The 57,671-nt window shown below is 59.6% G+C and carries 46 protein-coding genes and 1 pseudogene (2 of these 47 cut by a window edge); 18 read left to right on the forward strand and 29 right to left on the reverse strand.

All coding sequences use genetic code 11. The features are described from left to right. Window positions 1-533 carry the 3' portion of a UDP-3-O-acyl-N-acetylglucosamine deacetylase gene (lpxC, locus tag ABVN21_RS00270; RefSeq protein WP_075945611.1) on the forward strand. Its footprint begins 379 nt before the window's first position, so the window shows 533 of its 912 coding nt (coding positions 380-912); its start codon lies beyond the left edge, outside the window; it ends in the stop codon at window positions 531-533. An 80-nt stretch (window positions 534-613) separates the two neighbouring features. Here lpxC and ABVN21_RS00275 read toward each other — a convergent pair whose 3' ends face one another. From ABVN21_RS00275 to ABVN21_RS00310, 8 genes are all read right to left on the reverse strand, one after another. Further along, entirely contained in the window at window positions 614-2,113 is a 1,500-nt protein-coding gene (locus ABVN21_RS00275; RefSeq protein ID WP_339554759.1) for a diguanylate cyclase, read from the reverse strand. A gap of 189 nt (window positions 2,114-2,302) precedes the next feature. Next, a complete protein-coding gene (locus tag ABVN21_RS00280) occupies window positions 2,303-3,622 on the reverse strand; it encodes an OprD family porin (protein WP_339554760.1) in 1,320 nt (439 codons plus the stop codon). Between the two features lie 194 nt (window positions 3,623-3,816). Beyond that, the gene (locus ABVN21_RS00285; protein WP_339554761.1) at window positions 3,817-4,041 is read right to left on the reverse strand and encodes a hypothetical protein; all 225 of its coding nucleotides are present in this window, start codon (window positions 4,039-4,041) and stop codon (window positions 3,817-3,819) included. A gap of 144 nt (window positions 4,042-4,185) precedes the next feature. Next, entirely contained in the window at window positions 4,186-5,550 is a 1,365-nt protein-coding gene (locus ABVN21_RS00290) for a heavy metal sensor histidine kinase (protein WP_339554762.1), read from the reverse strand. Next, a complete protein-coding gene (locus ABVN21_RS00295; RefSeq protein ID WP_034149512.1) occupies window positions 5,540-6,217 on the reverse strand; it encodes a heavy metal response regulator transcription factor in 678 nt (225 codons plus the stop codon). Before ABVN21_RS00295 ends, ABVN21_RS00290 begins: the two co-directional genes overlap by 11 nt. An 8-nt stretch (window positions 6,218-6,225) precedes the next feature. Beyond that, a complete protein-coding gene (locus ABVN21_RS00300) occupies window positions 6,226-9,327 on the reverse strand; it encodes a multidrug efflux RND transporter permease subunit (protein ID WP_339554763.1) in 3,102 nt (1,033 codons plus the stop codon). After that, complete coding sequence (locus ABVN21_RS00305; RefSeq protein WP_339554764.1) at window positions 9,324-10,484, reverse strand: efflux RND transporter periplasmic adaptor subunit; 1,161 nt, start codon at window positions 10,482-10,484, stop codon at window positions 9,324-9,326. The genes ABVN21_RS00300 and ABVN21_RS00305 overlap by 4 nt, the downstream gene beginning before the upstream one ends. Before the next feature lie 480 nt (window positions 10,485-10,964). Continuing rightward, a complete protein-coding gene (locus tag ABVN21_RS00310) occupies window positions 10,965-11,933 on the reverse strand; it encodes a LysR family transcriptional regulator (protein WP_339554765.1) in 969 nt (322 codons plus the stop codon). A 179-nt stretch (window positions 11,934-12,112) separates the two neighbouring features. On the opposite strand from ABVN21_RS00310, the gene ABVN21_RS00315 reads away from it, so the two are divergent. The 4 genes and pseudogenes from ABVN21_RS00315 to ABVN21_RS00330 all read left to right on the forward strand — a co-directional run bounded on the left by ABVN21_RS00315 (window position 12,113) and on the right by ABVN21_RS00330 (window position 17,003). Then, entirely contained in the window at window positions 12,113-13,612 is a 1,500-nt protein-coding gene (locus ABVN21_RS00315) for an efflux transporter outer membrane subunit (RefSeq protein WP_339554766.1), read from the forward strand. 121 nt (window positions 13,613-13,733) lie between these two features. Further along, a pseudogene (locus ABVN21_RS00320) lies at window positions 13,734-15,939 on the forward strand (FUSC family protein). After that, the gene (locus ABVN21_RS00325) at window positions 15,929-16,129 is read left to right on the forward strand and encodes a DUF1656 domain-containing protein (protein WP_047532914.1); all 201 of its coding nucleotides are present in this window, start codon (window positions 15,929-15,931) and stop codon (window positions 16,127-16,129) included. The pseudogene ABVN21_RS00320 and the gene ABVN21_RS00325 overlap by 11 nt, the downstream one beginning before the upstream one ends. A gap of 10 nt (window positions 16,130-16,139) precedes the next feature. Beyond that, window positions 16,140-17,003, forward strand: a complete 864-nt coding sequence (locus ABVN21_RS00330) for an HlyD family secretion protein (RefSeq protein WP_339554767.1) — start codon at window positions 16,140-16,142, stop codon at window positions 17,001-17,003. A 65-nt stretch (window positions 17,004-17,068) separates the two neighbouring features. On the opposite strand, the gene ABVN21_RS00335 is transcribed toward ABVN21_RS00330, so the two are convergent. From ABVN21_RS00335 to ABVN21_RS00345, 3 genes are all read right to left on the reverse strand, one after another. Further along, on the reverse strand, window positions 17,069-17,467 hold the full coding sequence (locus tag ABVN21_RS00335) for a DUF4440 domain-containing protein (protein WP_339554768.1): 399 nt from the start codon (window positions 17,465-17,467) through the stop codon (window positions 17,069-17,071). A 144-nt stretch (window positions 17,468-17,611) separates the two neighbouring features. Beyond that, window positions 17,612-18,436: an SDR family oxidoreductase gene (locus ABVN21_RS00340; RefSeq protein WP_339554769.1), complete on the reverse strand. Its 825-nt coding sequence runs from the start codon at window positions 18,434-18,436 to the stop codon at window positions 17,612-17,614. A 33-nt stretch (window positions 18,437-18,469) separates the two neighbouring features. Next, complete coding sequence (locus tag ABVN21_RS00345) at window positions 18,470-18,934, reverse strand: multidrug transporter (RefSeq protein ID WP_339554770.1); 465 nt, start codon at window positions 18,932-18,934, stop codon at window positions 18,470-18,472. A gap of 512 nt (window positions 18,935-19,446) precedes the next feature. Between ABVN21_RS00345 and ABVN21_RS00350 the strand changes: the two genes are divergently transcribed. Next, window positions 19,447-21,885, forward strand: a complete 2,439-nt coding sequence (locus tag ABVN21_RS00350) for an RHS repeat-associated core domain-containing protein (protein ID WP_339554771.1) — start codon at window positions 19,447-19,449, stop codon at window positions 21,883-21,885. 87 nt (window positions 21,886-21,972) lie between these two features. On the opposite strand, the gene ABVN21_RS00355 is transcribed toward ABVN21_RS00350, so the two are convergent. The 13 genes from ABVN21_RS00355 to yaaA form a co-directional block, all read right to left on the reverse strand. Next, window positions 21,973-23,424: a mannose-1-phosphate guanylyltransferase/mannose-6-phosphate isomerase gene (locus ABVN21_RS00355; protein WP_339554772.1), complete on the reverse strand. Its 1,452-nt coding sequence runs from the start codon at window positions 23,422-23,424 to the stop codon at window positions 21,973-21,975. Window positions 23,425-23,572: 148 nt separating this feature from the next. Further along, window positions 23,573-24,229, reverse strand: coding sequence for an alginate O-acetyltransferase AlgF (locus tag ABVN21_RS00360; protein WP_339554773.1), 657 nt, complete (start codon window positions 24,227-24,229; stop codon window positions 23,573-23,575). Between the two features lie 17 nt (window positions 24,230-24,246). Then, entirely contained in the window at window positions 24,247-25,422 is a 1,176-nt protein-coding gene (locus tag ABVN21_RS00365; RefSeq protein ID WP_339554774.1) for an alginate O-acetyltransferase, read from the reverse strand. A gap of 11 nt (window positions 25,423-25,433) precedes the next feature. Further along, window positions 25,434-26,999 (reverse strand): MBOAT family protein, encoded by a 1,566-nt coding sequence (locus tag ABVN21_RS00370; RefSeq protein ID WP_339554775.1) that lies wholly within the window; start codon window positions 26,997-26,999, stop codon window positions 25,434-25,436. Window positions 27,000-27,206: 207 nt separating this feature from the next. Beyond that, window positions 27,207-28,319: a mannuronate-specific alginate lyase gene (locus tag ABVN21_RS00375; RefSeq protein ID WP_339554776.1), complete on the reverse strand. Its 1,113-nt coding sequence runs from the start codon at window positions 28,317-28,319 to the stop codon at window positions 27,207-27,209. A gap of 8 nt (window positions 28,320-28,327) precedes the next feature. Further along, entirely contained in the window at window positions 28,328-29,779 is a 1,452-nt protein-coding gene (locus ABVN21_RS00380; protein WP_339554777.1) for an alginate O-acetyltransferase, read from the reverse strand. Window positions 29,780-29,789: 10 nt separating this feature from the next. Continuing rightward, window positions 29,790-31,376: a mannuronan 5-epimerase AlgG gene (gene algG / locus ABVN21_RS00385; RefSeq protein ID WP_339554778.1), complete on the reverse strand. Its 1,587-nt coding sequence runs from the start codon at window positions 31,374-31,376 to the stop codon at window positions 29,790-29,792. 26 nt (window positions 31,377-31,402) lie between these two features. Then, window positions 31,403-32,893 carry an alginate export family protein gene (locus tag ABVN21_RS00390; protein ID WP_339554779.1) on the reverse strand — a complete coding sequence of 497 codons (1,491 nt, stop codon included), beginning with the start codon at window positions 32,891-32,893 and terminating at the stop codon, window positions 31,403-31,405. Next, the gene (gene algK, locus ABVN21_RS00395) at window positions 32,890-34,401 is read right to left on the reverse strand and encodes an alginate biosynthesis TPR repeat lipoprotein AlgK (protein WP_339554780.1); all 1,512 of its coding nucleotides are present in this window, start codon (window positions 34,399-34,401) and stop codon (window positions 32,890-32,892) included. The genes ABVN21_RS00390 and algK overlap by 4 nt, the downstream gene beginning before the upstream one ends. Window positions 34,402-34,410: 9 nt before the next feature. Then, window positions 34,411-35,580, reverse strand: coding sequence for an alginate biosynthesis protein Alg44 (locus tag ABVN21_RS00400; protein ID WP_339554781.1), 1,170 nt, complete (start codon window positions 35,578-35,580; stop codon window positions 34,411-34,413). A 36-nt stretch (window positions 35,581-35,616) separates the two neighbouring features. Beyond that, complete coding sequence (gene alg8, locus ABVN21_RS00405; RefSeq protein WP_339554789.1) at window positions 35,617-37,101, reverse strand: mannuronan synthase; 1,485 nt, start codon at window positions 37,099-37,101, stop codon at window positions 35,617-35,619. A gap of 181 nt (window positions 37,102-37,282) precedes the next feature. Then, window positions 37,283-38,599 carry a nucleotide sugar dehydrogenase gene (locus ABVN21_RS00410; RefSeq protein WP_339554782.1) on the reverse strand — a complete coding sequence of 439 codons (1,317 nt, stop codon included), beginning with the start codon at window positions 38,597-38,599 and terminating at the stop codon, window positions 37,283-37,285. 809 nt (window positions 38,600-39,408) lie between these two features. Further along, window positions 39,409-40,188, reverse strand: a complete 780-nt coding sequence (gene yaaA, locus ABVN21_RS00415) for a peroxide stress protein YaaA (protein WP_339556563.1) — start codon at window positions 40,186-40,188, stop codon at window positions 39,409-39,411. Between the two features lie 260 nt (window positions 40,189-40,448). Here yaaA and ABVN21_RS00420 point away from each other — a divergent pair, with 260 nt between their 5' ends. The 6 genes from ABVN21_RS00420 (at window position 40,449) to ABVN21_RS00445 (ending at window position 45,775) form a co-directional block, all read left to right on the forward strand. Beyond that, window positions 40,449-41,573, forward strand: coding sequence for a polysaccharide deacetylase family protein (locus ABVN21_RS00420; RefSeq protein WP_339556564.1), 1,125 nt, complete (start codon window positions 40,449-40,451; stop codon window positions 41,571-41,573). A gap of 360 nt (window positions 41,574-41,933) precedes the next feature. Further along, window positions 41,934-43,328, forward strand: a complete 1,395-nt coding sequence (locus tag ABVN21_RS00425) for a PhoH family protein (protein WP_339556565.1) — start codon at window positions 41,934-41,936, stop codon at window positions 43,326-43,328. Window positions 43,329-43,551: 223 nt separating this feature from the next. Continuing rightward, window positions 43,552-44,025 (forward strand): cyclic pyranopterin monophosphate synthase MoaC, encoded by a 474-nt coding sequence (gene moaC / locus ABVN21_RS00430; RefSeq protein ID WP_034148967.1) that lies wholly within the window; start codon window positions 43,552-43,554, stop codon window positions 44,023-44,025. After that, complete coding sequence (locus tag ABVN21_RS00435; protein WP_339556566.1) at window positions 44,022-44,264, forward strand: MoaD/ThiS family protein; 243 nt, start codon at window positions 44,022-44,024, stop codon at window positions 44,262-44,264. Before moaC ends, ABVN21_RS00435 begins: the two co-directional genes overlap by 4 nt. Window positions 44,265-44,267: 3 nt before the next feature. Next, entirely contained in the window at window positions 44,268-44,720 is a 453-nt protein-coding gene (gene moaE, locus ABVN21_RS00440; protein WP_339556567.1) for a molybdopterin synthase catalytic subunit MoaE, read from the forward strand. Between the two features lie 278 nt (window positions 44,721-44,998). Beyond that, window positions 44,999-45,775, forward strand: coding sequence for an ABC transporter substrate-binding protein (locus tag ABVN21_RS00445; protein ID WP_339556568.1), 777 nt, complete (start codon window positions 44,999-45,001; stop codon window positions 45,773-45,775). A gap of 104 nt (window positions 45,776-45,879) precedes the next feature. Here ABVN21_RS00445 and ABVN21_RS00450 read toward each other — a convergent pair whose 3' ends face one another. From ABVN21_RS00450 to ABVN21_RS00470, 5 genes are all read right to left on the reverse strand, one after another. Then, window positions 45,880-46,506 (reverse strand): PAS domain-containing protein, encoded by a 627-nt coding sequence (locus tag ABVN21_RS00450; RefSeq protein WP_339556592.1) that lies wholly within the window; start codon window positions 46,504-46,506, stop codon window positions 45,880-45,882. 106 nt (window positions 46,507-46,612) lie between these two features. After that, window positions 46,613-47,740 (reverse strand): FAD-binding oxidoreductase, encoded by a 1,128-nt coding sequence (locus ABVN21_RS00455; protein ID WP_339556569.1) that lies wholly within the window; start codon window positions 47,738-47,740, stop codon window positions 46,613-46,615. A 125-nt stretch (window positions 47,741-47,865) separates the two neighbouring features. Further along, window positions 47,866-48,813: an ornithine cyclodeaminase family protein gene (locus tag ABVN21_RS00460; protein WP_339556570.1), complete on the reverse strand. Its 948-nt coding sequence runs from the start codon at window positions 48,811-48,813 to the stop codon at window positions 47,866-47,868. A gap of 140 nt (window positions 48,814-48,953) precedes the next feature. Further along, the gene (rhlB, locus tag ABVN21_RS00465) at window positions 48,954-50,441 is read right to left on the reverse strand and encodes an ATP-dependent RNA helicase RhlB (RefSeq protein ID WP_339556571.1); all 1,488 of its coding nucleotides are present in this window, start codon (window positions 50,439-50,441) and stop codon (window positions 48,954-48,956) included. A gap of 111 nt (window positions 50,442-50,552) precedes the next feature. Beyond that, a complete protein-coding gene (locus tag ABVN21_RS00470; RefSeq protein ID WP_339556572.1) occupies window positions 50,553-51,209 on the reverse strand; it encodes an alpha/beta fold hydrolase in 657 nt (218 codons plus the stop codon). Between the two features lie 469 nt (window positions 51,210-51,678). Here ABVN21_RS00470 and ABVN21_RS00475 point away from each other — a divergent pair, with 469 nt between their 5' ends. The 6 genes from ABVN21_RS00475 to ABVN21_RS00500 all read left to right on the forward strand — a co-directional run. Continuing rightward, on the forward strand, window positions 51,679-52,710 hold the full coding sequence (locus ABVN21_RS00475) for an amino acid ABC transporter substrate-binding protein (RefSeq protein ID WP_034148977.1): 1,032 nt from the start codon (window positions 51,679-51,681) through the stop codon (window positions 52,708-52,710). Window positions 52,711-52,775: 65 nt separating this feature from the next. Continuing rightward, window positions 52,776-53,957, forward strand: a complete 1,182-nt coding sequence (locus tag ABVN21_RS00480; protein WP_339556573.1) for an amino acid ABC transporter permease — start codon at window positions 52,776-52,778, stop codon at window positions 53,955-53,957. A gap of 10 nt (window positions 53,958-53,967) precedes the next feature. Next, window positions 53,968-55,065 carry an amino acid ABC transporter permease gene (locus tag ABVN21_RS00485; protein ID WP_339556574.1) on the forward strand — a complete coding sequence of 366 codons (1,098 nt, stop codon included), beginning with the start codon at window positions 53,968-53,970 and terminating at the stop codon, window positions 55,063-55,065. A gap of 30 nt (window positions 55,066-55,095) precedes the next feature. Next, window positions 55,096-55,860 carry an amino acid ABC transporter ATP-binding protein gene (locus ABVN21_RS00490; protein WP_339556575.1) on the forward strand — a complete coding sequence of 255 codons (765 nt, stop codon included), beginning with the start codon at window positions 55,096-55,098 and terminating at the stop codon, window positions 55,858-55,860. A 249-nt stretch (window positions 55,861-56,109) separates the two neighbouring features. Next, the gene (locus ABVN21_RS00495; RefSeq protein ID WP_339556576.1) at window positions 56,110-56,769 is read left to right on the forward strand and encodes a FadR/GntR family transcriptional regulator; all 660 of its coding nucleotides are present in this window, start codon (window positions 56,110-56,112) and stop codon (window positions 56,767-56,769) included. Then, a protein-coding gene (locus tag ABVN21_RS00500; RefSeq protein ID WP_339556577.1) for a CynX/NimT family MFS transporter crosses the window boundary here: on the forward strand, window positions 56,759-57,671 show its 5' portion. 395 nt of this gene lie beyond the right edge of the window; only the first 913 of its 1,308 coding nucleotides appear in the window; it begins with the start codon at window positions 56,759-56,761; its stop codon lies off the right edge, out of view. Before ABVN21_RS00495 ends, ABVN21_RS00500 begins: the two co-directional genes overlap by 11 nt.

A 57,671-nucleotide genomic window follows, 5' to 3' on the forward strand; every position in this document is an offset into this window, starting at 1 on the left:
AGTTCATCCGCATCCTGCGTGAAGTGACAGTGGAAGACGGCGACAAGCGCGCCACTTTCGTCCCTTTCGAAGGTTTCAAGGTGAGCTTCGAGATCGATTTCGATCACCCGGTTTTCCGTGACCGCACACAAAGTGCAAGCGTGGATTTTTCCAGCACTTCGTTCGTTAAAGAAGTCAGCCGCGCCCGTACCTTTGGTTTCATGAGTGACATCGAGTACCTGCGCAAGCACAACCTCGCACTCGGCGGTAGCGTTGAAAACGCTATTGTGGTCGACGCGGATGGTGTACTGAACGAAGACGGCCTTCGCTACGAAGACGAATTCGTGAAGCACAAGATCCTCGATGCAATTGGTGACCTCTACCTGCTGGGCAATAGCCTGATTGGTGAGTTCAAGGGCTTCAAGTCCGGACATGCATTGAACAACCAGCTGCTGCGCAAGTTGATTGAGCAGACAGATGCTTGGGAAGTCGTGACTTTCGAAGACGCCAGCACTGCACCGATCTCTTACATGCGTCCTGTTGCGGCCGTGTAAGTAAAAAACCTCTCTAGTTTTTTAAAGGCTACCTTCGGGTGGCCTTTTTTTATGCCTGGTGAATCACAGGATCTTTTCTTTCAAGCCGTCACCACCCGGTTCCGCCCCCGTTCCTTGGCTTGGTACAGCGCCTTGTCCGCGTCAAACAACAGTTGTTCCAGGCTGATATCGCTCGCCGTTGTCCAGGTACTGATCCCGATGCTGACCGTCATCGGCATTTCATCGCCCTCCGCCAACGGCAGCTGTTCTACCTGCGCCCGGATATGTTCGGCAATCGTCTGCGCCCCCTTGCTGTCGGTTTCGGCGAGGATCACCGAAAATTCCTCGCCGCCATAGCGGGCCACCAGATCCGCCGGGCGGTGGACATTGGCGGTGATGACGTCGGCCAGTGAACGCAGGGCCTCGTCGCCGCCCTGATGACCATGGCGGTCATTGAAGGCTTTGAAGTGATCGGCATCGATCATCAACACCGACATTGGTTTTCCGGAACGCTGCGCACGGAACCACTCATGGCGCAGCGTCTGATCAAGCGTTCGGCGGTTGGCGACACCGGTCAAGGCGTCGGTGGCGGCCAGTTGCGACAGTTCCTGTTCGGCGTGGTGGCGCAGGCGCAGTTCACGGCAGAGCAGCCAGGTCAGCCATAGCAGGCCGATGCACAAGACGCCGGTGGCACCGCTGATCACGATTGCCGTGCGCTTCCAGGCGGCGAAAACCTCGTTGCCGGAGAGGGCGACAATAACGGTGAGCGGCAAGTTTCCAACCCGGCTGAAGGTATACAAACGACGCTGCTGGTCGACGCTGGACACGCCATCGAAGCTGCCGCTGCCTTCGCGCAGCAAGCGCGCGACGTTTGGGCGGTCGGCAAAGCTTTTGCCCAGCGAGTTGTCTTCCAGAAACGGTTTCTGCGCCAACAAGATGCCGTCATCGTTGATGATCGCTAGTGTGCTGCCGATGCCGATATCCAGGCTGTTGAACAGCTGGTCAAAGTAAGCCAGGCGCATCGAGGCCACCGCTACCCCAAGAAACTCACCCGTAGCCGAGGCAATGCGTCGGCTGAAACTGATTTGCCATTCGTCGCTGTAGGCGCAGTCGCAACGCGGCTTGAACGGACGGCTGATGAACATGCCGGTGTCACGGTTTTGGGTATGGGCGAGGAAAAAATCGCGATCCGCGAAATGGCCTGATTTGGGTTCGATCAACGACGAGTCGGCGAGCACTTCACCGTGTTTGTCGAGCAATAGAATGTCGCCCTTGTAGCGTGCCGTGGTAGAGCGGTCAAAGAGCACCAGGTGGCGGATTTGCGCTGATACCTGCTTCAGGTCGTCCCTTTGCGCGGCGGCGATCAGGCCTTGCAGGGTCAGGTCATAGAGTTCCACCGTGCGTAGCACATCGGCGTCGATCAACTCCGCGATGGTGGTGGCGCTACGTGTGGCGGTCTGTTGGGCGTTGGCGTGTTCGCGGATGAGCAGAAAAGCCACGATGCTGAGAATCGCGATAACCGTCAGGCAACTGCCGAGGATCACCAGGATCTCAGGCCGCCCGGCGCTGCCTGAAGGATGTGAAGTGCGGCGTACGGTCATGGGGCTGATGTCTGCTTGGATGACGGATTAAGCGTAGCAGCCCATAAAAATGTCCCGCGCCCTGGCTAATTTCCGACTCATCAACCGCTGAGATCTGTAGGAGCCGGCTCGCTGGCGATAGCCGCGCATCAATTGCGCCTGATTCACCGCTATCGCCAGCAAGCCGGCTCCTACAGGTGCGACAGCCGTTCAGAACACGTTGATCGGGTAGTCGACGATCACCCGGTACTCATCGGTGTCCTGGTCCAGTGCGCCATAGCCGTTGCCGCCACGGTTGGTCGCCCATTGCAGGCGCAGCGCGAGGTTCTTGGCCTGGCCGCTCTGGATCACGTACTTGAGGTCAATGTCGCGCTCCCAGTGCCTGGCGTTTTTTCCGTCAGCGCTGTACCACGCGGCATAACCGGGGCTGTCCGGATCGACTTTGGTCAAGTCCAGTTCACCGCGGGAGTAAGACAGCACTGAGGTCAGGCCCGGCAGGCCGAGTCCGGTAAAGTCATAGGCGTACTTGAACTTCCAGGAACGTTCATTCGGGCCGTTGAAGTCCGAATATTGCTGGGAGTTGTCGAGGAAAATGCTGTCGCCCTGGCTGATGTAGTCGAACGGCGTGTTGCCGTTGACCCGCTGGTAGGCGGCAGTGACGCTGTGATTGCCGACGCCGACGGTGAAATGCAGGCTGTAGGTGTTGTTGTCGATGTGGCCGAGCAGCGCATCGCCGGTGTCCTGCGTGTGATAGAAGTGCACGCCCGGATTAAGGCTGACCAGGTCGTTCAACGCATAGGTGTAATCCAGGTCGTAGTAGTACTGGTTCCAGATGTCCTTGAGTTCGGCGGCGTACAGGCTGCTGGTCAGGCCCGGCAGAGCGCTCCAGGCCATGCCGGCCCAGTTCAGGTGCCGGCTGTCCTCGCCGTCTCGCAAGGTGCCGTAGGACGTGCTGATGCGCGTATGGCCGCTCTGGTTGTACGGCTTGGTGAAACTGGCCTGGCCGCCTTCGATGAGTACGCCGTCGAAGCTGTGGTTGGTCAGGCTGACCCCGCGAAAGGTCTGGGGCAGCATGCGGGTTTCGCCACCGGCAATGACCGGGTTGGCGAGAAACAAGTCGCCGGCCTTCAGCTCGGTATCGAAGGCACGTATTTTCAATGTCCCGCCTGCGGTCGAGAACGAGCCCGGCGCTTTGCCGTTGCCATCGCTGACCGGCAGGATGCTTGAGTTATCCGTCCCGCCACCGCCATCGAGCTTGAGGCCGAGCATGGCATGGGCATCGACGCCGAACCCGACGGTCCCTTCGGTGTATCCCGATTCGAAGATGCCGAGAAAACCTTGGCCCCATTCAATGTTGTCGTCCGCCTGCTGCAAGCGATTGCGGTTCATGTAGTAGTTACGGGCGTTGAGATCGAGGCTGGAACCTTGGATGAATCCCGTGGCGGTCGAATCATCGGCGGCGTGAGCACTGGCGGCCATCGTTGCAGCGATTGCAACGAACATCGGGTTGAAGCGGTTTGGAAAACGCACGGGCGGTAAAGCTCCTTGGTCAACGGATAACGTCACTGTTTTTGAAGTTAGAGAAGTTGTTTAACGAGAGGGTGAAGCGGACGTTTTTAAATCAAAACGAAAAAAAGCCGCTGATAGCAGCGGCTTTGAAGACAACTTTTCAAAGGGAAGAGCCGATGAAAAGCGTCGAGGGAAAGTGGAGCGATGCGCAGAACTCAGCTGTCTTTCGAGGCTTGGGATTGGGCCTGAATGCTCGACGCTTGCGGGGCTTGGGTGGCTTCCTGAGCTTTGGCCGTCATCTCGATCTGGTGCTCTTCGTACGCCGCGGCGCGTGCGTTGTTTTGTGCGACAAAGGCTTGCGACTCTTCAGCCATGGCGAATGAAGACACGAACAAAGAGGACAAAACGAAAGCGCTGGCAATACCCATACTGTTGGACATCTTTAAAACCTTCTTGCTTGGCAAGTGCTGTTTGGTGCGGGCAAAGATAAGGATCTTGGGCGATGGGAAAAAGAGCGGATTCATGAAAGGACTGTTGCGCAAAAAGCAACAGTAAGGCGCTGGGGGGCTTTTGTGGTGTGTGGGTTATACGGGGAGGTGAATCCCGAAAGTATTCATCCCCCGATCACTGCGCACAAACACGTCCCCACCATGCATCAGCGCAATCGCCTTGACGATTGCCAGCCCCAACCCGTGGTTGTTGCCGCTGTTGCTGCGCGAGGCATCGACGCGGTAGAAGCGCTCGAACAAACGCGACAGATGTTCGCTGGCAATCGGCGAACCCGGGTTGGCCACGCCGATGCTGACCTGATGCTCTTCGACGTCGATCCGCACCTGAATCACGTTCCCCGGCTCGGTGTGTTGCACCGCGTTGCTTAGCAGATTGATCAATGCCCGGCGCAGGTGTGCGATCTCGATTCGCACCTGCGCATCGCCGCTGACCTGCACCTGAACTTGAGCATCTTCGAGGATGAAATCCAGGTATTCCAGGGTCGTCGCCACTTCGTCTGCCAGCGAAGTGGAGGTCAGTTTGGTCGCCTTGCTGCCCTGATCGGCACTGGCGAGGAACAGCATGTCATTGATGATCGAACGCAGGCGTTCAAGCTCTTCGAGGTTCGATTGCAGCACCTCGAAATAATGCTCGGCCGAACGCCCACGGGTCAGCGCGACCTGGGTCTGGCCGATCAGGTTGGTCAGCGGTGAGCGCAGTTCATGGGCCACGTCGGCGTTGAACGATTCCAGTCGCGAGTAAGCCTGTTCGACCCGCTCCAGCGTGGAGTTGAACGAGTTGACGAACTGATTCAATTCCGGCGGCAGCGACGACATGCGCAAGCGTCCGGAACGCAAGGGTGGGGCCAGACGTTGGGCTTCCTGAGAGAGTTTGATCAGTGGCTTGAGGCCGATCCGCGCCACCCAGTAACCCAGCGCCGAGGCCAGCAGTACGCCGACAATCGCCAGGCTGACCAAGGCAATCAGCAACTGATGCTGGGTCTGGAAAAACGTCTCGGTGTCGATGCCGATCATGAAGCGCAGCGACGGTCGTTGATCCTTGGCCGGGAACTGGCTGACCAGCACTTTCATCGGGTAGGGCTGATCCGGCAACTGCAAGTCACGCATGCCCAGCGGCCCTTCGGCGAAGGCGCGGACCTGCGGTGTCAGGTTGCCGTATTCGTAGTGCGGATCGCCGCTGATGATCCAGAAACTGATGCGCTTGTCTTCTTCGCCGAGCAGCTTGAGTTTGTTGTTGATCTTCACCCAATGCTCGGGGGTGCCATAGCGGCCAACCGTGGATTCGAGCACGCTGTAGCGAGCGTCCAGCTCTGCTTCGGGCAACAGGCCCAGGCCTTTGTCGACCTGTTGATAAAGCGCCCAACCGATCAACAGGAACACCAGCAGCGCCACCAGCGTGAACATTCCACTGAGGCGCAGGGCTATGCTGTTACTGGACACCACGGCTCTCCAGCACATAACCCATGCCACGGATGGTGTGCAGCAGTTTCTCGTCGAACGGCCCGTCGAGTTTGGCCCGCAGGCGTTTTATCGCGACTTCGACGACGTTGGCGTCGCTGTCGAAATTGATGTCCCAGACCATTTCGGCAATCGCCGTTTTAGAGAGGATTTCGCCCTGCCGACGGGCCAGCACACTGAGCAGCGAGAACTCCTTGGCGGTCAGGTCCAGGCGCGTGCCGGCGCGCGTGGCTTTGCGGCTGATCAAATCTATCCACAGGTCGGCGATGCTCACTTGCACCGGTTCATGGCCGCCGCTGCGCCGGGTCAGCGCTTGCAGGCGCGCCACCAGTTCGAGGAAGGAAAACGGTTTGCCGAGGTAATCGTCGGCGCCGTCGCGCAGGCCCCGGATACGGTCTTCTACCCGTTCGCGGGCCGTGAGCATGATGACCGGAGTTTGCTTGCGCGCACGCAGGGCACGCAGCACGCCGAAGCCGTCGAGGCCCGGCAGCATGACATCGAGGACGATCACCGCGTAGTCGCTTTCCAGCGCCATGTGCAGGCCTTCCACGCCGTCGCGGGCCAGGTCCACGGTGTAACCCTGTTCCGTCAGGCCGCGGTGCAGATAATCCGCGGTTTTTTCCTCGTCTTCGATAATCAGAACGCGCATGACCCGCCTCAGTCTGTGGTCGCCAGCGCCGCTACGGGCGATGGTTTGGGCCGATGGAATAGCCGCTCAAGCCACAAGTATATGACCGGAGTGGTGAACAGCGTCAGCGCCTGGCTCACCAGCAAGCCGCCGACGACCGCGATCCCCAGCGGTTGGCGCAGCTCGGCGCCGGTGCCGTAGCCGAGCATCAGCGGCAAGGCGCCGAGCAGGGCGGCGAGGGTGGTCATGATGATCGGCCGGAACCGCGTGAGGCAGGCCTGGAAAATCGCCTCTTCCGGTGACATTCCTCCTTTGCGCTGAGCTTCGAGGGCGAAGTCGATCATCAGGATGCCGTTTTTCTTGACGATGCCGATCAGCAGCACCAGGCCGATCAGCGCCATGATCGAAAAGTCCTGGCCGCAGATCCACAGCATGATCACCGCGCCAAGCCCAGCCGCAGGCAGCGTCGAAATAATCGTTAGCGGATGCACGAAGCTCTCGTAGAGCACGCCGAGAATGATGTACACCGCCACCAGCGCCGCGAGGATCAGCCACGGCTGACTGGCCAACGAACTCTGGAACGCCTGGGCCGCGCCCTGGAAATTGCCGCTGATTGCCACCGGCATGCCGATCTCGGCCTTGGCCTGGTTGAGCATGATCACCGCGTCACCCAAAGCCACACCGGGCGCCAGGTTGAACGACAGGTTGGCGGCCGGGAACATGCCGTCATGGGCGATGGACAGCGGGCCGATGGTTGGCGCATCGAATCTGGCCAGCGCCGACAGCGGCACCATCTCGCCGCTCAGGGGCGAGCGCAGGTAGAAATAGTTGAGGCTTTCAGCCTTGCCCCGTTGCTTGGTGTCCAGCTCCAGGATCACGTTGTACTGGTTGATCTGGGTCTGGAATTCGTTGATCTGCCGCTGGCCAAAAGCGTCGTACAGCGCTTCGTCGACATCGCTTGCGGTCAAACCGAAACGTGCCGCCGCGCTACGGTCGATGCTGATGTGGGTGATGCTGCCGCCCAGTTGCAGGTCGTTGGAAACGTCGCGGAAGGCCGGGTTGCTGCGCAGTTTCTCCGTGAGACGCTGGGTCCAGGTACTCAGGACCGCGCCGTCGTTGCTCTTGAGCACGTATTGGTACTGAGCGCGGCTCGGGCCGGAGCTGAGGTTGATGTCCTGGCCGGCACGCAGGTACAACACGATGCCCGGCACTTTCATCAGTTGCGGGCGAATCCGGTCGATGAATTCGCTGGCCGACACATCACGGTCACCGCGTTTTTTCAGGGTGATCCAGAACCGGCCGTTGGCGATGGTCTGGTTGCTGCCGGAGACGCCGACCGAGTGAGAAAAGGTTTCGACCGCAGGGTCGGCGCTGACGATTTCGGCCATCGCCAGGTGTTTTTTCACCATGTCGCCGTAGGAAATATCGGCAGCGGCTTCCGTGGTGCCGAGGACGAAACCGGTGTCCTGCACCGGGAAGAAGCCTTTCGGAATGAAGATGTAACCGCCGACTGCCAGCGCTACTGACAGACCGAAAATACCGATCATCATTTTTTGATGGGCGAGGGCGCGGCGCAGACCTTTTTCATAGAGGGCCAGCAGGCGCTCGCCAAAACCTTTCTTGCCGTGGGCACCATGCACCGGGGCGCGCATGAACAGCGCCGCCAGGGTCGGCGCGAGGGTCAGGGATACCACCACCGAAATCAGGATGGTGGAGGTGGCGGTCAGGGCGAACTCCTTGAACAATCGCCCGACCACGCCGCCCATGAACAGCAGCGGAATGAACGCCGCCACCAGCGAGAAACTGATCGACACCACGGTGAAGCCGATTTCCCCGGCGCCCTTGATCGCCGCCTCGCGCATGCCGTCGCCGGCCTCCAGGTGCCGGTGGATGTTTTCCACCACCACAATCGCGTCATCGACCACAAACCCCACGGCCACCACGATCGCCACCAGCGTCAGGTTGTTCAGGCTGAATCCCATCACGTACATCAGGGCAAAACTGGCGATCAACGAAACCCCCAGCACCGCCGAGACAATCAGGGTCGCCGACAACTGGCGCAGGAACAGCGCCATCACCGCCACCACCAGCATGATCGCGATCAGCAGGGTGATTTCCACTTCGTGCAGCGAGGCGCGGATGGTCTGGGTCCGGTCAATCAAAACCTTGACCTCCACCGAGGCCGGCAGCATCGCCTCCAGGTCCGGCAAGGCGGCTTGAATGCGGTCCACGGTTTCGACGATGTTAGCCCCCGGTTGGCGGAAGATCACCAGGTTCACCCCCGGTTGCGATCCTGCCCAGGCCTGGACGTAGGCATCTTCCGAACCGTTGACGACTTTGGCGACATCGCGCAGATGAACCGGTGCACCGTCCTTGTAGGAAACGATCAACTGGCTGTAGTCCTCGGGGTGGAACAGTTGATCGTTGGTGGACAGCGTCGAAATGCTCGACTCGCCGTACAGCGCCCCTTTGGCCAGGTTGAGACTGGTTTGCTGGATCGCCAGGCGAATGTCCGCCAGGGTCAAGCCGATGGCCGCGAGTTTGTCTGCCGAAACCTGGACGCGGATCGCCGGACGTTGCTGACCGGTGATGGCGACCTGTCCTACACCGTTGACTTGGCTGAGCTGGCGGGATAGCAGGGTTTCCACCAGGTCGCTGAGTTCCGGGCCAGGCATCAGCGATGAGTTGACGCTGAGAATCAGCACCGGGCTATCGGCCGGGTTGACCTTGCGCCACGTCGGCAGGTTCGGCATGTCCTTCGGCAGTTTGCCAGCGGCGGTGTTGATCGCGGCCTGCACTTCCTGGGCGGCGGTGTCGATGCTCTTGTCGAGGGTGAATTGCAGAGTCAGGTTAGTCGAGCCGAGGGCGCTGCTCGACGTCATCTGGGTCACGCCGGGGATGGCGCTGAATTGAACTTCAAGGGGGGTGGCCACCGATGACGCCATGGTTTCCGGACTGGCACCGGGCAATTGGGCGGCGACCTGAATGGTCGGGAATTCGGCTTCCGGCAGCGGTGCGATCGGCAGGCGGGGGAAGGCAATCGCCCCCAGCAGCACCAGCGCAAACGTCAGCAAAACCGTCGCCACCGGATGGTCGATACACCATGCGGATACCGAACCGTGGCCCTTCATTGCGCGGCCTCCGATTGCACCACTTGCGGTGGTTCGGTCAGCACTTTAACCGTGGAACCGGGCTTGAGCCGCGACTGGCCGTCGCTGACCAGAATATCGCCGGGCTTGACGCCTTTGATCGTGTCCTGGCCGCTGCTTTGATAGACCATTTGCACCGGTACGGTTTCGACTTTGTCGCCGTTTACCCGGTAGACGAAGTGCTGGTCGAGGCCACGCTGTACGACGCTGGGCGGGACCACAAGCGCATCTTTATCCAGCGCTGTCTGAATTTTTACCGTCACCAGCAGGCCCGGCCAGAGCTTTTGCCCGGGGTTTTTGAATTCAGCCTTGGCGCGGATGGTCCCGGTGTTGGCGTTGATCTGGTTGTCGATCAGGGTCAGATGACCTTCACCCAGCAGATTGCCGGTTTCGCCATCGGTGTCGGCGCCGATGTAGGCCTTGACCTGAGCGTGCTGCGGATCGGTGATCAGGCCTTGCAGGGTGGGCAGCAGCTGCTGCGGCAGGGAGAACTCCACCGCGATCGGGTCGATCTGGGTGACGGTGAACAGGCCTTGGGCGTCGGTCATGCGCAGGAAGTTGCCTTCATCCACCGTGCGAATGCCGACCCGGCCGGTGACCGGGGAACGAATCTGTGTGTAGGAAAGTTGTACCTGAGCGGCATCAATCGAAGCCTGATTGCCCTGGGCGGTGGCCTTGAGCTGGTTGACCAGCGCTTGTTGCTGATCGTAAGTCTGCTTCGAGACGCCGTCGTCGACGCTCAGCAGTTTGTAGCGCTTGAGGTTGACCAGTGCCACTTGCAGTTGCGCCTGGCTCTCACCCAGTTGCGCGCGGGCCTGGTCGAGGCTGGCGCGGATCGAGCGGTCATCGATGGTGGCCAGCAGGTCGCCCTTGGTCACCAGTTGACCTTCTTTGACCAGGATTTTGGTGAGGATGCCGTCGATTTGCGGGCGGACCACCACACTGTGCAAGGACAACACCGAGCCGATGCCGCTGATGAAGCGCGGCACGTCTTTTTCGGTGACGCTGACCACGCGTACGGGGATGGCGGTGCTGGCGGAGAGTTTGGTTTTGGCGGGTTTGCTGGCGTACCACAGGCCCAGCGCTGCCAGGACAATCAGAAGGGCGACGAGCAGGGCGGGTTTTTGCTGGATTCGCATGCGAGTGGGGCGCCAGGGCTGGGTGGTCGAAAGGTTGGTATGTTCCTTTATAAACCTGTTTGGCGGTCAGGAAGGTGACTGCTAACTGACGGCGCTGTCAGTTTGGGGAAGGTCCGTCGTTACACCGACGCTTTTCTGTAGGAGCTGGCTTGCCAGCGATGGCGGCATCACTGATACACCGCATCGCCTTGATCGCCAGCAAGCCGGCTCCTACGGGGTGGGGTGATGATGCTGATGGGTGTCTGCGTGTCCGTGTAGGAGCTGGCTTGCCAGCGATGGCGGCATCACTTGATACACCGCATCGCCTGGATCGCCAGCAAGCCGGCTCCTACGGAGTGGGGTGATGATGCTGATGGGTGTCTGCGTGTCCGTGTAGGAGCTGGCTTGCCAGCGATGGCGGCATCAGATACACCGCATCGTCTTGATCGCCAGCAAGCCGGCTCCTACGGGGCTTGGGTCAGCAACGAGTAATCGGAAAGCTCAATTGGCCACCCGCGCCCCCGCCAGGCTTCCGCTCAATTCATACGCCGCCAGTTCCGCCTGATGCGCCGCGAGAATCTCCGGCAACGATCCGCGCAGGTACTCGACCCAGGTCTTGATCTTCGCATCGAGGTATTGCCTCGATGGGTAGATCGCGTACAGGTTCAGTTCCTGCGAACGATATTTGGGCATCACTCGCACCAGCGTGCCGTTGCGCAATCCTTCAATCGCGGCATACACCGGCAATACACCAACGCCCATGCCGCTGGTGATTGCGGTTTTCATCGCGTCGGCGGAATTCACCAGGAAGGGCGAGCTGTTGATGGTGACCATTTCCTGGCCATCAGGGCCGTCGAAGGCCCATTTTTCCAAGGGGATGACCGGGCTCACCAGGCGCAGGCAAGCGTGGTTGAGCAAGTCGCTGGGTTTTTGTGCGCAGCCGTTGGCTTTGACGTAGGCCGGCGAGGCGCAAACGATGCTGTAGGTGATGCCCAAGCGCTGGGAGACGAAGCCCGAGTCCGGCAGTTCGCTGGCGAGCACGATGGATACGTCATAGCCCTCGTCCAGCAGGTCTGGCACGCGGTTGGCCATGGTCAGGTCGAAGGTGACGTCCGGGTGGGTTTTGCGATAGCGGGCAATGGCATCGATCACGAAATGCTGACCGATGCCGGTCATGGTGTGGACTTTCAGTTGTCCGGCCGGGCGCGCGTGGGCGTCGCTGGCCTCGGCTTCGGCTTCTTCGACGTACGCCAGGATTTGCTCGCAGCGCAGCAAGTAGCGCTTGCCGGCTTCGGTCAGGGCGATGCGTCGGGTCGTTCGGTTGAGGAGACGGGTTTGCAGGTGGGCTTCCAGGTTGGAGACCGCGCGCGAGACGTTGGCGGTGGTGGTGTCCAGTTGCACGGCGGCGGCGGTGAAGCTGCCGGCTTCGGCCACGTAACTGAAGGCGCGCATGTTTTGCAGTGTGTCCATGGGGTGCTCTCGGGTTCGATGGCAAATTGTGACACGAAGTTTCAGGGGCAGAGACCCCGACCAAGGGATTATCGCGTTAACGGTAACAAAGATTCACAAGAATCCCAGCTTATCGCCATTCAGGTCGCCCCATAGAATTGCGCATCCCGCAAAACCGCCCATCTCAGGAAATCGCAGCAGTGCCGCGTCGCATCAACAGAGCGCTTCAGTCGCTCAGTGTTTTGGCTTTAACCCTGGCAATCAGCGGCTGCATCGGTACCGGAGGCATTGCCCCACAAGGCAAGGCGCTGGAGGCCAATTCATTGGCCACTGACGAAGCCATCCAGAGCGCCGCCCAGGATGCTCACTGGCCCACCGCGCAATGGTGGCAGGCTTATGGCGACCCGCAACTGAATCGCTGGATCGACCTCGCCGTGCAAGGCAGCCCGACCATGGCCATGGCGGCGGCGCGGGTCCGTCAGGCCAAATCCATGGCTGGCGTTGCAGAGGCAGCCGAGTCGTTGCAGATCAACGGCGAGTCTACGCTCAAGCGCCACAACTGGCCCACCGATCAGTTCTACGGGCCCGGCGATCTGGCCAACAGCACCACGTGGGACAACAACGCGGCGCTGGGTTTCAGCTACGCCCTCGACTTGTGGGGGCGTGAAAGCAATGCCACTGAGCGTGCCGTGGACATGGCCCATATGACTGTCGCCGAGGCACGCCAGGCCCAGCTCGAATTGCAGAACAATATGGTGCGCGTCTACATCGAGCTGTCGCTGCATTACGCGAATCGGGACATCGTCGAAGCGACCCTGCAGCAGCAACAGCAAATCCTCGAGCTGGCACAGAAGCGCCTGGACGGCGGCATTGGCACGCATTTCGAAGTCAGCCAGGCCCAAACACCGCTGCCGGAAACCCACCGCCAGATCGATGCGCTGGACGAAGAAATCGCTCTGAGCCGCAATCAACTGGCCGCGCTCGCAGGCAAAGGCCCGGGCGAGGGCACGCAGTTGCAGCGGCCGACACTGTCGTTGGGGGCTGCGCTGAAACTGCCGTCGACGCTGCCAGCGCAATTGCTCGGTCAACGCCCGGATGTGGTCGCCAGTCGCTGGCAAGTGGCGGCGCAAGCGCGGGGCATCGATGTGGCCCACGCCGGTTTCTATCCCAACGTCGATCTGGTCGGCAGCCTCGGCTACATGGCCACCGGCGGTGGAGCGCTGGAGTTCTTGACCGGCAAGAAACTTAACTACAGCGTCGGCCCGGCGATTTCCTTGCCGATCTTCGACGGTGGGCGGTTGCGTTCGGAGCTGGGTGAAGCCTCGGCCGGTTATGACATAGCAGTGGCCAAGTACAACCAGACGCTGGTCAACGCGCTGAAAAATATCTCCGACCAGTTGATCCGCCGCGAGTCCATGGACAAGCAGCAAACCTTCGCCGCCGAGTCAGTGGCGACTGCGCAGAGGACCTACGACATCGCGATGATTGCCTATCAGCGCGGGCTGACCGATTACCTCAATGTGCTTAACGCTCAGACGCTTTTGTTCAAACAGCAGCAGGTGCAGCAGCAGGTGCAGGCGGCGCGGTTGAGTGCGCATGCCGAGCTGGTGACGGCGTTGGGCGGCGGGCTAGGGGCCGGCAATGATGTGCCGAAAGACAGCCAGACCGCTGCACCGAAAACCCCGAGCCTTTTGCGTTGAACACAATACCTGTGGGAGCCAGCCTGCTGGCGATGAGGGCAGCACATTCAACATTGATGTCGACTGATACTCCGCTATCGCCAGCAGGCTGGCTCCCACAGGTTTCACAGAGCAGCAATCCATGACTCCTTTGCCCGCCCCCTTGCGCTGGCTGTATTCCCTGGAATGGCGCCGGGGTTTCTTCGACTGGGCACGCAGCGACGGCGTGACCTGGGTCTACATTTTCAAGGTATTGATCGCGGCGTTCCTGACGCTGTGGCTGGCCATGCGCCTGGAATTGCCGCAACCACGCACGGCGATGATCACCGTGTTTATCGTCATGCAGCCGCAAAGCGGCCAGGTGTTCGCCAAGAGTTTCTACCGCTTCCTCGGCACACTGACCGGGTCAACAGTGATGGTGGCGCTGATTGCCTTGTTCGCGCAGAACACCGAACTGTTCCTCGGCTCGTTGGCGATCTGGGTTGGCATATGCTCGGCGGGCGCGGCGCGTTGCCGCAACTTCCGTGCGTACGGATTCGTGCTGGCCGGTTACACGGCGGCGATGGTCGGCTTGCCGGCGCTGGCGCATCCGGACGGCGCGTTCATGGCCGCGGTCTGGCGGGTGCTGGAAATTTCCCTGGGGATTCTCTGCTCGACCCTGGTCAGTGCCGCGATCCTCCCGCAAACCGCCAGCGCCGCCATGCGCAACGCGTTGTATCAACGCTTCGGTGTGTTCGCACTGTTCGTCACCGATGGCTTGCGCGGACGCAGCCGGCGAGAGGCGTTCGAAGCCAGCAACGTGCGCTTCATTGCCGAGGCGGTGGGCCTGGAAGGGCTGCGCAGCGTGACCGTATTCGAAGACCCGCACATGCGCCGGCGCAATGGTCGTCTCAGCCGCCTGAACAGCGAATTCATGGGCATCACCACACGCTTCAACGCCTTGCATCAGTTGCTGGAGCGCCTTCGCGATGGCGGTACCGACCCTGCGGTGGCGGCGATCAAACCGGGGTTGCAAGACCTTGCCGAATTGCTCGACGGTTTCAGCGGTCGTGCCCTGACCAGCGCCGACGCAGCGCGTCTGGTCACGGCGCTGACGGCTTACAAGGAAGGCTTGCCGGCGCGGGTGCGCAGCCTGCGGGCGATCTTCCAGGAAAGCGATCCGAGCGACGCCGAGCAACTGGATTTCCACACCGCGTACGAACTGCTGTATCGCTTCGTCGACGACCTGCACAGTTATGCACAGACCCACGCGTCCCTCGCCGATCACAGTCACGAACGCGAGCGCTGGGACGAGCCATTCACTCCACAAACCAACTGGCTGGCGTCGGCGGCTTCGGGGATTCGCGCGGCGTTCATTCTGGTGGTGCTGGGCAGTTATTGGGTGGCTACGGCGTGGCCGAGCGGGGCGACCATGACCTTGATCGCTGCGGCCACGGTTGGCCTGTCCGCCGCGACACCCAACCCGAAACGCATGGCGTTCCAGATGGCCTGCGGCACCTTCCTCGGGGCGTTGATCGGCTTCGTCGAGATGTTTTTCATCTTCCCGTGGATCGATGGTTTTCCGTTGTTGTGCGTGATGCTGGTGCCGGTCATCGTGCTGGGCTCGTTCCTGACTTCGCGACCGCAATACGCCGGGGTCGGGTTGGGCTTGCTGATCTTCTTCAGCACCGGATCGGTGCCGGACAACCTCACGGTCTACAACCCGTACACCTTCATCAACGACTACATCGCCATGGTGCTCGGCATGTTGGTGTGCGCGGCGGCGGGGGCGATTATTTTGCCGCCGAACAGTCGCTGGTTGTGGCGTCGTCTGGAGCAGGATCTGCGCGGCCAGGTGGTGTACGCGATCAGCGGCAAGCTCAAGGGGCTGGCGTCGAGCTTCGAAAGCCGAACCCGTGACCTGGTGCATCAGGCCTACGGCTTCGCAGCGGGGCAGCCGCAGGTGCAGCGGGATCTGTTGCGCTGGATGTTCGTGGTGCTGGAAGTCGGGCACGCGATCATCGAATTGCGCAAGGAACAGGCGATCCTCCCGGTGCATCCGGCGTATGCCGAATCCCAGCCGTGGCGCCAGTCCATCCGTGTGATGGGGCGTGCACTGGTGCGGCTGTTCCTGCAACCGGGGCAGAGCAATCTGGAGCGCGCCTTGATCGCCGTCGACCATGCGATCAGCCGCGTGCAAGCCACTGACGAACCCTTTGCCCCGCACTTCGACACGTCCGCGTTGCGCCGGGTGAAGAGCTACCTGCACTTCATCCGCACTTCGCTGCTGGACCCGCAATCACCGCTCGCCGGCTACATGAAATGCGAATGCCTACACCAAGCCCCAAGGACTTGAACATGCCTCGTGAAATCGCCTTCCACGGCGTGTACATGCCGACCATGACCCTGATGTTTTTGATCGCGGCGGCGTTGGCCTGGGCGCTCGACCGGTTCCTGTCCGGGTTCGACCTGTACCGCTTCTTCTGGCACCCGGCGTTGCTGCGCCTGAGTCTGTTTACCTGTCTGTTCGGCGCATTGGCGCTGACTGTTTACCGTTGAGAACGTCCCGATGAAAAAGCTGTTCAGCCTGCTCGCGACCCTGTTGGTTTTGGCCCTGGCGATATGGATCGGTCGCACACTCTGGGTGCATTACATGGAGACTCCCTGGACCCGCGACGGCCGGGTGCGCGCCGACATCATCAACGTCGCTGCCGACGTCACCGGTGAAGTGGTGGACGTGCCGGTGCGTGACAATCAATTGGTGAAAAAGGGCGACCTGCTAATGCGCATCGACCCCGAACACTACCGTCTCGCCGTCAAACAGGCACAGTCGCTGGTGGCCTCGCGCAAGGCAACGTGGGAGATGCGCAAGGTCAATGCCCATCGCCGTGCCGACATGGACAACCTGGTGATCTCCCGGGAAAACCGCGACGACGCGAGCAACCTCGCCGACTCGGCCCTGGCCGATTACCAACAGGCCCAGGCGCAACTGGAAGCCGCCGAACTCAACCTCAAACGCACTGAAGTCCGTGCCGCCGTGGACGGTTTCGTCACCAACCTCAATGTCCACCGCGGTGACTACGCGCGCATCGGCGAAGCGAAAATGGCCGTGGTCGACATGAACTCGTTCTGGGTCTACGGCTTCTTCGAAGAAACCAAACTGCCCCACGTGCGTGTGGGCGATAAGGCCGACATGCAGCTGATGAGCGGGGAAGTGCTCAAGGGCCATGTGGAAAGTATTTCGCGCGGCATCTACGACCGCGACAACCCGGAAAGCCGTGAGCTGATCGCCGATGTAAACCCGACCTTCAACTGGGTGCGTCTGGCGCAGCGGGTGCCGGTGCGGATACACATTGATGAAGTGCCGGAGGGCGTGCTGTTGGCGGCGGGGATTACGTGTACGGTGGTGGTGAATCCCGCGGCCGGCGAATAACTGCGAGACAGAAACGACCTTGTGGCGAGGGAGCAAGCTCCCTCGCCACAATAACTAGCGATGCGTCAGCCCTGGCAAAACGTTTCGTGCAAATGCCGCCAGAGCAACTTGCCATCCGCCTGTTTCTCGAACACCACGGTCGAGCGGCGATCAGAATGCAGTCCGGTGGCATCGGTCTGTTGCTCGCGATAACTGACGGTCGCGCCTGAGTCGTGCAAGGCGATGCCACACAAGTCGCTAAGCTCGATGCGAAAGCCGAGCTTCTTGCCGCCCGCCATCTGGAACAACTCGTTCAGCGCAGCAAAATCCAGCACCCGGCCCAATGGCGAAACCATGGAAAATTGCGGTGAAAATCGTGCCAGCAGTAGGTCGAGTTCGCACGTGTCGCGCTCTTCTGACAGCCATTGTTCGATAGCGACGTGGGCCTGGATGACTTCGTCGAAGTATTGGGTGTAGTCGGTCATGGGAGTGTGGTCACTGTAGGTTTCAGACAGGTTCGGGATTATCGCTAGCAGGGCAGACGTCATCGCTGGCAAGCCAGCTCCTACAGGTTCCGCGGCGCTGATCGCTGTAGGAGCTGGCTTGCCAGCGATGCAGGCGACGCGGAGTCAGAGCTGCCCACGCAACCCGAAGCGCTTCATCAACCCCGACTCCAGCAAGCCCTTGGGCAACAGACTTGCCATCAGCGGCAATGCCCGGCTGCCATTGCCGAGTCGCACCAGCCGAGGCGGCTTGCTCTGCTGCACAGCCTTGAGCAAACCGGCAGCAAATTCGCTGGCCGGTGTCGGGTTGTCCTGAGAAGCCTTGGCCCGTGCACGAATGCCTTCACGCAGCGGGAACCACGGCGATTGCTCGCTGATCAACTGCTCGGCTTCATGGCCGGCATTCTTGGCAAAGCTCGAAGCGATGGCGCCGGGCTGAACCTCCATGACCCGAACGCCAAAAGGCGCCAGCTCCATGCGCAAAGCATCGCTCAAGGCATGCACCGCTGCTTTTGATGCACAGTAAGCGCCGGCGAACGGGGTGACCAGAACCCCCGAAACGCTGCCGATGTTCACAACGATCCCTTTGGCCCGACGCAACACGGGAAACAACGCGCGGGTCACGCCAACGATGGCAAACACATTGGTTTCAAACTGACGTTGCATCGCCTGCACGCCACCATCGAGCAATGGCCCCATGGCGCCATAACCGGCGTTGTTGATCAGCACATCGAGACCGCCATGTTGCTGGTTGATCCTTTCGCTCAGTTGTTCGAGTGCCTGGCCATCGTTGACGTCCAGTTGCACGGCGGTGAATCCCGCGGCAGTCAGCGCCTCCACGTCTTCAGCCTTGCGAGCACTGGCCCACACGGTATATCCCGCCGATTTGAAGACATCGGCAAGCGCGCGGCCGATGCCGCTGGAACATCCGGTAATCAACGCAACGGGCATGGCGCGTTCCTTGTGCAAAAAGTGGGGGAGTGATCAGTCGGAGAAACTACCCTGCAAACGCTCGGCACGAAACTCCAGGGTTTCCGGTCGGTAGCCGGGACGCAGCGGCGGCAGCGGCAAACAGTCTTCCCAGTTGCCGCCGGCCTGCAGTTCACCGGGGCCACGATAGCGCGGGGCGGTGTATTGATTGTCGGCGAGATTGACCGTGTCGCCCGGCGCATAAGCCGCGACACGCCAGCGCAACTCGGTCAGCGGCACGTCATTGCCGTTGTTCATGGTCAACTTCAATGGGCGGTCGGCGGGGCAGTGTTGCGGCGCGTAGCTGATGCGCAACTCCAGCCGCTGCAATTGCTTGAGTTCGCGGTGGTCCATCCAGATCACCCACGTGGCAACCACGCCCAACCCCACGGCGGCGGCCATGGAAACGGGCAAGGCCTTGGCGGGATAGCGCAGCAACAGGATCAGCCAGGTGATGACCAGCAGGACGCCGATGAACATGACGCAAAACCTCAGGGGTGGAGACAGTCATCCTACCTAAGCGCGGGTGGGATTGGCGATGGGCGATGCACCGTCGCAGGGGATGAAGACCGTCTATCGAGCCTGTAATTTGTGACAGTAGCCAAGTGTTTGGTCGGCAGAGTTTGATAGGCACACTATTCAAGGATGGACTTTCCTTGCCCAAATCAGCGTCTGCCCACCGCCATACACCGACCCTGACGGCGATCGAACCTCGGGGGCTGGCGGTGCGCGTTGTGGGTTACTTGCGTGAAAGCGACAGCGCGGCGCCTCTGGTTAATCGCACGGTCCATGACTCGGCAGGGCGAAGGACTGCGCAATGGGATCCGCGACTTTTTCTGGACATATTGGCGCTAGCCAATCTGTCTACGATTTACGGCTTGTCCGGTACCGTGTTGTGTACGAGCAGTGTCGATGCCGGGTGGCGAATCGGGTTGTTTGGCGCGGCGACTCAACCGATACAGAACTGGGATGGCCGGGGTTCTCAGCGGTGGATGCAGTACGACGAGCAGCTGCGACTCTCCGCGCTGTTCGAGACGTCAGAGGACGGCGAAGCGATTTGCGTGGAACGGTTAAGTTACGGCGAAAGTGACCAATCATTCGCTAACCACAATCAGTGTGGGCAACTGATCCGTCACGATGATCCGGCGGGTACTCAGTTGTTCACGGAGTTTGGTTTGAACGCCGCGGCGTTGGTGCAGACAAGGTATTTTCTGCGTGATCTGGCGATGCCCGACTGGCCCGAATCGATAACGGATCGTGAGCGAATGTTGGAGCCTGGTGACGGCGCGAAGACCCGCTCGCACTTCAACGCGCCGGGCGAGGCAATCCAGCAGACCGACGCCAAAGGCCACCGCCAATTTTTCAGCCAGACCCTCGACGGCCAATTGCGCGCGGTTCGCCTGCAACTCAGTGGCGAGCCAACAGCGAAAACTCTGGTGAGCGCCATCCACTACACCGCCCACGGCCAGACCGGACGGGAAGTGGCCGGCAATGGCGTAATCACCACGCTGGAATACGACGCGCAGAATGGGCGCCTGACCCTTCTGCAGGCGTTACGCAGCGATCAAGCCCTGCAAAAACTGCACTATGCCTACGACCCGGTCGGCAATGTGCTCAGCATCGAAGACGCCACCCTGCCGATTCGTTACTTCGCCAATCAGCGCGTCGAGCCGGTCAGTCGCTACTGTTACGACACGCTTTACCAATTGATCGAAGCCACCGGCTGGGAAGCCGGGACAGCCAACAAAGGGCCGTCGTTTTCGACCTTCGATGATCCCTCACCCGTTGCCAACTACCGCCAGCGTTATCGCTACGATCAGGGCGGCAATCTGCTGGAGCTGATTCACGAAGGCCCACAACAGCACGGTCATCGTTTGGTGGCGGCGGCGCACAGTAACCGTTGCTTGCCAGTGCTTGCGGGGGTGGAACCGGATGAAGCGGACTTCCGTCACGGCTTCGATGCCAATGGCAATCTGCTCAACCTGCAACCAGGTCAGGCGCTGAACTGGGACCCGCGCAACCAGTTGCGCGAGGTGCGGCCCGTGGAGCGCGACTCTGGTCTCGATGACTATGAACGTTATGTCTACGGTGCCGATGGCCTGCGCGTGCGTAAAGTCCGCTCGCTACAAACCAATGCCCGAACGCTGATTTCCGAAATCCGTTACCTGCCGAATCTTGAACTTCGCAGCCACAGCGGCACGGGCGAGGTGTTGCAAGTGATCAGCGTCCAGGCCGGGCGCAGCAGTGTGCGGGTGTTGCATTGGGAATCAACGCCGCCCAAGGACAGCGCCAATGATCAATGCCGCTACAGCCTGAATGATCATCTGGGCTCCTGCACCCTGGAACTCGACGATGCGGGTGAAGTGATCAGCCAGGAGCGTTATCACCCGTTTGGCACGACCGCGTGGTTTGCTGGAAGAGGGGAGGTGGAGGCGAGTTTTAAAACCGTGCGTTATTCGGGAAAAGAGCGGGATGCGACGGGGCTTTATTATTATGGGTTCAGGTATTACGTGCCTTGGCTGCAGCGGTGGATTAATCCTGATCCCGCCGGCGGAATTGATGGGCCTAACCGATACCGAGCAATGCGAAACAATACACTCATCTATCTGGATAGAGACGGTCGTGTTGCGGACGAAGCCATCCCGATTACAAGGCCTGATCGTATTTACTACGAGATGGCAGAGCAGAATCTCGTGCATCCCCTGCAGGCCGCTGGTATGCAGCCCATTCGCAATTATTTTGCGGATAGCTCTGATCCAAATGTTCAGGCATACCGCAGTGAAATACCCATAGCATTGGCAGAACTCGCAGCCCAAGACAATTCTCGGTTAATGAATACTCATCACGCTCATGTAATTGCTGCTGCCAGGACTAATACCGCGTCGCCTTCTGGGGCTCTGCTGTATCACTCGGGAGAAGCGCTCTCCTCGGCAATGAATATGATCATTGGAGAGGCGCCTACCAGTCGAGTCATGGGACCCCTTTCAGTGGCGTTCAACAGTCCCGTCGAAGACCCTCAGTTACTTGCCGCAAGGCGCAACGCTGTGGCCACGACCTTTGGTGTAGTAGGGAAGATGATGTTGAGAGCTCGGCATCCCCTAGCACGTGTGGTTGGGGCGTCGAGCGTTGCAATGGGAAATACGATGAATGTCTCGGAAGCCCAGACTGTCGTGCAATACAAGATGTTGGGCTCACAAGTTATGCCTGTGTTGTCAAAACCTCTTGAGAGCGTACTCGTGCCAAGTGTGGAACATATGGTTACGGCCCATCAAAAACTAGTTCTGTCAGAAAGCGAAATCCCGATTGTCGCGGCATCAAGCACCATGGTGCAGCAGTTGTTCGCAGCGGCATTTCCTGGCTCAACGATTAACCTTGATCCGCACGACGGTCACTCGGTTCTTCTGGGAGAACCTCTAAGGCAAGCTTTTTGACGGGCGCGTAAATACAAAAAGCCCCCAACCGATCCACTGCGGATAGGGAACGCAGAGGATCGGACGGGGGCTTTTAGTTTCGATCGCTTACTGCGCGATAGTCTTCACCGAAACCCCACGCTCAATCGGCGTCGAGCGACCATAGATATCTTCAAACCGCTCGATATCGTCTTCACCCAGATAGCTACCCGACTGCACTTCGATGATTTCGAGTGGAATCTTGCCCGGGTTACGCAGGCGGTGCACTGACGCAATCGGAATGTAGGTCGACTGGTTCTCGGTCAGCAGGAACACGTTCTCGTCACAGGTCACCTCGGCAGTGCCGCTGACCACGATCCAGTGTTCGGCACGGTGGTGGTGCATTTGCAGCGACAGGCACGCGCCTGGTTTGACCGAGATGTGTTTGACCTGGAAACGGCCGCCCATGTCCACCGAGTCGTAGGAGCCCCACGGACGATAGACTTCGCAGTGGTTCTGGGTTTCGCTGCGGCCCTGTTCGTTGAGGGTGTTGACCATCTGTTTCACGCCTTGGACCTTGTCCTTGTGGGCGATCATCATCGCGTCCTTGGTTTCGACGACCACGATGTTTTCCAGGCCGATCACCGACACCAGTTTGCCGTTGCCGTGGATCATGCAGTTGCGGCTGTCCTGGATGACCACGTCGCCCTTGGTGACGTTGCCATTGACGTCTTTTTCATTGACTTCCCACAGCGACGACCAGCAGCCGACATCGCTCCAACCGGCGGTCAGCGGTACGACGCAGGCGCGCTGGGTTTTTTCCATCACCGAGTAGTCGATGGAATTGTCCGGGCAGCAGGCAAAGGTAGCTTCGTCCAGGGTGACGCTGTCGGCATCCTGATGACTGCGTTCCAGGGTCAGCAGGCAGGTGTCATAAATGTCCGGATCGTGCTTTTTCAGCTCTTCGAGGAAACGGCTGGCGCGGAACAGGAACATGCCGCTGTTCCAGAAATAGCCGCCAGACTGGACGTACTCGGTGGCGCGTTTGACGTCCGGTTTTTCCACGAAGTGCGAGACACGGCTGACACCTTCAGGCAGCAGCGAATCGTTGGTCGACTTGATGTAGCCGTAGCCGGTTTCCGGTTTGGTGGCCGGTACGCCGAACAGCACCATCTCGCCGTTTTCAGCCGCGACAGTGGCCAGGGCCAGGGCGCGTTGCAGGGCTTTCTGATCTTCCAGTACGTGGTCCGCCGGCAGCACCAGCATCAACTCGTCGCGACCTTCATTGACCAGCATCATCGCGGTCAGGGCCACGGCCGGCGCGGTGTTGCGACCGAACGGTTCCATCAGGATGCGCTGGGTTTCCAGTTTGCGGGCCGCCAGTTGCTCGTTGACGATGAAACGGTGGTCTTTGTTGCAGACCACGATTGGCGTGTCCATGCCTTCGAACACCAGGCGTTCCAGGGTCTGCTGGAACAGGGTGTGTTCGCCGGTCAGGGCCAGGAATTGCTTGGGGAATTGTTTGCGCGAAAGCGGCCAAAGACGTGAGCCGCTACCACCGGAAAGGATGACTGGAATCATGGTGTTACTCCTTGAAATTCGTTTGGTTAGGCCTTTGTGGGAGCTAGCCTGCTAGCGATGGCATCACCTCGGTACAGCGTAAAACCGAGTGGCCTGCATCGCCGGCAGGCCGGCTCCCACAGAGAGCCGGGGCAGTTCGGGAAATTAATTAGCGCGTCGATACCGGGCGTTTTACCCAGACCGGCGACAGGCTGCTGCCGTTACCGGTGACGTACAGCACGGCGGCTTCACCGCGTTCCAGCGCGACCGGTTTCACGTCGCCGACTTTCTTGTCACCATCGTATAGCGCCAGGCTGACTTTCACCGGGTTGATTTCACGTTCGCCACGGCCCTTGGCGGCCACGTTCGGCACCACGTCAGTCTTGCCGTCGGCGGTTTTCAGGGTCAGTGCCTTGTCGCTGAGGTTCTGCACGCGGACCAGGGACTTCTGCTTGTTCTTGAACGGCGGCTCTTCAATCAGTTGCGGCGCGCCGCTGGCGTTGTTGACCAGGGTGTAATAGTGGTCGCCGGCCAGCTTCACCGGCAGGGTCTGGCTGCCGACCTTGGCGCTGTAGTCGCCACCCGGCATGAAGCTGAAGTCACTGCTGGACAGCGGCGCGACGTCGGCCAGGTTGGTGCTGCCAACGGTGGCGCTGACTTCGGAGTTGCCGGCGTTATAGATACGCACGAAGGTCGAGCCTTTCGGAGCAGTCGGACCGTACAGCGCGGCGTCGCCACCGGCGAATGCCTGCATCGAAAGCACACTCATACCAGCAACGAGGGCGAAGGTCTTGGCGAGACGACGAGGAGTAGTCGTGAAAGTCATGGTAGTACCTCTCTCTTTCAGTTTTGCGCCCGGTCGGGCGTCTCGGATTTAGCGTTGATTGCTACGTTTTGTTGGCGGGCGCCGGCTTGTTTAAGCTCTGCGACCCACTGCGGGTCGGCGTCGCCGATTTCGTTGTTCACAGGCAGATATCGTTCAGGGAACTCCCAGATCAGCACTTGTGGCGGGCTGTTCTTGAAAGCGTCACTTTTCAGGTAGCTGAGCATCGGCAGAATCGGGCCGTGGCCGTCTTCGGCGTAATTGACCACGTCGCTGCGCAGGGCTTGTTTGAGTGCGCCGACGAAGTTCCAGTTGGGGTTGGCGCTGTAGCTGGTGCCGATCAGCGCAACGGGTACTTCGGTGTTGGCGAACAGTGCGTCGTCACCGGCCGGCTGGTCTTCAGCCGCCACGGTGTTGCGTTTCTGCAATGGCTCTTGCGCCGGCATCAGGTTTTCGAACAGCGGGTCCAGCGGCAGGAACAGACGCAGGTCGCCCTTGTGCGTGACTTTCTCCGCAGGCTCGGTGACGAAGTTTTGCGGGTCACCGCTCAGCGGGAATTTGTCGGCAATGGTCTTGGCCAGGCGGTTGGCGGCGATTTCGGCACCTTCCGGAGTCCAATGGGTGTCGGTGCGCAGGAACACTTGCTTGCCGTTGTTCTTGGCGGCTTGCAACGGGCCGAGCAGGTCAGGCGCAGGGATCCGGTCTGCCGCCAGGCGCTTGTGGAAGTCCTGGTAGAGGTTGGCGTGGATGCTGGCCGGTTTAACCTCGCCGAGGTGTTCCGGGTACAGGCGCACCTTGGCCGGAACCACCGCCATCACCAGTTGCACGCCTTTCTCTTTCAGGGTCTGGCGCACGCCTTCGACCAGCGCGTAGTTGCCTTGCAGGTTCAGCTCTTCGTTGACGATCGGGTGGAATTCTTCATCGCTGTACAACCACTGGTCGCGACCGAGCACAACGCCCGGACGACCTTCGTTGAACAGTTTGAAATCCAGCGCCGCCCAGAGGTTGGTGCCCAGGCGCTTGATCGGAAACTCTTCGTCGTAGTGCGTCTCCACAGCCTTGGTCCAGCGACCGTTGAGCACCGTCGCATCAGCGTTGGTGCTGAAACCGAGGAAGCTGCGAACCGACCACAGGCCCAGGGCCAGCAGGGTCACCAGGAACAAGGCGATGTAGAAGATGCGTAATGAGCGGGTCATGGTCAGATCCCTCAGAACTGGAAGTAAAGGAACGGCGAGAAGCTTTGCGCCGAGAGTTTGAGAATCGAGGCGATGAACAGCAGCAGTACCAGCGCACGCATTGCGTAGCGCGACCAGTCAGCAGTCCAGTAAGCCGGTTGCACCTGAGCGTCGACGCCAACGGTGTAGCCAGGCTGATGGATGTTCGCCGGGTTATCCCCAGGCGCTGCCTTGATCAGGCCCGGTTCGCTGGCGGCCGGGCCGTCGCTGTCGACGTTCACGGCAGGTTTGGTCTTCGCTGGCGGCTGATTGGTGTAGAAGTCGCGCAGGCCGAAGAACGCCAGGGTCACGTAAGCCACGATCAGCGTTGCCACTTGCAGGCCGGTCAGGCTGGCCTGGTTGAGTTCCGACAGCGACCAGTCGCCGAAGCTGAACATCGCGCCGTACATGCGACCGGCAACGTGCAGGTTTTCCGCACGGAAGATCACCCAGCCCATCACCACCAGCAGGAAGGTCAATGCCCAGCGGATCGGGTTGATGCTGCGTGGCGAAGTGTTCAGGCCCAGCGCTTTTTCAATCGCCAGCCACATGCCGTGCCACGCACCCCAGACGATGTAGGTGATGTTCGCGCCGTGCCACAGACCACCGAGCAGCATGGTCAGGAACAGGTTGCGATAGGTCATCAGTGTGCCTTTACGGTTACCGCCGAGCGTGATGTACAGATAGTCACGCAGCCAGGTCGACAGGCTGATGTGCCAGCGACGCCAGAACTCGGTGATCGACTGGCTGATGTACGGCTGCTTGAAGTTTTCCATGAAGCGGAAACCCATCATCAAGCCCAGGCCGATGGCCATGTCGCTGTAGCCGGAGAAGTCGAAATACAGCTGCGCGGTGTACGCCAGCGCGCCGAGCCAGGCATCGCCCGTGGTCGGGTTTTGCAGGGCAAAGCAATGGTCGGCCACCACCGCGAGGGTGTCGGCGATGAAGACCTTCTTGATGAAACCCTGCATGAACCGCGTGCAGCCCTCGGAGAATTTGTCGAGGGTGTGGGTGCGGTTGTTGAACTGGTCGGCGAGGTCGCGGAAACGCAACACCGGGCCGGCAATCAAGTGCGGGAAGATCGCCACGAACGCCGCAAAGTCGATCAGGTTGCGGGTCGCCGGAGTGTCGCCACGGTAGACATCGATGATGTAGCTGATGGACTCGAAGATGTAGAACGAGATGCCGATCGGCAACAGCACGTGGGTCAGGATGAACGGCGAAAGGCCCACCGACGTCATCATCGCGTTGATGCTGTCGACGCCGAAGTTGGCGTACTTGAAGTAGCCGAGGATGCACAGGTCGACGGCCACGCCGAGCAACAGCCAGCGCTGGGCCGGTTTGGTCCGCACACCGGCGGCACCGACTTTGAGGCCGATCCAGTAGTTCCACAGCGTGACCGCCGCGAACAGTGCGAGAAAGTCCACACGCCACCAGGCGTAGAACACGTAGCTGGCGATCAGCAGCAGCAAGTTGCGATAGCGTTGCCCGCTCAGGTAGTACAAGCCGAGAAAGATCGGCAAGAACAGAAACAGGAACACGTTGGATGAAAATACCATCCCGATCTCTCCATGTTTAACCAACATTCAAGGGCCAACGGCCCCCCCAAACCCCCCATCCAAAACCGGGGGGATGTATTGCATTCAAAACCGCCGCGATCCCTGTAGGAGCTGGCTTGCCAGCGATGGCGTCGGCACATCCGAGAAAGATGTCGACCGACCCACCGCATCGCTGGCAAGCCAGCTCCTACAGGGGAGTGCGTTGTCTTAAGAACCCTTGCCCTTTTCATTGGCCGGGTCGTAGACCTTGGTCAGGTCGCCGCCGAGGCGGAAGGTCTTGAACGGCTGCATGTCGTGCTTCTTCTCCAGCACATCCGGCGTGCAGGTGTAGAGGGTGCAGAACGGTTCGAGCCAGGCGAATTTCGAGTCGACCTTGAGGTCGGTCATGTCCTGTTTCTTGCCGTTCTTTTCCTCGAATTCGTCCGGATCTTTCACCCCGGCGAGTACACGATCACCCAGGCGTTTCAGCGCGCTGTTGTTTTCCTGTCGCAGGTCCACGCCATTGACCTGAGCGAAACTGGCGATCATCGCCAGCGGTGGCAGGGCGTAGTTGTGATAGGCGAGGGCGCGTTGCTGGCGCTTGAGTTCGTTCGGCAGGTAGCCGTCCGCATCGACCTGATTGGCGCCGACCTTGTATTCCTTCACGGCCCAGTCAAACAGGTCGCGGCGGTTGGTGGCGACGGACGTTGCCATCACCGACCAGGCAGCCCAGTACGAGTGGTTGTTGGTTTTTTCCAGCGGCAGGTTGTCCCAGTCGCTGACCACCTGATCGGCCATTTTGCTGAACCAGGCTTCGATCAGCTGCGATTCTTGCTGATGGTTGGCCAGCGGATGGGAGTCGGAAAACTTCAGGCGAATGTACGAAGACGCCATGCTGCCCAACGCCCATTTGCGCATGGACTTGCCGGTGTGGTTGAAGTCCTTGGACATCAATGCATCGGCCTTGGCCCACGCTGTCAGCCAATTGAGCGTGCACTCCAGTTGTTCCGGACGACCGTCACGCATGAACTGCATCACACGCTTGCTGGTGCCGCGCTCGATCTTGGTGATGTCGGCGGTGCTGTCGCGGAAGGCTTTTTCCGACTGCACGTTCAGGGTCGAGCGCGCCTTGTCCGAACCTTCGTACTTGCTGCGAAATTGCAGCGAGCCGGTGTACGGCGCTGGCATGGCATCGCAGCCTTCACTCTTGTCGCCGGTTTTGACTTTCTCGATCGGCGCAAAGTAACCCTGTGGCGGGCGCAATGGCGCTGCGGCCTGGGTAGCACCGGCGAACATCGCCAGGCTCAAAAGCGTCAGTGTTGCAAGTTTCGGATTGCGCATAGCAGACCTCATTGCCCGGCCGAAGCGGTACGTTGCTCCGCGCCCGGGAATACGTTGCGTTTGCAGATTTTCGCTTCGACTTTTAGTGGCGCAGCGTCGGTTTTTTCCGGGCCCTGGATTTCGACGGCCAGCAGATTCTGCGAGGCCCAGTCTTCGTCCGTGCGCAACTCGAAGGCGAAACGTCCGTCAGTGTCGGAGGTTTCCGGTTTGTCGATCTTGATGTCCTCGTGGCGCCCGTTCATGTACCAGAGGGTGGCTTGCAAGGTTTTCACCGAGGTATCGGCGAAGCGGATGTCGACCTGGTGACTGGCGTTTTGCAGGTTCAGGTTTTTGCTGTTGACCATCAGTTCGTTCTTGCCCGGTTTCAATGTGGTGCTGCCGGACATCTGTGCATCCTTGCCTTCGCAACCGTTGTCCAGCAGCGCCATCATCTGGCGGTAGATGGTTTCCTGGTCGAGACGATAAAGCGGCGAGAATTCCCAGATGAGAATCTTCGGCGGCTTCTTCTGGAACTCTTCGCTGCCCAGGTACTGCAGCATCGAGCCTTCCAGGCCACCGCCGGGGAACGCCACGTTGAGAATGTCGGCGCCGATGGCCTCTTCGAGGAAACCGGCGAAGTTGTAGTTCTTGCCACTGTGGCTGGTACCGACCAGGGTGATTTCCGGATTGCCGGAATCGCCGAACAGATCGCCATCGCCTGCTTCGCCTTTCGGCTCGGTGGTGAATTGATCCATGTACTGGATCGCGTAGCTGGTGCCACAGAGTTGACCGGCCATGTTGTGCAATGTTCCGGTCTTGCCCATGCGACCCGACTTATGGGTCTCGAATTCACGCTTGGGAATGTCTGCGAAGGCTGGAATCTGCTTGACCTTTTCGGCGACGATTTTCGCTGTGCGCTGGGCGCCGTACGGCGTCCAGTGTTGGTCGCCACGGAAGTAGAAGTCGTGGGCAGGCAGGGTGTCGGGCAGCGACTCGTTGGTCAGCGGCGACAGGTCCGGCACCACGTAACCCATCTGCGCGAAACGGCCGAGCATGGTCTTGTAGTTCTTCAGTGCCTTGTCGAAATCGAAGCTGGCTTTTTCCGCCGGGTTCAACTTGTTGCGGTTCACCAGGCCACGGGTTGGCTGGTACACAACCACCAGTTCCACGCCTTTGCTCTTGAACGCATCGTGCAGTTGCTTCATGCGTTTGTAGCCGGCGGGGGTGGTGTCGAATTCGGTGCGCAAGTCTTCCTGGGTCCGGAACAACCAGTCGCCCTGCGCCTGCACCAGCGTGGTGAAGTTCTGCTGATAACGGGTGGTGTAGTTCTTCGCGTCGTGAGCCGCCGGGCACAGGCTGCAGCACGGTTCGGCAGAGAACTTGGGCGCCTGGACTTCATCCGCACGCGCGCCACTGCTGGCGGCGAGAATGCCGGCGGTCAGGGCCGACAGGCTGAGTAATTTGATCAAGTGTGGGTGCATAAAATTATCCTCAGTCCCGCATTTCGGTCTGGCGTTCGACAGGGTCGATCAGCACGGCTTTCTGCTGGCGCACCAGCAGGTCGAGAATTTCATCCTGGCGCTCGCCGAGAATCCCCGAGAAGCTGATGCCACTGGATTTGGTCGGGGCGAGCATGGACACGCGATACAACTCGACGCTCAGCGGCGAGTCGATGGACAGCGGGCCGCTGCCGTTGGCCGCCAGTTCACCGCCCACCACGATCAGCGACACCTGGGCGTCGAACGGGTCGAGCTTGATGTCGCGGTCGGTGTTGGTCAGGTCCTTGATGTGGCCGTAGACGCCGGTCAGGCCATTGGCCATGGCGACGTTTTCGTAGAGGCGAATGTTCACGCTGTTACGAATGCGGATGCCGTGACGACGGTTGCTGATCACCTTGTTGCCCCACAGCAGGTTGTCGGCACTCTCGTAGAGGGTGATGCCGTCGGTGTGGTTCTGGTAGATCTCGTTGTGGGCAATGATGTTGTTGACGCTGTTACGGTCGATCACCAGGCCCGACAACTTGTTGTCGTAGCTGCGGTTGTTGAAGATGAAGCTGTCGTTGACCTCACGGGAAATAATGATCCCGTGCTTCTTCTTGGTCCCGTACACCGTGTTGTCGGCGATGATCAAACCGTGGGAACGGTCGTGCGGGTCGATACCGTAGACGATGTTGTCTTTGTAGGTGTTGCCCTTGACCACGAAGTCGCGGGTTTCGTAGCAGTAGAAGCCGTACCACATGTCCGAGAATTCGGAACCGACGATCCAGCCGCTCGGTTCAGGACGCTTGAGCACCTTGGCCATGTTCGGCGTGTATTGGGAAATACTCACGCCGTAGGACTTACTGTTGGCGTAGCCGAAACTGGCGATTTTGCTGTTGGCGATGTAGGTCTCGGTGCCGCCCCAGGACAACAGGAACGGACGGAATTCCTTCGGCGACTTGAAGGCCGCCGGGCCGTTTACCTTCTCGCTCCAGCCCGTGATCTTGGTATCACGCACAAACAACTGGCCGTCGTTGACCAGGAACGAACCGGCCTCTTGGGACAGGCGCAATTCCTCGGTCTGCTTGTCGATTTCCAGAATGCCGTGGCGACCGACCACGATCGGCAGTTTCGCCAGGAACACACCCGGCGAGGTTTCGCTGAAGTACTGCTTGGGCAGCTTCTTGGCCAGGTCCTTGAGGTTCATGTAGCCGTCGTCGACGAAGATCGCCTGCGGGATGCCGTGCTGGCGCACCACCCATTCGGCCATCTTGTTGTCGCCGCCGATGAAGTCCTTCAAGGCGTCTTCCTGCATCATCCGGCGCACGCTGATTTTACCGGCCTTGCTGCGCACGACTTTCGCGGCGATGGCTTCGGCGGTGTAGCCGGAAACGTCCGGCAGCTTCGGCGTGGCCAGTTCCAGCGGCGCGGTCGGTGCGCTGCTGACGGTGTAGGTCTTGGCTTGTTGCAGTTCTTTGGCCACGGTGGCCGGCTTGCCTGGTTGAGGCTCCGCCGGCTCCACATTGGCGAAGGCAGCCGCACTCGCCAGCAGCATCGCGCCGGCCAGCAAGGTCAAAGAACCTTTCTTGGCACTGTTCATGTCGGGGACTCCCTTCGCAATGTGCATCAGAAGCGCCAGATCACGTCGATGAACGCGCGGTGCATGTACGAATCGACTTCTTTGCCGTAGGCATCGCCGGGCTTGAACACACCGCCACGCAAACGCACCAGGGCCGAAGGCTCATCGATCTTCTGGCTCAATGCAGCCGGCAACAGGCCTTGTTTGAAGTACTTGGTGACCACCAGATCCATCTCCTGGCCGAGGTCTTTTTCACCATCGTTCAGTGGCAGGGAGGTGCTGGAAAGGATCGCGCCGGTCACGTCGTCGGTGTTGTTCTGCACGGCGTCGATGCCGTTGCTGCCGACTGGCTTGTTGCCGTCGACGCGCCAGAATTTGTGGTAGATCAGGCTGGCGTCGTATTCGTCGTTAAGCATCCACGAACCGAACAGCGTGGCCGATTGCATGTTGTTCATTTCGCCACGGAAGGCCTCGCCGAAACGATGCACGCGCGAGCGGGTACCGGTGTAGTTCGAGCGGTTGCTTTCCAGGCCGTTCTGTTCGTAATCCTCGCTGGCGCGGGCGTAGGCCGCACCGACTTGCCACTGCGGATCGAGGCGCAGGCGCACTCCGAGGTCGGTGGCCCAGCCGTCGACATCGCCGCTGCGCTTGGCTTGCGCGGGTGCGGTGCCATCGGCGTTCAACGGGTTGACCGTGTCGCGGTCGCCGCTCATGCCGGTGATGCTGCCCCAGTAATTGACGGTGTTGGTGTTGCGCCAGTTGTAGGCATCGCTGTTGGCCTGCAGGCCCAGCCAGCTGATGTCGCCGTTCTGTTTCTTATCCAGTGAATCAGCGGGAACGCCAGGTTCGGCATAGTCGAGCTTGCCGTCATCGTGGGTGTGATGACCGCGAATGCCGGCCCAGTGACCCGGGGTCCATTGGTACTCGGCATCGGCGAAAGCGTGCAGGCGATCCTTGTCTTCGGGGGCCAGCTCTTTCAGGTCAGTGCGGTACTCGCTGAAGCGTTCGGCGATACCGGCATTGGCGCGCAACAGGGTGGTGTCGAAGGTCCAGTTCAAGGCTTCGATGTTGGTGTCGCGCCATTGACCGTCGTCGTTGTGCAGGCGCTGACGACCGAATTTCAGGATCTCGCCAGGGTAGGGCGTGAAGCCGCTGTAGCCGACCCAGAACTCGCGCATCGCCAAGTAGTTTTTCTTGGTCTTGCGGTCATCGTTGTCGGTGTTCTGCGTGCCGTCGCTGCCGGATTGCTGCAGGGTGTCGGTCTCGATGATGTCGGTGGACGTCACCGCCTGACCCATCGCGTAGCCGCTCCATGCACCGCTTTCGCCATAGACCCAAGGGCGAAGGTCGAGGCCGACGCCGTTGACGTCGCCGCCGCCCTGGGTACCGAGGTCACGGTCGTCTTCGGACTGGCCGGTGATTTTCACGTCCAGGCCGAAGTTCTTGGTTTCTTCCGTCATCGCGGCCAGTGTCGGGCAGGACCAGATCAATGCGAACGTCAGGCCGATACCGGCCTTCATGAATGGATTCAACTTCATAGGGATTCCTCACCGCCTTCTTCTTGCAGGGCGTGCAGTTGCAGCGTGTTCTGGCTCAAGGCACCACGAGTTGCCTGTTCTTGTTTCAACAGACGCTGTGCCTCGGCGAGCTGCGCAGGCGGCAGTTGAGCTTCGAGTGTTTGCGCAAGCTCGGTGGCTTGCGGGGTGTTCTGGGCCTTGGCCAATTGGCTGAAGACGTACGCATTGAGCGGGTCAGGCTTGGTGCCTTTGCCTTGGGAAAACAGTTGGGCAATGGCGAAGTCAGCGCTGTTCTGGCCGTTGCGTGCGGCGGTCAGCAGGTGATCCAGCGCTTTCTGCGGATAGACCTTGCCCAGGTAGCCACGGCGATAGATCTGGCCGAGGTAATAGTCGGCGGCGACTTCGCGGCCGACGGCTTTCTGGAAGTGTTCTTCGGCGACCTTGGCGTCGGCCGGAACCATCTTGCCTTCGTAGTAGAGCTTGCCCAGCAACAGCTCGGCGCGCGGCTGGTCGGCAGCACGGCCGTTGTCCAGGTACTTCATCATCTGGTCGACATCGCCGAGTTCCGGGAAGTCGTAAAGCAGTTGCGCCAGGCTGACCCAGGAAGCGGGGTAGCCGGGGGCGATGTCTTCGAACAGCGATTGCGCGGTTTTTTCGTCGGTCTTGCCCAGGCTCGCATCGCCCAGTACGCGAGCCACACTGTCCACTCGTTGAGCGCTGACGGTGCCGCGACTGTGTGCCGCTTGCATCTGCTTGATCAGCTCGGCTTGTTGTTCGGCTTTACCTTGTTTCTGGTAGACCGTGGCCAGTTCGACGTAGCAGATGTCGGTGGTATTCAGCGCCGCTTTGCAGATGCTTTCGACCTCGTCGAGGTGCTGGTCGTAGGTGCCTTGGGTGCGATAGAGCAGCACTTGCGCCAGACCCGCTTCCGGTTTGCCTTCGGCGCGCCATTGGCTGATTTGCTGTTGCGCATTCACGTTGGGAAAACTGTGCGGGTATTGCAGGTACAGCATCGCCAACGGGATCAGGGTGTTGCCTTCGCCGGCGGCCGAGGCCTTTTTCAACAGGCCTTCGGCTTCGTGCTGTTCAGCTTCGGTAGAACCGGGCTTGGCCACCAGCAGACGACCGAGTCGCGCCTGGGCACGCGGCGAAACACTGGCGGCGGCGCGGTAAGTCGCTTCGGCCTGTTTCATCTGCGCCGGGTCGCGGCTGTCGACTTGAATGTCAGCCAGACCGACCTGGGCTTCGCTGTAGCCCAGGTCTGCCAGTTGCTGGTAATTCGCCGCCGCGGTGGCGGTATCGCCACGCTTGAGGGCTTCGTTGGCCAGACGTTGGTCTGGCAGGCCGGCGCAACCGGCGAGGCTGACTGCCAAAGCCAGCGAGCACACCACATGCCCCCTGTAGGAGCTGGCTTGCCAGCGATTCAGGCGCTGCGGTGCATCAGGTAAACCAGGTTGAACCGATCGCTGGCAAGCCAGCTCCCACAGGGATCTCGGTGTTCTCAGGAGACTGATGATAGTCACGGGCATGTCCTCCGGTTACAGACCAGCAGCCATGGCTTTATCGATCAGCCAGTTCAAGTTCGGGCCACGGTCGCTGCTCACTTCCACCGGGCGACCGGCGAGGGCGCTGTCGAGTGCTTCGTCAGGCTGGATCAGGACGCGGATGTCGGACGACAAATCGGCGCTTTTCAGGCTGGTGCTGCTGACGATCTTGCCGGTGCGGGTCTTGTCTTCGCCGGCGATCTGGAAGCGCACCGGGGCGCCTGGCAGCACGTCGCCGAACTGGCGGTAGGAGAAGCGCGCTTCGACGTTGGCTTCGGTATTGCGCGGCACCAGTTGGAAGATCACGTCGCCCTTGCTGGCGTACTGACCGTTGGCGACCATCTGCTGGGCCACGGTGCAGTCGCACGGCGAGGTCAGGGTGCCGGTCATTTGCTTGCCGAACAGTTCTTCAACCTTGGCCGGGGCCAGTTGATCGCCTTCCAGATGACCCTTGAGCACGTCGAGCATGCTGGTGCTGAAGGTCGCCAGCGGTGCACCTTTGGCGGCCACGCCATCGGATTTCACCAGGCTCTGCACGGTACCGTCGCGCGGCATGGTGATGTTCACACCGGGCACGCTGACCAGGCCGGCCTGGGCGTGGCTGACGAAGTACATGCCGTACACCGACTTGAAGATGAAGCCGAACGCGACCAGGCCAACCACGAAAATCCCCAGGCTGAAGGTCACGGCTTTCATGCGCCCGAACGCGCTCATGCCGTGGCCGCCGTCCTTGATCTTGCGCGCCTTGGTGAAGTTGTCGCGCTGCAGGGTTGCCAGCACTTCACCGATGGTGACGATGTCACCGGCCAGGTGCGAAGTGATCAGGTGACGCAGGGTCGAGATGTCTTGCGGTTCCAGGTTCTGGAACATGCAACCGGTACGGCCGGTCTCGCGATCGTAGGAGCGCACCTGCAACTCGACGTCCATGGCCAGGCCGAGGTTGTCGATGACGAATTGCAGACGGGCCTTGTACTTGTCGCCGATCTTCAATGGCAGTTGACCGGCGTTGAAGGCCAGGCCACCGGCGGACAGGTCGATCACTCGCGCCTCGACCGGCGTACGGTCGGGACCGAAGAAACGCAGCTTGGCCGGGATTTTCACGCGGGCGTGTTGGCGCTGGGCTTCGGATTCATGCACTACGTTGGCGTTGACGGCGGTATTCATAGGGGCGGTTTCCTTGTTAATTCAATAAGGGGGCGGTCAGACCATCATCAGCAGCACGGCGACAAAAATGCTGCCGGCGGAGAAGGTCATGGTCCGAGACGACCAGGTGTTGAACCAACGTTGAAAGCTGGCGAGATCACGGGTCAGGGAAGTGGGCTGGCGAGTCCAGGACTGTTGGTCGAGGCGGAAGAACACGTAGATCTTCACCAGCGCGCCAACGATCTGGTTGTAATAGAGAATCGCGGGGTAGGCCGGGCCGATCCGGTGACCTGAGCAGGACAGCAACAGTGTCAGGATCAGGCGGGTAATGCCGATCCACAGCAGGTACACCAGGATGAACGCGGTGCCGTACTTGAAGCTGGCGATGATCGCCACGGTCAGGCCCAGCAGCGAAGTCCACATCGAGACGCGCTGATCGAACAGCACCACCGAGGTGAAGGCGCCAAGGCGTTTGACGCCCAGGCCGAGTGCACGCGAGTTCTGCCGCAGGTTGTTGCCGTACCAGCGGAACATCAGTTTGCGACTGGCCTTGATGAAGCTTTTTTCCGGTGGATGTTCGACGGTGTTGATCGCGGCATCAGGCACGTAGAACGTGTCGTAACCCAGGCGCATCAGGCTGAACCAGCTCGATTTGTCGTCGCCGGTCAGGAACTTGAAACGACCCAGGCGCCAGTGTTGCAGCGAGTCGCTTTCCACGTCGGCGATGAATTCCGGGTTGGTGACCACGGTAGCACGGAACACCGACATGCGTCCGGTCATGGTCAGCACGCGCTTGGACAGGGCCATCGAGCACATGTTGATGTGACGCTGGGCGAAACGCAGCTTGTGCCATTCGCTCATGATGTAGCCGCCGCGCACTTCGCAGAACTCGTTGGTGGTCAGGCCGCCGACGTTGCCAAACAGCTGGAACCACGGCACGGTCTTGCGCACTACACCTTCGCCGAGCACGGTGTCGCCATCGATCACGGCGACCACGGCGCGGTCATCCGGCAAGTGACGGGAAATGGCGCGGAAACCGTAGGCCAGGCCATCGCGTTTGCCGGTGCCGGGGATGCGCACGAAGTCGAGTTTTACGTGCGGTGGCGGGTTCATCCGCTTCCACAGACTCTTCACCAGCAGCTCGTCGGACATTTCCACGATGGAGCAGACCATGGTGGTCGGCAGGCCGCAGTCGATGGCTTCGCGGATCACCGAGCTGTAGACCTGCGCGGTGGTCAGGGCGTCGATGCGGAAACTGGTGACCATCAGGAAGACGTGGGAAGGGTCCGCCGCTTTGCCCAGCTTGCGCACTTTGCGCCGCAGGTGCGGGTAGACCACGTACAGAAACAGCATGCCGCGCAGAAAGTGCGTGGCACCCATCGAGTAGCGCCAGATACCGACGATACCAATCAGGAAAATGAAATCCTTCGACTCGGAGTCGAACGTGGACACAGGCAACGCCATGGCGATGCCCATCAATAAACTCAAGTAAAACAGCCAACCGGCGGCCTGGAGTAGGCCGTGCTTTAGCCTGTGCATAATCGGAATCCTAAAGTCAGTTGCAAGTCTCGCGCCCCCTGTAGGAGTCGGCGCCCGCTTGCGGCTTGCCGGCGATGGCGATCTCAGGTACGCCATCGCTGGCAAGCCAGCTCCTACAGATTTGTGGTGAATGTGTAAGAGCCGGCTTGCCGGCAATCGGCGCGAAGCGCTTACAACCTGCCGGTTACCAGCAGATGCCTTCGGTCCGGCCAGTCACGCTGGTGGCCTTGGACATGAAGCCAACCAGGTCGATCACTTGCTTGCCGTGAGGAACGTTCTGCACCAGGGAGCGGAATTTCTCGTCACGGTTGCCGAGGATGATCACGTCGGAGTTGTTGATCACGTCGTCAAAGTCAGCGTTGAGCAACGACGAAACGTGCGGGATCTTCGACTCGATGTAGTCCTTGTTCGCACCGTGGACACGGGCGTACTCGACGTTGCTGTCGTAGATGCTCAGATCGAAACCCTTGCCGATCAGCATTTCTGCCAGATCAACCAGCGGGCTTTCGCGCAGGTCGTCGGTGCCGGCCTTGAAGCTCAGGCCCAGCAAGGCGACTTTGCGTTTGTCGTGGCTTTCGACGATGTCGAAGGCGTTCTGTACCTGGGACTCGTTGCTGCGCATCAGCGAGTTGAGCAGCGGCGCTTCTACGTCCAGGGAACCGGCGCGGTAGGTCAGGGCACGCACGTCTTTCGGCAGGCACGAGCCGCCGAAGGCGAAACCCGGGCGCATGTAGTACTGGGACAGGTTCAGGGTCTTGTCCTGGCAAACCACGTCCATCACTTCACGACCGTCGACACCGACAGCCTTGGCGATGTTGCCGATCTCGTTGGCGAAGGTCACCTTGGTGGCGTGCCATACGTTGCAGGTGTACTTGATCATCTCGGCAACGGCGATGTCCTTGCGGATGATCGGTGCGTCGAGCTCTTCGTACAGCGATTGCAGAACGTCACCGGACGCTTTGTCGAACTCGCCGATGACGGTCATTGGCGGCTGATCGTAGTCGGCGATGGCAGTGCTTTCGCGCAGAAACTCAGGGTTCACCGCAACACCGAAATCAACACCGGCCTTCTTGCCGGAGCAGTCTTCGAGGATCGGGATTACCACGTTGGCCACGGTGCCCGGCAGTACGGTGCTGCGCACCACGATGGTGTGGCGGGTGGTCTTGTCACGCAGGACAAAACCGATCTCGCGGCACACGGCTTCGATGTAGTTCAGTTCCAGGTCGCCGTTCTTCTTGCTCGGCGTGCCGACGCAGATCATCGACAGATCGGTGTCACGAATCGCCTCGGCGAAGTTGGTCGTGCCACGCAGGCGGCCCGTCTGAATACCTTGCGCCAGAAGTTCACCCAGGCCCGGTTCAACGATCGGCGATTTGCCGGCATTGATCATATCGATCTTGTCTTTGGCAACATCTACGCCAACGACGTCATGGCCCCGTGCAGACAGGCAACCGGCACATACTGCGCCAACGTAACCCAAACCAAATATGCTGATGCGCATCGCAATTACCTCTGTATAGATCAAGCCACTAGATGGCCGGAGTTAATGGTGTTCAGCGTTTATAGTGCACTCGCTAGTGCTGCTTACAGGCGCAACAATGCCGTGTGCTGGCATATAAGTTATGAGTGTCTAAATAAGTGCACCCAAGGTGTGCGTAACTAAGTCTTATTGTTATGACTTGCCCTGTTATGCAGCTAATCCTCTATTCAGAAGATGCTCGTGCAATGATCTTGCGCGCTCAATGCCAGGCTGGAAGCCCTTAAATCAAGCGGTTGGGTGCTCGAGTGAGCACGTTTATAGGGGCGCTGCCATGGCCTAGTAGGGGATAGCCATTGAGCGTTATCTCCTGTCCGTTTTGTGTTGCCCAAATCAGGGATTAGTCAGCCGAAGTTAATATGACAACTTCGCTACATGAATCTCTGCTTTGCGTAAGTTTTCTCCTACAACCTCTGTGAGAATCGTTACCGGTGGTATGAGCGGTGCATTTGGACATAGTTCCGATCCGCTCATCATGAAATCTGAAATTTTTTGAAATATTGAGAAAGATGGCACTGCTCTCATATTGATAGCACTTGCCGTTTCGCCCTTTGTATATAGGCGGATTATCGAAGGGGATAGTTTTTTGCCACTACTGATAAAAATTTTCAGTGCCACTACTGAAAAAAAAGATCGAAGTCGAGTGAAACTAAAGTTAGAAAATAGACTGATGGGTTTCTGGCGCCATAAAAATGGCGAAAAAAGCAGGGGGAGAAGGGGGGATCAATGGGCGGCGCACGACGCTTTTTGACGTCGTGCGCCAACCCGGTGCATCACTCTGGTGCGTGATCGCGCAGGAACACCAGATTGTCCGGTTTAGACTGCTCGGCGCTGTAGCGATAGCCTTGAACGTCGAACCGCTTGAGCGCAGCCGGATCGTTGATGCGCTCTTCAATGACGAAGCGGCTCATCATGCCGCGGGCCTTTTTCGCGTAGAAACTGATGATCTTGTACTGACCATTCTTCAGATCCTTGAACTCGGTGTTGATGATGCGAGCGTTGAGGGCGTTGCGTTTGACCGCCGAGAAGTATTCGTTGGAGGCCAGGTTCAGCAGCACGTCATCGCCTTGATCGGCCAGGGCTTCGTTCAGCCATTCGCTGATCCGCGTGCCCCAGAAGGCATAAAGGTCCTTGCCGCGGGCATTGGCCAGTTTGGTGCCCATTTCCAGTCGGTACGGTTGCATCAGGTCCAGCGGGCGCAGCAGGCCGTACAGGCCGGAGAGCATGCGCAAATGCTGCTGGGCGTAATCGAAATCGGCTTCGCTGAAGGTTTGCGCATTCAGGCCGGTGTACACGTCGCCCTTGAATGCCAGCAAAGCCTGCTTAGCATTCTCGGGCGTAAACGCCGGGGTCCAGCTGCCGAAACGCGCGGCGTTGAGCCCGCCGATCTTGTCGGAGACGTGCATCAACTCGCTGATCTGCGCCGGCGTCAGGTCGCGCAATTGCAGGATCAACTCCTGGGAATGGTCGAGGTATTGCGGCTGGGTGAAACGCTGGGTCGCCGGCGGTGTTTCGTAATCGAGGGTCTTGGCGGGTGAAATCACCATCAGCATGAAGTCGTCTCCTTTAATCGTGGGGGCGATTCTAGGGGGTTGTCCTTGTTGACTCCAGCTATCGGGGTAATAGGTGATCGGTGGTGTCATGGGACAAGAGATCGACATCATCAACCGAGGCCTGTAGGCGCCGGCTTGCTGGCGAGTCGGACGATGCGGTATTTCAGACACGCTGCCATCGCTGGCAAGCCAGCTCCTGCAGGGAGAGGCGTTCTCGCGATGATATAGTGCCGCGCGGGTTTTGTTATGGAGACATCCCATTGCGCATCGCTTTTCTATTATCGGCCTGGCTTTTGAGCTTCGGCGCCATGGCGGCTCCCTCAGACGTGGCGACCCTAGATCGAACTACTTGGCCTGAACAGCTCAGCAATCCAACGCTGTTCGACGTGGCCTCGCGCGCGGAGATCCTGATGTTCGCCCACATACTGCTGGCCAGCGAAGCCCTGGACGAACCGACGCTGGCCCAGCGTTTGGGCTTGCGCAGCATCAACATGGAGTCGATCAACCGTGTGCGCCAGCATATGTGGCAACGCCTGCTGAGCAACTACAACTTCGCTCAGCAAAGCTGCGATCAGGACGCTTCGTTCTGTTTTCTGGTCGAGGACATGCCGACCCTGCGCGAACAAGCCACCAAGTTTCAGATCAGCGAAGACAGCTACTACATCAAGTGGGCCGAGCCGAGCCGTCAGTTTCATACCCAGTACCTGGACGAGCAGTTGCGCAAGGCAGCGCTGTTTCCACAAGTCAGCAGTGAAGTCGATCATTTCGGTGACTATGAGCGCAGTGGCGACGGGATGCATGACCGGCTTTTTCTGCTGACCTTCGACAGCGCCGCGAATGCCATACCGGACAACACAGCCTGGGTCACGGAGTATCTGCGAAAGTCGAATATGAGCGGCACATTCTTCGTCCTCGGCAAGGACATCCAGGCACGTCTGGCCGAGCGTTCGGTGGCCAGCCTGCAATCGACGTACTCAACGCAGTGTGTCGGCGTGCAGGGGTGGGAATTCCGCTCCCACAGCCATTGGCAGGACTGGCAGGATTCGGTACATCGCAGCGCCGAACTGGTTAAAGGCAAACTACCGGAAAACTATGTACCGCTGTTCCGTCCGCCGGATGGCCAGCGCCGGTCCGATGCCGAAGGCTTCTTCAAGTCCCAGGGCTTGCAGGTGGCGCTGTGGGACATCGATGCCCAGGACGGTGCCGGCAAGCTCAAGGGCAGCCAGAGCGCGCAACGGGTACTGACCCTGATGCTGCTGTGGCGCCATGGCGTGATCAACTTCAATGTGAAGCAGGATGGGGTAAAAACGGCGTTGCCCTGGCTGATTACGCACACGGCGCAAAGCGGCATCGGCTGGGAGGATTGCCAGAGCGGGTTCCAGTGAAAGCCGGAAGGCGTTTTGCTGAAATCGCGCAATGCCCGTAAACATTGGGCGGGGGGCGATTTTTGCAGACATTTCGATACAGGCGGACTTCCGACTGTAAACGGGTGATGGCAGTCCGCCAAGTGCTATTGGTCATTCTGAAAAATAAACTTCAAAAAAACGTCAAAGTGCTTTTTTCTGTCATGTGTTTTGGAGTATTACGAAGACAGACCGCCGAAACCTGCAACACAGGTGGCGTCTTCCAAGACCCAGCTTTGTATGCAGTTCACTTGAGTCCCCGCAGGTGAGATTCGGCAGTCACTTCGAGGCGCAGCACCGCCAAGGTATTGCGTCGACTGGCTCCCACAAAGGTGACCGAGTATGGATGATCACGGACGTAGCTCTTCTTCCAACCAGCCAATCCTTTATGTACTCGATACCAACGTATTGATTCACGATCCAAACGCGCTGCTCAATTTCGAAGAACACCATGTCGCCATCCCGATGACCGTGCTGGAAGAGCTCGACAAGCTCAAGAGCGGGCATCACAGCGTGGCTGCCGAATGCCGTCAGGCCATCCGCCTGATCGACAAGACCCTGGGTGATGCCTCTCCCGAGGACGTTGAGCAGGGCGTGCCGATCCAGCGGGGCAAGAGCGGGCCGAAGGGCTTGCTGTCAATTCTGATGAGCAAGCGTGCCGAGCCGAGCATCATTCTGCCCGAGCATTTGAACGACAACATCATCATCAATCAGTTGATCGACCTGCACGCGCGCGATCCGAAATTGCCTGTGGTGCTGGTCACCAAAGACATCAACATGCGCCTCAAGGCCCGAGCTTGTGGGATCGCGGCCGAGGACTACAGCACCGACCAACTGGTCGACGACGTGTCGCTGCTGCCCAACGGTTACCACAACATGACCGGTTCCTTCTGGGACCGTGTGAGCAAGGTCGAAACCCGTCAGGACCACGGCCGCACCTGGCATCAGGTGCAACTGATCGACAACCTGCCGGCGGTGCACATCAACGAGTTCATCATCGATGAGCAGGGTTTTGTCGGCTGGATCAAGGAGATTGAAGAAGACAAGTTGCTGATTCTGGACCTGCACCAGGAACCGTTGTTGCACCAGGAAGCCTGGGGCCTGAAGCCACGTGACATCTATCAGAGCCTGGCGCTGTACGCCTTGCTTGATCCGGACATTCATCTGGTCAACCTGTCCGGTGCCGCCGGTTCCGGTAAAACCATCCTGGCGCTGGCCGCTGCAATCGAGCAGACCATGGTCAGCAAACGCTATCGCCGGATTATCGCTACCCGTAGCGTGCAGGGCCTCGATCAGGAAATCGGCTTCCTGCCTGGCACCGAAGCGGAAAAAATGGAGCCGTGGCTGGGCGCCATCACCGACAACCTCGAAGCCTTGCACATGGACGACGAAAGCACCCATGGCAGCGTCGACTACATCCTCAGCAAGGTGCCTTTGCAGTTCAAATCGCTCAACTACATCCGGGGGCGCAGCTTCCAGCAAAGCCTGATTTTGATCGATGAATGCCAGAACCTCACGCCGCACCAGATGAAAACCATCATCACCCGTGCTGGCGCCGGTTCCAAAGTGGTGTGCCTGGGCAACCTGGCACAGATTGACACCCCTTACCTGTCCGCGACCAGTTCCGGGCTGACCTACCTCACTGAACGCTTCAAGGATTTCCCGAACGGGGTGCACATCACCCTGCAAGGGGTGCCACGTTCGATTTTGGCCGAATACGCCGAATCGCATTTGTAATTGCTTCATCCAAAACCGGGCGGCCCTCGCAGGCCGCCCGGTTTTTTTTGCCATACGCACAACCCTGTAGCTTGCCGGCGATGGGGTCGTGAGCGCTACGGTGAATTCAAAGCCGCCATCGCTGGCAAGCCAGCGCCTACAGGTTGTGGGGTGTCCGATAATCATGCGTGCGGAAAATTGACCCGCAGGTTTACAATCGACGCTCCTGATCAGGAGTAATTCCGTGCTGACTCATCTCGATTCCCAAGGTCGCGCCAATATGGTCGACGTCACTGAAAAAGCCGTGACGTTCCGTGAGGCGACGGCCCAAGCGCTGGTGCGCATGCTCCCAGAGACCCTGCAGATGATCGTCAGCGGCGGTCACCCCAAGGGTGATGTGTTCGCCGTGGCGCGCATCGCCGGAATTCAGGCGGCGAAGAAAACCAGTGATTTGATTCCGCTGTGCCACCCGCTGATGCTGACTGGCGTCAAGGTTGAGCTCAGTGCCGAAGGCGACGACAGCGTGCGCATCGTGGCGCGCTGTAAGTTGTCCGGGCAGACCGGCGTCGAGATGGAAGCGCTGACCGCCGCCAGTGTCGCGGCGCTGACCATCTACGACATGTGCAAGGCCGTCGATCGCGGCATGACCATTGAAAGCGTGCGGCTGCTGGAAAAGGTTGGCGGCAAGAGCGGTCATTTCCAGGCGGATCAGCCATGAACATCACCGTTAAGTTTTTCGCTCGTTATCGCGAAGCATTGGGCGTGGATTCGGTGAAGGTCGAAGGCAGCTTCGCCACGGTCGACGATGTGCGTTTGCTGCTGGCTCAGCGTGACGGCGCCGACGTTCTGACCGAGCAAAATCTGATGTGCGCCCGCAACGAAGACCTCTGCCAGCTCGACGAGCCGGTCAGCGATGGCGATGAAGTGGCGTTCTTTCCGACCGTGACCGGAGGCTGAGCCATGGCCATTCGCGTGCAAGCCACGGCGTTCGATCCGGGAGCTGAAGTCAATGCCATGCATCACGCCAATGTCGGCGTCGGCGCGGTGGTGAGTTTTGTTGGGTACGTGCGCGATTTCAATGACGGGCTCGATGTGGCCGGGATGTTCCTCGAACACTATCCGGGCATGACCGAAAAAGCCCTCGGCAAAATAGCCACCGAGGCCGAGCAACGTTGGCCGTTGCTCAAACTGGAAGTGCTGCATCGCATTGGCGCGCTGGAACCGGGTGAGCCGATCGTCTTCGTCGGCGCCGCCAGTGCACACCGTCAGGCAGCGTTCGATGCCTGCGCCTTCGTGATGGATTACCTGAAAACCCGCGCGCCGTTCTGGAAGAAGGAAAACACCAGTGATGGCCCGCGTTGGGTTGAAGGGCGTGACAGTGATCATGCGGCGGCGGATCGCTGGAACAAATAACCTCTGCAATGCACTTCAATCAGCCATCGCTAGCAGCTAGCTCCCACAGGTTTTGTGTGCAGCGCAAATCCATGTGGGCGCCAGCCTGCTGGCGATCTGCACCGCTAAAAAACTTGATGTCCCACCTCCCGACCACCGGCCGGCACGGGCTGCTTTTGCCCGATTGACGATCCATACATTAAAGTCCAGTATGGAATTATAAGTACAAATAAGGCTTCCATCCGCTTCAGCTTTTTCTTCTGCCTTGCCAAACCAACAACAACCCGCGAGAAACGAACATGAAGAAGTTTCCCCTCATCACCAGTCTGGCCCTGAGCCTGTTGGCGTGCAGCTCTGTGTTTGCCGCCGAGAAAACCTTGCGAATCGGTATCGAAGCGGCCTATCCGCCATTCGCTTCCAAAACCGACAAAGGCGAGATCGTTGGTTTCGACTACGACATCGGTAATGCCTTGTGCGCACAGATGCAGGTCAAGTGTGTGTGGGTCGAGGGTGAGTTCGACGGTCTGATTCCTTCCCTGAAGGTGAAGAAAATCGACATGGCGCTGTCGTCCATGACCATCAACGAAGATCGCAAGAAGTCGGTGGATTTCACCCACAAGTACTACTTCACCTCCTCGCGTCTGGTGATGAAGGAAGGCGCTGTGGTGGATGATCAGTACGCCAGCCTCAAGGGCAAGACGATTGGCGTGCAGCGCGCAACCACCACTGACCGGTATGCCACTGAGGTGTTTGAACCCAAGGGCATCAACGTCAAGCGTTATGGCAACAACGAAGAGATCTACATGGACCTGGCGGCCGGTCGTCTCGATGCGATTTTTGCCGACACCATTCCGCTGAATGACTTCCTGTCGATGCCGCGCGGTAAAGGCTATGCGTTTGTCGGACCGGAATTGAAGGACCCGAAATACGTGGGCGAGGGCGCGGGGATTGCGGTGCGCAAGGGGAATGCCGAACTGGTTAGCCAGTTGAATACGGCCATCGATGGCATTCGTGCCAATGGCGAATATCAGAAGATTTCGGATAAGTATTTCAAGTCCGACATCTACGGCGACTGATCAAACGCCATCGCTAGGCTAGCTCCCACAGGTTTTGTGTACACCGAAAATCCATGTGAGAGCCAGCCTGCTGGCGATGGGGTCAGATCAGCCCCTGTAAATCTTCAGCCCTTCAATTCCTTCAAATGCTTGTACACCGTCGCCCGGCCCATGTTCAGCACATTGGCCACATAGTTCGACGCGCTTTTGCCCTTGAACGCACCTTCGGCATGCAGCGCCAGCACCAGCTCCCGTTTGTGATCGCGAGTCAGCAGGTTCAGGCTCAGCTGCCGTTCGCGCAGCCAGTTGTGCAGAAAGGTATTGATCCGCTCCTGCCAGTCATCGCGAAACAACGAGTCCGGTTGCGGGATCAGCTTGCTTGGTGACAGAAACAGATCCAGCGCAGCCTTGGCATTCTCGAACAGCGAAATATTCAGATTGATGCACAGCACCGCCAGCGGATGACCTTCACTGTCGCGCAGCACAGTGCTCAGGCTGCGAATTTTCTGACCATCCCAATTGAGCTTTTCATACGGCCCGATGTTACGTTCGCTGACGTCTTCACTGAGCATATCTTCCAGCGCCGAATCGTCGCCAATCTCCCTTTTCGACAGGTTGTTGGCGATGTAATCAACCTTTTGCGTGCGCAGGTCATGCAGCACGACCTCGGCGTGAGGAAAGAACAACGTGGCGATGGCATCGGCGATCGCCCGGAAGTTATCCAGGGATGTGTCGATCAGGGTCGGATCTATTTCGGGGGCGTTCATGCGTTGTGGCTCCGGGCAGCATCAGCGCCCCGAAAGACGGGGCTCTGAAAGTGTGCCGCAATCGTGGCGGCGCGTCACCTGAGGCAGAAAATCAGCCCAGGCGTGCAGGGGAGAGCATTCTGGCGCTCAGACCGAAGCGGGTGAGTTGCTCGGGCAGCGCTTCACCGCGTACCAGCGCCGCGCTGGCCTGGCCCATGGCCGGCGAGGTCTGGATGCCGTAGCCGCCCTGTGCCGCGACCCAGAACAGCCCGGGAACCTGTGGATCGAAACCGGACAGCAAATCGCCATCGCTGACGAAACTGCGCAGGCCGGCCCAGGTGCGGGTCGGGCGGCGAATGGTCAGGGTCGTGGCCTCTTCGATCTGGTAAATGCCCATGGCGATGTCCAGCTCTTCGGGCTGCACGTCGTGGGGCTCGACCGGGTCGGCGTTGGCCGGCGAGCCGAGGAACATCCCGGCATCGGGTTTCATGTAGAAGGATTCGTCGAGGCTGACCAGCATCGGCCAATGATGAATGTCCACACCCTCGGGACCGGCAAAGATGAACGCCGCGCGACGCTTGGGTTGCAGGCCCAGCGGTTGGGCGCCGGCCAGTTCGCCGATTTTGTCGGCCCAGGCGCCAGCCGCGTTGATGATGACCGGGGCGCTGTAGGTCCCGGTTTTGGTCTGTACGTGCCACAACTCGTCGGCGTCACGGCTGAGGCTCAGCACTTCGCAGTCGGTATGGACTTCGCTTTTATTGCGGCGGATGCCACGCAGGTAGCCTTGGTGCAGGGCGTCGGTATCGATGTCGCTGGCAGTCGGGTCGTAGATCGCACCGTGGACTTTTTCCCGGCGCAGGATCGGCACGCGGGCGCAGGCTTCGTCGGCGCTGAGTAATTGCATCTCCGGCACCGTGGCTTTTGCGCTCAGGTATTGGTTGTTCAGTTCAGCCGCATCACCGGTGAAGTCCACGGTCATTTCGCCGCGCGGGGTCAGCAGCGGGTGTTCGCAGAAACCGCTGGGTGGCGCGTCGAAAAACTCGCGGCTCGCCAGGGTCAGCGCGCGGACCTGAGGGGTGCCGTAGGCGGCGGTGAACAGGGCTGCCGAACGTCCGGTGGAGTGATAGGCCGGATGGGATTCGCGTTCAAGCACAATCACACGGCCGTACTGCGACAGCCAGAAACCGGTGGAAGCGCCGGCGATACCGCCGCCGATGATGATGAAATCTGCCTGGCTCATGAGAATCTCCTGTTATCGGTTATCCCTGTAGGAGCCGGCTCGCTGGCGATGGCATCGCTGCGGTTCATCTGATGGACCGCGGCGTCTGGATCGCTGGCAAGCCAGCTCCTACAGGTTTCGTATGGTTAGGGCAGCAGGCGATAGATGGCATTGGCCAGCGCGATGTCTTCCAGGCCCAGGCCGATCGAGCGGAAGAACACGTGACGGTCGTAGCCTGGACGTTGCACTTTCTCGCTGAGCAGCTCGGGCAGGTCGCCGACAATCGCCTTGTTATTCCAGCCATGCAGCTCGGCGGCAATCAGCATTTCTCCCGCCGAGCCCGGGGTAGTCACACGGTAGTCGCAGAATATTTGCATGTCGTTGAGGCTCTGCGGCGGAACCTCGTGGGCACGTGGGGCGTTGGTGCTGATGGAGGTGATCAGTGCCGGTTTGTTCAGGCTGGCCGGATCGATCACCGGGCCGGCGGATGAGGTGCAGAGCATGATCACGTCGGCATCTTGAATCGCCGCCTCGCGACTGTCGGCAATAGTCAGGCGTGGGTCGAGGTTTCGCAGTTGGTCCAGCTCTTCGGGGCTGGCCGAGCTCAGGTTCGGCGAATACAGGCTGATGCTCTGCCAGTCCCGCAGTCCTTTCACATAGTGCAGATGCGCCTGGGCTACTTTACCGCTGCCGATGATTGCGAGCCGCGTCGCATTCAGGGGTGCCAACGCATCCACCGCCACAGCGGTCGTGGCGGCGGTACGGGCCGTGGTCAGTTCGCCAGCATCGCAGAGCAGCAGCGGTTGGCCAGTCTGCATCGACATCAGCAAGGTCCAGGCAGTCACCAGTGGCCCTTGTTCGTGCACGATGTAAGGCGAAGTCTTGACCCCGTAAACCCCGTCTTCGGCCAGCACACCCAAGTAATTGATGAAGTCGCCGGCACCCTGTGGAAACTCCACCAGTTGCTGCGCCGGTTGCACTGCTTGCCCAACCGCCAGGTCGCGGAACAGCTTGCGCAGGATTTGCGGCACATCCACCTGCGCCAGCAACTCGCGGGCCTGGGGTTGGGTGATCATGTTGGGGATGCTGGACATATTGGGCTCCGGGAGCAAAAACTAAACTTATTTGTCTATTATGGACATTTAGTTTCTATGAACAAGCACCTGTTGGAAAAACCGGACGAAAAAAAAGCGCAGTCCGTTTCCGGCTGCGCCTTTTTTCGGCAAGTCGTCCGTTACGGACGTTTGCGCTCAACCGCCCGCAGCAAATGCGTCGGTGGTGTTTCACAGCTGATCTTGCGCCCCAGCTTTTCTTCGATGGCCGGCAGTTGGTACGAATCGTCCTCACCGGCAAAACTGATGGATACACCATCGGCGCCAGCACGACCGGTACGGCCGATGCGGTGCACGTAGTCGTCCGGGACTTCCGGCAGGGTGAAGTTGATCACGTGGCTGATGCCGTCAATGTGGATACCACGACCGGCCACGTCGGTGGCGACCAGCACGCGGATCTTGCCTTCGCGGAAACCTTCCAGCGTCTTGATGCGCTTGTGCTGCGGCACATCGCCGGACAGTTGCGCGGCATTGACGCCATCACGCACCAGGCGTTCTTCGATGCGCCGCACTTCATCCTTGCGGTTGGCGAAGACGATGACCCGCTCCCAGCCGTTATCGTTGACCAGGTTGTAGAGCAGTTTGTATTTGTCGGCGCCGGCCACCGCGTAGATGTGCTGCTCGACGTTTTCGTTGGCCACGTTGGTGACTTCGATTTCGACGATGGCAGGGTCGGTGGTCCATTGCTTGGCCAGGTTCATCACGTCTTCGGTGAAGGTCGCGGAGAACAGCAGCGTCTGGCGCTCATTCTTCGGCGGGGTCTGGCGAATGATGGAGCGCACTTGCGGGATGAAGCCCATGTCGAGCATGCGGTCAGCTTCGTCCAGCACCATCACTTCGACCATATCCAGGTGCACGTCGCCGCGTTGGTTGAAGTCCAGCAGGCGGCCCGGCGTGGCGACGAGGATGTCGCAGTGACGGGCTTCGAGGTGCTTGAGCTGCTTGTCGAAGTCCATGCCGCCGACGAACGTCATAACGTTGAGGCCGGTGTATTTGGTCAGGTCCGCTGCGTCCTTGGCGATCTGCACCACCAGCTCGCGGGTCGGTGCGATGATCAGTGCCCGCGGCTCGCCCATGTAGCGCTCTTTCGGCGGCGGGGTTTGCAGCAACTGGGTGATGATCGAAATCAGGAACGCGGCGGTTTTGCCGGTGCCGGTCTGGGCGCGGCCGATGGCGTCTTTGCCGGCGAGGGTGAAGCCCAGTACTTGCGCCTGGATCGGCGTGCAATACGGGAAGCCCAGGTCCTGGATGGCGTGCATCAATTCGGGGGCGAGTTTGAAATCGTGGAAGCGGGTTTTGCCTTCCTGGGGTTCGACGACGAAATCTTCGAGTTTCCACGGAATGACCGGGGCTTTTGGCTTCGGTTCGCGACGTGGTTTGGCGGGTTTCGGCGTTTCGCTGCGCGGTTGCTCGGCGGCGGATTGCACGACAGGCTCGGCGGCCGGCGCGCTCTTGGGTTCGTGTTTCGGTGCCGCTACGGGAGCGGTCCGACCAGACTGATGACCGTCGGTGCGGTGGCTGGGAGTGTGAGACGGAGCGCTGGGGACTGGCGCGAGTTGCTCAGTCTCGCTTTTACCGAACATTTTCTTGAGTGCTTTGAGCACGGTCATCTCATCAATTGGTTAAGGAATGTACGCCGGCCAGTGTAATGCAAGAATCGGGCGCGGCGTAGTGGGATGGATCAAAGGGCTCTTTTAAACAAAAAAAGACCGATAAAACGTTTAACGCAACCGTTCGCCGAGCCAGACGCCGATGTCGCGGATCTCCTCGGGTAACACTTCGTGGCCCATTGGGTATTCCTGCCATGTCACGGTGACACCACGCTGCTTCAAATGCTCAAAGGCGCTGCGTCCCATCGAGTTTTGCACCACATCATCGTACTGGCCGTGCAAGCACATCACCGGCGTCCGTTGCTGACTGGCGGACAATTCGAGCTCGTCGCTGAAAGTCGGTGCATAAGTGGAGAGGGCAAGTACGCCACCCAGCGGTCCCTGCCATTTCAGAAACGCGGTGTGTAAAACCACGGCGCCACCTTGGGAAAAACCGGCCAGAAAAATCCGCGAGGCGTCTATTCCGATGGCTCGCTGCACTTCGATCAGATTAATGACGCGTTGTGCCGACTCCTCCAGTTGATCGCGATTGATCGCGCGCGCCGGGCTCATGGCCAATATGTCGTACCAGCTCGGCATCTCGTAGCCACCATTGATCGTGACTGCACAGGTGGGCGCCTGGGGCAAAACGAAGCGGGTGGTCAGCAGGGTTTCCTGCAAGGCCTCGGCGACCGGCAGAAAGTCGTAGCGGTCGGCGCCCAGGCCGTGCAGCCATATAACGCAGGCGTCTGCGGGCTTCACGGGTTGAAGAATCAGGGGCTCGGTCATGGCTGCTCCAATTTTGTGCGTGCGCTCTCATTGAGTGCGAGGTCTGAGGGCGCCTCTGGTTGATCAGTTACGAAGATGTCGCAAGGTTACAAGTTTTGCTATTGACCTGTCGCTTAACCGCTTTAGCAGCCGGTGTGGTACGGGCTTTGCTATGGGGAAGCGGTGCAACCCATCTCAGCGTCTGGCGGTAACACTATCAGTGTACTGCTGCACGCGGGATAGCAAAAAATCCGGTGATGGATGTTCGCCAAAGGCCGCTACGGGCTTCGCGAACGTGAAAGGGCTACAGCCCGTTCGGCCGATTGGTGAGAAGTGAGTTGTCCTTTATGTGGATTTTCTCCTACTAGACTCATGGCTACGGTCCTTACGTCGGTTGACCCTAGAAAAAGCCAACACGGGTCAACAACGCCTCAAAAGGGTGCGACAGGACTCACGCTCCGACACAACAAGAGCAAAACTGGAGGTTTGAATGAAGATGTTGAAATCCACCCTGGCCGTCGTGACTGCAGCCGCAGTACTCGGCGTCAGCGGGTTCGCTCAGGCGGGCGCGACCCTGGATGCAGTGCAGAAAAAAGGTTTCGTACAGTGCGGTGTGAGTGACGGTCTGCCGGGTTTCTCGGTTCCAGACTCCACTGGCAAGATCGTGGGTATCGATGCTGACTACTGCCGTGCTGTAGCGGCTGCCGTTTTCGGCGACGCGACCAAGGTCAAGTTCAGCCAGTTGAACGCCAAGGAGCGCTTCACCGCGCTGCAATCCGGCGAAATCGACATCCTGTCGCGCAACACCACCATGACCAGCTCGCGTGACGCAGGCATGGGTCTGAAATTCCCGGGCTTCATCACTTACTACGACGGCATCGGCTTTCTGGTTAACAATAAGCTGGGCGTGAAGAGTGCCAAGGAACTGGACGGTGCAACCATCTGCATCCAGGCCGGTACCACCACCGAGCTGAACGTTTCCGACTACTTCCGTGGCAACGGTCTGAAATACACCCCGATCACTTTCGACACCTCCGACGAGAGCGCCAAGTCGCTGGAATCCGGTCGTTGCGACGTGCTGACCTCCGACAAGTCCCAGCTGTTCGCCCAGCGCAGCAAGCTGGCCTCGCCGAAGGACTACGTAGTTCTGCCAGAAACCATTTCCAAAGAACCTCTGGGCCCGGTCGTACGTAATGGCGACGACGAGTGGCTGGCCATCGTGCGCTGGACTGGCTACGCCATGCTCAACGCTGAAGAAGCCGGCATCACTTCGAAGAACGTCGAAGCTGAAGCCAAAGGCACCAAGAACCCGGACGTAGCCCGTCTGCTGGGTACCGACGGTGAATACGGCAAAGACCTGAAAGTGAAGAAAGACTGGGTCGTGCAGATCGTCAAGCAAGTCGGCAACTACGGTGAAGTGTTCGAGAAAAACCTCGGCAAGAACACTCCGCTGGAAATCGACCGCGGGCTGAACGCCCTGTGGAACGCTGGCGGCATTCAATACGCACCACCAGTGCGCTGATGGTTCTATCACCCGGTGGGCCAACCACCGGGTGATGTTCTGTTCCATTATTTCCGGGGCACTTCATGCAAAATTCAATCGGCGCACCAAAGCAGAGGCTCAGCCTCAGCGATCCACGAGTGCGTGCGTGGGTATTCCAGATCATCACCATTGTCGGTGTGGTCTCGTTAGGCTGGTTTCTGTTCGACAACACGCAAACCAACCTTCAACACCGGGGCATTACTTCCGGTTTCGACTTTCTTGAGCGCAGTGCCGGTTTCGGCATCGCTCAGCACCTGATCGACTACACCGAAGCGGACAGCTATGCGCGGGTGTTTGTCATCGGCCTGCTCAACACTCTGCTGGTGACCTTCATTGGCGTGATCCTGGCCACCATCCTCGGCTTCATCGTCGGTGTGGCGCGGCTGTCAAAGAACTGGATCATCGCCAAACTGGCGACGGTGTATGTGGAGGTTTTCCGCAACATTCCGCCGCTGCTGCAAATCCTGTTCTGGTATTTCGCGGTGTTCCTGACCATGCCGGGGCCGCGTAACAGCCACAACTTCGGCGATACCTTCTTCGTCAGCAGCCGTGGCCTGAACATGCCGGCCGCGCTGATGGCCGACGGTTTCTGGGCGTTCGTGATCAGCGTCGTCGTGGCCATCGTCGCCATCGTGCTGATGTGCCGCTGGGCCAACAAGCGCTTTGAAGCGACCGGCGTGCCCTTCCACAAGTTCTGGACCGGCCTGGCGATCTTGCTGGTGATCCCGGCCCTGTGCGCGCTGATCTTCGGCGCGCCACTGCATTGGGAAATGCCGAAGCTGCAAGGCTTCAACTTCGTCGGCGGCTGGGTGCTGATTCCGGAACTGCTGGCCTTGACCCTGGCCCTGACGGTGTACACCGCGGCGTTCATCGCCGAGATCGTACGCTCGGGCATCAAGTCGGTCAGCCACGGCCAGACCGAAGCGGCGCATTCGCTTGGCCTGCGCAACGGTCCGACCCTGCGCAAGGTGATCATCCCGCAAGCCCTGCGCGTGATCATTCCACCGCTGACCAGCCAATACCTGAACCTGGCGAAGAACTCCTCGCTGGCCGCCGGTATCGGTTATCCGGAAATGGTTTCGTTGTTCGCCGGTACGGTGCTGAACCAGACCGGGCAGGCGATCGAGGTGATTGCGATCACCATGAGCGTGTACCTGGCGATCAGTATCAGCATTTCCCTGCTGATGAACTGGTACAACAAGCGCATTGCGCTGATCGAGCGGTAAGGAAAAGCGCATGAGTACTCATACTTTCAAACCTGACATGCCTCCACCGAGCAGCAGCATCGGCGTGGTGGCGTGGATGCGCGCGAACATGTTCTCCAGCTGGCTCAACACCCTGCTGACCCTGTTCGCGTTCTACCTGATCTACCTGGTCGTGCCGCCGATCCTGCAGTGGGCGATCATCGACGCCAACTGGGTTGGCACAACCCGCGCCGACTGCACCAAGGAGGGCGCCTGCTGGGTGTTCATCCAACAGCGCATCGGCCAGTTCATGTACGGCTACTACCCGCCGGAACTGCGCTGGCGCGTGGACCTGACCGTGTGGCTGGCGGTCATCGGCGTGGCGCCTCTGTTCATCTCGCGCTTCCACCGTAAAGCGGTGTACGGCCTGAGCTTCCTGGTGCTGTATCCGATCATTGCCTGGTGCCTGCTGCATGGCGGCGTTTTCGGCCTGACCCAAGTGGCGACCAGCCAATGGGGCGGCCTGATGCTGACCCTGGTGATCGCCACCGTCGGTATTGCCGGTGCGTTGCCGCTGGGGATTGTCCTGGCGCTGGGTCGTCGTTCGAACATGCCGGCGATTCGTGTGGTCTGCGTGACCTTCATCGAATTCTGGCGCGGCGTGCCGTTGATCACGGTGCTGTTCATGTCCTCGGTGATGCTGCCGCTGTTCCTGCCCGAAGGCATGAACTTCGACAAACTGCTGCGAGCCTTGATCGGCGTGATCCTGTTCCAGTCGGCCTACGTGGCCGAAGTGGTGCGCGGCGGTCTGCAAGCGATCCCCAAAGGTCAGTACGAAGCAGCCGCAGCGATGGGTCTCGGTTACTGGCGCAGCATGGGCCTGGTGATTTTGCCGCAAGCCCTGAAGCTGGTGATTCCCGGCATCGTCAACACCTTCATTGCCCTGTTCAAGGACACCAGCCTGGTGATCATCATCGGCCTGTTCGACTTGCTCAACAGCGTCAAGCAAGCCGCCGCCGACCCGAAATGGCTGGGCATGGCCACTGAAGGCTATGTGTTCGCGGCCCTGGTGTTCTGGATTTTCTGTTTTGGCATGTCGCGCTATTCCATGCATTTGGAACGCAAACTCGACACTGGCCACAAGCGCTAAAGCGCCGTACCTAATTTAGGAAGTTCTTTTATGAGCGAAGCCATCAAACAACCGTCGAGCTCTGAAGGCATTATTCAGATGCAGGGCGTGAACAAGTGGTACGGCCAGTTCCACGTGTTGAAAGACATCAACCTGAACGTCAAGCAGGGCGAGCGTATCGTCCTGTGCGGGCCGTCGGGTTCCGGCAAGTCCACCACCATTCGTTGCCTCAATCGTCTGGAAGAACACCAGCAGGGCCGCATCGTGGTCGATGGCGTGGAACTGACCAACGACCTCAAGCAAATCGAAGCGATCCGCCGCGAAGTCGGCATGGTGTTCCAGCACTTCAACCTGTTCCCGCACCTGACCATCCTGCAGAACTGCACCCTGGCGCCGATGTGGGTACGCAAGATGCCCAAGCGCAAGGCCGAAGAAATCGCCATGCATTACCTGGAACGCGTACGCATTCCGGAGCAGGCGCATAAATTCCCGGGGCAACTGTCCGGCGGTCAGCAGCAACGTGTGGCGATCGCCCGGGCGCTGTGCATGAAACCGAAAATCATGCTGTTCGACGAACCGACTTCGGCACTCGACCCGGAGATGGTGAAAGAGGTTCTGGACACCATGATCGGCCTGGCGGAAGACGGCATGACCATGCTTTGCGTAACGCACGAAATGGGCTTCGCCCGCACCGTGGCCAACCGCGTGATCTTCATGGACAAGGGCGAAATCGTCGAACAGGCCGCGCCGAACGACTTCTTCGACAACCCGCAGAACGACCGCACCAAACTGTTCCTGAGCCAGATCCTGCATTGATCGAACCCAGGCACTGAGATAAACCCGGACCGAGTTCCGGGTTTATTTTTGCCCGCAATTTACTGCCCAACACAACCCTGTAGGAGCCGGCTTGCTGGCGATGGCGGTCTCTCATTGAAATCGACGTCGACTGATGCACCCTCATCGCCAGCAAGCCGGCTCCTACAAAAAGTTGGGTTGCCCTAGTGGGAGATGCTGACTAACATGTCCGAAAATTCATCCTATGATTGGATGAAAAAGGCAAATCCTATGTCAGAAATTTCTCCTCTCATTAAGCGGTCCCTGGTCGATCAGGCCCTGGATCAGTTGCGCCAACGCATCAACCAAGGTGTCTGGGCGGTGGGTCAACGCTTGCCCACCGAGCCCGAACTCTCCGCCGAGCTGGGCATCAGCCGCAACACCGTGCGTGAAGCCATGCGCGTGTTGGCATTTTCCGGGTTGATCGAGATCCGTCAGGGTGATGGCAGTTATCTGCGGGCCGTGATCGACCCGCTGGACACGCTCAAAGCGTTGTCGCGCTGTTCCCTGGAACAGGCCCGCGAAACCCGCCACATCCTTGAAGTCGAGGCCATCGGCCTGGCCGCATTGCGCCGTACCGATGAAGACCTGGCGGCATTGCGCGAGGCATTGGGGGTCAGCGGCAGCCACTATCACGGCGATCTCGATACCTACATCGCCTGCGATCTGGCGTTCCACCGTCGTCTGGTGGATGCCGCGCACAACCCGACCCTCAGCGAGTTATATCGCTATTTCTCCAGTGTCGTCGGCGCTCAGCTTCGCCATTGTCTGAACATCAGCCCGCGCCGCCAGGAAGTGTTCGACCTGCATATCGAACTGCTCGATGCCGTCGAGCAACGCGACCCGGAACGGGCCAAAGCCCTGTCGAGGCAATTGATCAATGAACCTTGAACCCGAGAAATCCATGTCCAGCATTCCAGGCAACAGCGCTCAACCCAAACGCACCACGGAGTTGGAAGAACTGCTGATCGATGCCGAAGCCGATGATGAACAAGTCCAGCACCCGCACCCGGTTTTACGCCGGCCGTGGTTGTTGCTGCTTGGCCTGGTTCTGGTTGCATTGAACCTGCGCCCGGCGCTGTCGAGCATGGCGCCGATGCTCAGCGAGGTGTCGAAGTCCCTTGGATTGAGCGCATCCAAGGCCGGTTTGCTGACCACGTTGCCGGTGCTGTGCCTGGGACTGTTCGCGCCATTGGCGCCGGTGCTGGCACGACGTTTTGGCGCTGAGCGAGTGGTGTTGGGGATTCTCCTGACGTTGGCCGGCGGGATCATCCTGCGCAGTTCCTTTGGCGAGATCGGCCTGTTCGCCGGCAGTGTTCTGGCCGGTGCCAGCATCGGTGTAATCGGCGTATTGCTGCCGGGCATCGTCAAGCGCGACTTCCCGAAACAGGCCGGAACCATGACTGGTGTCTACACCATGGCGCTGTGCCTGGGCGCGGCCATGGCGGCGGGCGCAACCGTGCCGTTGAGCGAACACTTCGACAAGAGTTGGGCGCTGGGCCTCGGTTTCTGGGTGATTCCGGCGTTGGCTGCGGCGATTTTCTGGTTGCCGCAGGTGGGGCAGAAACACGGTTCGCATCACGTTGCATTCCGGGTGCGAGGCTTGCTGCGCGACCCTTTGGCCTGGCAAGTGACCTTGTACATGGGGCTGCAATCGTCGCTGGCTTACATCGTATTCGGCTGGTTGCCGTCGATCCTGATCGGTCGCGGCCTGACGCCGACCCAGGCCGGTCTGGTGCTGTCGGGTTCGGTGATCGTGCAACTGGTCAGTTCCCTGGCGGCACCGTGGCTGG

This window comes from Pseudomonas sp. MYb327, from assembly GCF_040438925.1.
Taxonomy (GTDB): Bacteria; Pseudomonadota; Gammaproteobacteria; order Pseudomonadales; family Pseudomonadaceae; genus Aquipseudomonas.

Excerpts from the sequence above, each read along its gene's own strand:
- ABVN21_RS00380 (WP_339554777.1), bottom strand. The coding sequence starts at position 29,779 with ATGCACCCACACTTGATCAAATTACTCAGCCTGTCGGCCCTGACCGCC.
- ABVN21_RS00460 (WP_339556570.1), bottom strand. The coding sequence starts at position 48,813 with ATGTCCAGCATCCCCAACATGATCACCCAACCCCAGGCCCGCGAGTTG.
- ABVN21_RS00325 (WP_047532914.1), top strand. The coding sequence starts at position 15,929 with ATGCCTCGTGAAATCGCCTTCCACGGCGTGTACATGCCGACCATGACC.
- ABVN21_RS00410 (WP_339554782.1), bottom strand. The coding sequence starts at position 38,599 with ATGCGCATCAGCATATTTGGTTTGGGTTACGTTGGCGCAGTATGTGCC.
- moaE (WP_339556567.1), top strand. The coding sequence starts at position 44,268 with ATGGCCATTCGCGTGCAAGCCACGGCGTTCGATCCGGGAGCTGAAGTC.
- ABVN21_RS00330 (WP_339554767.1), top strand. The coding sequence starts at position 16,140 with ATGAAAAAGCTGTTCAGCCTGCTCGCGACCCTGTTGGTTTTGGCCCTG.
- ABVN21_RS00275 (WP_339554759.1), bottom strand. The coding sequence starts at position 2,113 with ATGACCGTACGCCGCACTTCACATCCTTCAGGCAGCGCCGGGCGGCCT.
- ABVN21_RS00455 (WP_339556569.1), bottom strand. The coding sequence starts at position 47,740 with ATGAGCCAGGCAGATTTCATCATCATCGGCGGCGGTATCGCCGGCGCT.
- ABVN21_RS00295 (WP_034149512.1), bottom strand. The coding sequence starts at position 6,217 with ATGCGCGTTCTGATTATCGAAGACGAGGAAAAAACCGCGGATTATCTG.
- ABVN21_RS00335 (WP_339554768.1), bottom strand. The coding sequence starts at position 17,467 with ATGACCGACTACACCCAATACTTCGACGAAGTCATCCAGGCCCACGTC.
- ABVN21_RS00425 (WP_339556565.1), top strand. The coding sequence starts at position 41,934 with ATGGATGATCACGGACGTAGCTCTTCTTCCAACCAGCCAATCCTTTAT.
- yaaA (WP_339556563.1), bottom strand. The coding sequence starts at position 40,188 with ATGCTGATGGTGATTTCACCCGCCAAGACCCTCGATTACGAAACACCG.
- ABVN21_RS00365 (WP_339554774.1), bottom strand. The coding sequence starts at position 25,422 with ATGACCCGCTCATTACGCATCTTCTACATCGCCTTGTTCCTGGTGACC.
- ABVN21_RS00360 (WP_339554773.1), bottom strand. The coding sequence starts at position 24,229 with ATGACTTTCACGACTACTCCTCGTCGTCTCGCCAAGACCTTCGCCCTC.
- ABVN21_RS00355 (WP_339554772.1), bottom strand. The coding sequence starts at position 23,424 with ATGATTCCAGTCATCCTTTCCGGTGGTAGCGGCTCACGTCTTTGGCCG.
- ABVN21_RS00495 (WP_339556576.1), top strand. The coding sequence starts at position 56,110 with ATGTCAGAAATTTCTCCTCTCATTAAGCGGTCCCTGGTCGATCAGGCC.
- rhlB (WP_339556571.1), bottom strand. The coding sequence starts at position 50,441 with ATGACCGTGCTCAAAGCACTCAAGAAAATGTTCGGTAAAAGCGAGACT.
- ABVN21_RS00400 (WP_339554781.1), bottom strand. The coding sequence starts at position 35,580 with ATGAATACCGCCGTCAACGCCAACGTAGTGCATGAATCCGAAGCCCAG.
- ABVN21_RS00345 (WP_339554770.1), bottom strand. The coding sequence starts at position 18,934 with ATGTTCATCGGCGTCCTGCTGGTCATCACCTGGCTGATCCTGTTGCTG.
- algG (WP_339554778.1), bottom strand. The coding sequence starts at position 31,376 with ATGAACAGTGCCAAGAAAGGTTCTTTGACCTTGCTGGCCGGCGCGATG.
- ABVN21_RS00305 (WP_339554764.1), bottom strand. The coding sequence starts at position 10,484 with ATGCGAATCCAGCAAAAACCCGCCCTGCTCGTCGCCCTTCTGATTGTC.
- ABVN21_RS00480 (WP_339556573.1), top strand. The coding sequence starts at position 52,776 with ATGCAAAATTCAATCGGCGCACCAAAGCAGAGGCTCAGCCTCAGCGAT.
- ABVN21_RS00370 (WP_339554775.1), bottom strand. The coding sequence starts at position 26,999 with ATGGTATTTTCATCCAACGTGTTCCTGTTTCTGTTCTTGCCGATCTTT.
- ABVN21_RS00285 (WP_339554761.1), bottom strand. The coding sequence starts at position 4,041 with ATGTCCAACAGTATGGGTATTGCCAGCGCTTTCGTTTTGTCCTCTTTG.
- ABVN21_RS00470 (WP_339556572.1), bottom strand. The coding sequence starts at position 51,209 with ATGACCGAGCCCCTGATTCTTCAACCCGTGAAGCCCGCAGACGCCTGC.
- ABVN21_RS00310 (WP_339554765.1), bottom strand. The coding sequence starts at position 11,933 with ATGGACACACTGCAAAACATGCGCGCCTTCAGTTACGTGGCCGAAGCC.
- ABVN21_RS00300 (WP_339554763.1), bottom strand. The coding sequence starts at position 9,327 with ATGAAGGGCCACGGTTCGGTATCCGCATGGTGTATCGACCATCCGGTG.
- ABVN21_RS00445 (WP_339556568.1), top strand. The coding sequence starts at position 44,999 with ATGAAGAAGTTTCCCCTCATCACCAGTCTGGCCCTGAGCCTGTTGGCG.
- ABVN21_RS00340 (WP_339554769.1), bottom strand. The coding sequence starts at position 18,436 with ATGCCCGTTGCGTTGATTACCGGATGTTCCAGCGGCATCGGCCGCGCG.
- ABVN21_RS00375 (WP_339554776.1), bottom strand. The coding sequence starts at position 28,319 with ATGCGCAATCCGAAACTTGCAACACTGACGCTTTTGAGCCTGGCGATG.
- ABVN21_RS00350 (WP_339554771.1), top strand. The coding sequence starts at position 19,447 with ATGCAGTACGACGAGCAGCTGCGACTCTCCGCGCTGTTCGAGACGTCA.
- ABVN21_RS00475 (WP_034148977.1), top strand. The coding sequence starts at position 51,679 with ATGAAGATGTTGAAATCCACCCTGGCCGTCGTGACTGCAGCCGCAGTA.
- ABVN21_RS00435 (WP_339556566.1), top strand. The coding sequence starts at position 44,022 with ATGAACATCACCGTTAAGTTTTTCGCTCGTTATCGCGAAGCATTGGGC.
- algK (WP_339554780.1), bottom strand. The coding sequence starts at position 34,401 with ATGCCCGTGACTATCATCAGTCTCCTGAGAACACCGAGATCCCTGTGG.
- ABVN21_RS00390 (WP_339554779.1), bottom strand. The coding sequence starts at position 32,893 with ATGAAGTTGAATCCATTCATGAAGGCCGGTATCGGCCTGACGTTCGCA.
- ABVN21_RS00485 (WP_339556574.1), top strand. The coding sequence starts at position 53,968 with ATGAGTACTCATACTTTCAAACCTGACATGCCTCCACCGAGCAGCAGC.
- ABVN21_RS00490 (WP_339556575.1), top strand. The coding sequence starts at position 55,096 with ATGAGCGAAGCCATCAAACAACCGTCGAGCTCTGAAGGCATTATTCAG.